Below are 56,022 nucleotides of genomic sequence, written 5' to 3'. Positions count from 1 at the left end.
GAAGATCAGGCCCTTGAGCAGTGCGGGCATCTGCATCCGGCTGTTGTTCGCGCGCTTGCGCGGGCTCTCCTGCAAAATGGCGTGGACGTGGTTCCAGAGCTCGGCGTCGATGATGGCTTCATGCTCGCCGGGATATGCCTTCCCTTTGTGGACGGCTTCACCTCGATAGACGCGGTTATTCAGCAAACGGTAGAGATAGCCCTTGTCGACCAGCGTCCCCTGCTTGTTTCGGAACCCCTGCGCACGCAGTTCACGGGCCAGCGTCGTCGCCGAGCCGAGTTCGACGAAGCGTTCGAAGATGCGGCGCACTGCGGCAGCCTCGGCCGCGTTGACCACCAGCTTGCGATCCTGAACATCGTAGCCGAACGGCACGTAGCCGCCCATCCAGATCCCGCGCTTCCGGGACGCGGCCACCTTGTCGCGGATCCGCTCGCCGATCACCTCGCGCTCGAACTGGGCGAAGCTGAGCAGGATGTTCAGCGTGAGCCGCCCCATGGACGTGGTGGTGTTGAATGACTGGGTGACGCTCACGAACGTCACTTCGTTCCGGTCGAACACCTCGACCAACTTCGAGAAATCCATCAGCGAGCGCGAGAGCCGGTCGATCTTGTAGACGACCACGACGTCGACAAGTCCGTCCTCGATGTCGGCGAGCAGCCGTTTCAGCCCCGGGCGGTCGAGGGTGCCGCCGGAGAAGCCGCCGTCGTCATATCGCTCCCGGATCGTGGCCCAGCCTTCCGACCTCTGGCTGGCCACATAGGCCTCGCAGGATTCGCGCTGGGCATCGAGGCTGTTGAATTCCATGTCGAGCCCTTCCTCGCTCGACTTCCGGGTGTAGACGGCACAACGGAGGCGGCGTTTCGAGTTGAGCATGCCGTCCATCAGGCGCCCTCCCGCTCACGCAGGCCGAAGAAGCGGTAGCCATTCCAGCGGGTGCCGGTGATCTCCCGAGCCACGGCAGAAAGAGAGCGGAACCTTCGGCCCTGCCATTCGAACCCGTCGTTCATGACCGTCACGGTGTGCTCGATCCCGTTCCATTCACGAACGAGGCGGGTTCCCACGACCGGATTGCGCGGATCGACGATCTGGTTCTTGCCGCGTCCGATGCCTTCGATCTCGTCCGCCAGCAGGTCGAGCATTCGCCTGGTGTCACGGTCGGGGCCGCCGTAGGCCAGTTCCTGGATGCGATGTCCGATGCGCAGCTCGAGAAAGGCACGGCTGTTGTTCGGCGCGCCCCCGCCGAACAGAGCCTGCCAATCGGCCTTCAGCTCCCTCACCGATTTGGCCTTCAGCGCCGTCAGTCTGGCGAGCACCGTTCGGTCGACCTCGGCATTCATGCCGGGGGCCTGCGCCATCATCCTCTTGTCATGCTTCATGAATTCCTCCGATGCGGATGCGTTTTCCGCGATGAGCACCGCTCTTTCGGGGGCGGAAGTCCACAAAACAGTCTCCGGGTTCCGCAGATAAAGAACTTGCCTTCCCTGTCTCGAGCCGAACCACGCCAGCGGCCAGAATCCGGCCGATCTCGGCGAGTCGGTCCCCGGGCGACATGCACTCCGGACTCAGGGGATTGGCGCCCGCGAGCGGGCTGTCGAAATGGCTGGGCATGGTGATGGTTCGCGATCTGGATGCTGCCAAAACCGTATCGCGAAATCAGAAAAACACAAGTATTTCAATATATTGTGGACATTCAGCCCTGCTTCGCACGCCCGCGAAAATCTGCGTGACGTGGATCGCGCGAGAACCGTCTCAACGAGCGAGGCAGTCAAGGATTCAGACGAATCAGTCGGCGCTCCCGCCCATGAACCTGTCGTATGTATCGGGCGTTGCCTCCTCCTCGAGACCGGCCATTTCCCATCTCGATGGTGCATGGTCGGGATAGAGCAGCAGAGAGATCGCCATCTCGTTACTCGGAGAAAACACTGTCATCTCCCGGACCGGCTCGGCACCGAGCCATACGCCCGGCACGTGCAGAACGCCGTGCCGCCCGGTATCCGCATCGACTTCCCGCGCCGCCAGCGACCCGGCCGGCAATTCAATCACGGTCTGGCGGGCAGCGTAATAGATCCGAGACCGGATGAGCGGACCACTGGACCACGCCCAGTCGATGAAGCCCTCCTTGCTGACGACGATCATGGCTCGCTTGTCGGTGATGGTCAGCCATTTGAGAATCGCAGCAGTGAGCGACACCGCATATCGATCGGCAAGCTCGGTCATGGTGTCGATGTCGACGTCCCGCCCCCTGATCTGTGCGCGGAAATCGTCGAGCGGCATCAAAAGATAGGACGCGAAAGTGTTGGCCTCCGCCTCGATGGCGCCGCGCTCGGCGCTCCAGTCGGCCATGTTGCGGCTCGTGCACTGAAGTCCGCGAGGATGAGCGTGGCGGTGCAGCAGATAGTGGCCAAGCTCATGGGCCAGCGTGAAATTCCGCCGACCGGGCGACCTGATCGTGTCGTTGTAGACGATTCCCCATTCGCCCGAACCGTTCGGATGAGGCATCAGCATGCCTTCGACGCCCCTAGACAGCGCGATCCCCTCCACCTTGGTGATCGGCGCATCGGGGAAAACCTGCCGCGAAAATTCCTTGGCGATCATTGCCACGTCGATCGGGAAGCGCGGCAGGCCATGGGCCTGGTGAACGGCCGAGATCAGCTGCGTGAGGCGGATCGCCCAGCCTTGCGGGGTCGTCGGGAGGCTCAATCCTTCTTCCCCCAGAGATCGATCATCTGATTGATCTTCTCCTGATCCTCGGTGGTCAGCTTGCTGAACCGGCGGAAGAAGGCTTCCTTCAGCACTTCGTCACCCGGTTCGGCGCTGTCATCGAGGAGATAGTCGGTGGTGACGGACAGGGCCTGCGCGATGCGGGTCAGCTTTTCGGCCGATGGTTTTCGTGTCTCGCGGTTTTCGAGCTCCCAGATGTAGCTCTTGCTGGAGTCCGTCAGGTCGGCGAGCTTGTCGAGGGAGTAGCCCTTTTCCTGCCGATGGCGCTTGATCTTGGCGCCGAGGGACGTGGTCATCTGATCTTCCTTGCATGCCTTCATGGATGGAATGGCGTGTTCGGTATGCCGAACAAAAAAGGTTCGCGCAAGTAGACAGCCCGTGATGTTCGATATATATCGAACGATAGCGTATCGCTGCGCGCCGATTCTCTCCTCCTCTGGCCAGGAAAGGGCCTCCCATGACGTCGATCGCCTCCTTCTTCCGCAAGACCCCGGTAACTCGCCTGCAGGACTACTTCACCGCATGCGCATTCACCTCGCTGCCGCCCGTCGATTGGACGAAGCCCGAGGCGGAGGTCGTCGAGCCTTTGATCAAGGCGGTGGACGCTATGAACGAGGATGAGCGCCAGCGCGTCATTCTCGATGCGGGCCGCGTCGCGACATTGGCCAATGAGCCCGGTCAGACCGCGCTCCAGAACGTGGTGCTCGACCGGGCGACGTTCGACACGCTCGAGGGAGCGAACAACCGCTCGCTCTGGGTGTTCCTGAACGAGAATGATCGGTTCCGTCTTGCTGAGGAGGTTCGCTACAACGATGAGCGTCGTCGCGGGCGCTCGTGGAATGGCTTCGGGGTCGAAAAGGGCCGCTCGGTCCGGAAGGATCCCATCTCGGTGGCGGCTTTCACCGCGGCGATCCGGGAACGGTTCGAGACTCCCAATGTCCATGTGGACATCTTCGACCGGCACCGTGTCATCCTCGATGACCAGGAGTGCGAACTCGTTCAGGTGGCGATCTATCGCGAGGGGCGTCCCGAGGACATGCTGGGCTTCGATGCCAACAGCAAGCTCGCCCGGCGCATCGTGCGGCCGGTCTTCGAAGCGGCGCTGACCTACGAAGCGGCCACGGGCGTGATCGAGGTCGTCGCCAACACGCGCGAGGATCGGGTGGACCTGACCCGGTTCATGGCGCGGGACCTGCTCGGTATCGAGTTCGCCGAGAAGCACATCCCCCTTCGCGAGTACGACCTGAGCGTCCTGTTGAAGCCGTTCGATTTCCCGACCGACGCGGCGGACGGGATCGAGGGCGTCACGGTGAAGGAGCTGCGCTTCATGGATCTCGGCGATCCCAAGGAGCGTGTCACGCTGGAATCGATGTCGGGCGCCGAACGCACGATCTGGGAGATGGCCAACCACCGGATCGGACTGGATCTCGGTGGCGGGTCCGGGAGCTTGCACGCATCGGGACTCCTCGGCGAGGCTCCGGAGTGGCTGATCACCCGTGCACGTTTCACCATCAAGTTTCGGCCCGGGCCCGACGGTGGTCGCGGCAAATCCCTGACGCTCACCGTCACCATGCCGCATGGCTGCAACCTCAAGGACATGACGCCGCAGGAACGCCTGATCGGCGAGAAGTACCTGCGGCGGTGGGGAATCCTGAAGGATGACAGCGATGTCGGCGACCTCGTTGAATAGAGCCGCCATCGACCTGCTATTCAAGGTGCTGGAGGCCCGCGGCACACAGATCGCGGGCGCCACGCTCACCGAGTATTTCCCGCGAGCGGCGGAAACGCTGCTCGCTTCCGGTCTGCTGGCGGCACGTGGACAGGTCCCCGTCGTCGCGGCGATGGATGCCCACGAGGACGAACCAATTCCCGCAGTCTGGTCGCCTGAGCGCAAAGCATTCGGATATCTCAACAGCGTCGGGCGCTGGATGGAAATCGAGGAAAACGCGATCTCTGCCTATCAAGTCGATCACGCCCGCATGTTCGCGGCAATGCTCATGCCATTCGAACGGCAAGGAACCGCGAAGATCGCGCCGCTGATCCCCGACCATCTCTGGGACATCGGTGCGATCAGGATCGCCGGGGCCAAGACGCCAGTGCCCGTCTGGTTCGGCCGCCGCCTTGGCGATCTTCACGTCTGGTCCCAGGTCGGCGTCCTTGTGGGCCGTCGGCCGGCAACTGACAGGCGCATCATCCTCACCTCGACCCGCGGTGACCGTCTGCCTGCCGCACCGGATCGTCGGCATGCCCTGGTAGCGGTCGAGGACGTGTTGGAGACCCCGGATCGGTTGGCGATATCTCCGAGGGTTCTTGCTGCGCGGGTCTATCCAGAACAGGTGCAACGGCGATACCCGATCGACCATTCCGACGACTTCGGTACCGTCTGGCTCAGGGACGAGACGTTCGAATTTCGCGGCGACAAGCATCGCAAGCTCCTCGAGCAGCTGTTCGGCGCCTATTGGGCGGGGACACCAGTGCTGCGTGTCACGTTGGCGCTCGCGGAGGCCGGGTTCTCAGACAAGACGAACAGCCTATCGAAAGCATTCAGCGGGCGAGACGACTGGCAGAAGTTCATCCGACAATCGGAAGGGAACTGCTGGATCGAAGTCTGATCCAAGTCATTGGATTTTATAGGTAAGGCCGTCCGAAAGGGCGGCCTTTTCGCATTTCCGGGGCACCTACCGTTTCCCCTACCGCTCCCCTTCCGAAGCCCTACCAGCCCCTCTGCGATCTTCACTCCCGCAGGTTTTCGAACAAACCCGAAGGAGGTTCAGATGGCGCTCAGGCACCTGTCGCAGATCGAGCTGGCAGCTCGCTGGAACATTTCCCACCGCACGCTGGAGCGTTGGCGGTGGACGGGCGAAGGCCCGAAATTCATCAAACTCGGTGGACGGGTCATCTACCGCCTCGAAGACATCGAGGCCTTCGAGGCCGAACAGGTCCGCGGGTCGGAAGCCGAACCCCAGCGCCCGATGTCGGCGTGAGGGAGGCGGAGACGATGATCCCCAACCGCCTCTCGCTCGACGACCTGCGCACCATGCAGATCCGCGAAATCGCGGCGTTATCGGCCGAACAGCTCGCGTCGTTGCATGACGATGCCGCCGGGCAGCTGCGCGCCGCGAAAACCCTCTGCGACTGGCTCAATGGAGCCATCGCTCTGAAGTACGGCGACCGGGCGACGGAAGCGCGCCGGGCCGAGGGCAAGGATACCGGCACGATCCGCTTCGAGGACGGCGCGGTGACCGTCATCGCCGACCTGCCCAAGCGCGTCGATTGGGACCAGACGAAGCTCGCGGCGCTCGCCGAGAGCATCAAGGCTGATGGCGGGGACCCCGCCGAGTACGTCGACATCTCCTTCGATGTTGCCGAGCGCAAGTATTCCGCCTGGCCCGCGCATATCCGCACGGCCTTCGAGGGCGCGCGCACGGTCCGGACCGGCAAGCCGCGCTTCCGCTTCTCCCTGAACGAAGAGGTGACGAAATGACCGCCCAGAGCAAGCTGAGTCGGCTGCGCGAGCGCCATTACGGCCTCGACAAGCTGCCCGAGACCGTCCGGATCCCCGCCCTTGGCAACCGCCGCGATGAAACCGTCAAGCCGTTCGAGACCGCGACGGTCGACGATCTGGCCTTCGCTCTACTCGGCCTGAACGAGCGGGCATCCGCGCTCTATCGCGAGATCGATGCGCTGCGCACCGTTCACGACGAGGCGCGCAAGGCCGGTGCGCTCGGCTCGGACATCGCGATCGACGCGCTGATCGCCGAGACGGGAGGCAAGTGATGGCCCTTCCCATCATCGGTGCCGACGAGCGCCTCGCGCAGCGCAAGGGGATCAAGGGTGTCATCTTCGGCCGGTCGGGCATCGGCAAGACGTCGCTGCTCTGGACGCTGAATGCCTCGACCACGCTCTTCATCGATCTCGAGGCCGGCGATCTGGCGGTCGAGGGGCTGGAGATCGACGCGCTGCGGCCCCGCACCTGGAAGGAATGCCGCGATTTCGCGGTGTTCATCGGCGGTCCGAACCCGGCGTTGCGCGAGGACCAGCCCTACAGCCAGGCGCATTTCGACGAGGTCTGCGGCCGCTACGGCGATCCGGCGGTGATCGGGAAATACGAGACCGTCTTCATCGACTCGATCACCGTGGCGGGGCGGCTCTGCTTCCAATGGTGCCGCGGGCAGCCCGAGGCCACGTCGGAAAAGACCGGCAAGCCCGACATCCGCGGCGCCTACGGGCTGCACGGCCGCGAGATGATCGCCTGGCTGACCCATCTGCAGCACACGCGCGGCAAGCATGTCTGGTTCGTCGGGATCCTCGACGAGAAGCTCGACGACTTCAACCGCAAGGTCTTCCAGCCGCAGATCGACGGATCGAAGACCGGGCTCGAGCTACCGGGGATCGTCGACCAGGTCATCACCATGGCCGAAATCGCCGATGTCAACGGCCAGCCGCAGCGCGCCTTCGTCTGCCAGACGCTGAACCTCTGGCTCTATCCGGCCAAGGATCGCTCGGGTCGCCTCGATCTCGTCGAACCCCCGCATCTCGGCCGCCTCATGGAGAAGATCCAGCGCCCCGCGCGCCCGGCGTCCGAGCGCCTGTCCTGGCCGCCGGTGATCCCGGCCGATCCCGCGGCCGAGGCGGCATCCCCCACTCAATCCACCCTCCAGAACTGAAAGGAGCCGCGCCATGTCCGGACCCTGGAACGACTTCAACTCCGCGCAATCGAACACCAACGTCATCCCGAAGGGCACACTCGCCAAGGTGCGCCTGACGCTGCGTCCCGGCGGCTTCGACGACCCCTCGCAGGGCTGGACGGGCGGCTGGGCGCGCCGGGCCACCACCGGCGCCGTCTATCTCGACGCCGAATACACCGTTCTCGAAGGACCCTATGCCCGGCGCAAGATCTGGTCGCTGATCGGCCTCTACAGCCCGAAGGGTCCGGACTGGGCCAACATGGGTCGCGGGCTGATCCGCGGTATCCTCAACTCGGCGCGCGGCGTGTCCGACAAGGACAACTCGCCCGAGGCTCAGGCCCGCCGCCGCATCAACGGCTTCGGCGATCTCGACGGGATCGAGTTCGTCGCCCGCATCGACATCGGTCAGGACACCAACGGCGAGGACAAGAACGAGATCCGCGCCGCGGTCACGCCCGATCATCGCGACTACGCCGCGCTGATGGGCGCGGTCGCGCCGCAGTTCTCCGCCGTCCCGGCGCAGGGCCACGCTCCGCAGCAGCCCACCACGGCCACCCAGCCCAGCCAGCCCGCTTCCGCCTCCGGCGTCGCCGGCCGGCCGAGCTGGGCGCAGTAAGGGGGATCGGCCATGCGCCTGCGCCCTCGCCAGAAGACCTTCGTCGAGCGCAGCGTGGCCGCGCTCGCCTCCCGCGGCAACACGCTGGGTGTGGCGCCCACCGGCGCGGGCAAGACCATCATGCTCTCGGCGGTCACCGGCGAGATGATCGGCGACGGGGCCAAGGCCTGCGTGCTGGCCCATCGCGACGAGCTGACGGCGCAGAACCGCGCCAAGTTCCAGCGCGTGGTGCCGGGCGTCGCCACCTCGGTGATCGACGCCACCGAGAAATCCTGGGGCGGCCAGGTCGCCTTCGCCATGGTGCCGACGCTGGCGCGGGCCTCGAACCTTGCCGACATGCCGCGCCTCGACCTGCTGGTCGTCGACGAGGCGCATCATGCCGTCGCCGACAGTTACCGCCGCATCATCGACCGGGTGCGCGAGGCCAATCCCGATGCCCGGATCTTCGGGGTCACGGCGACGCCGAACCGGGGCGACAGGAAGGGGCTGCGAGAGGTCTTCGACAATGTCGCCGATCAGGTACGGCTGGGCGAGCTGATCGCCTCGGGCCATCTGGTGCCGCCGCGCACCTTCGTCATCGATGTGGGCGTGCAGGACGAGCTGCGCTCCGTCCGCAAGACGATGTCGGATTTCGACATGGCCGAGGTGGCGGGCATCATGGACCGCGCCCCCGTCACCGATGAAGTGATCCGGCACTGGAAGGAGAAGGCGGGCGACCGGCAGACCGTGGTGTTCTGCTCCACTGTCTCGCACGCCGAGCACGTCACCGATGCGTTCAGGGCGGCAGGCGTTTCCGCCGCGCTGATCCATGGCGATCTGGCGGCCGAGACCCGCAAGGCGCTCCTTGCCGGCTATGCGGCGGGCGACATCCGCGTCGTCGTCAACGTGGCCGTGCTGACCGAGGGCTGGGATCACCCGCCCACCTCCTGCGTCGTGCTGCTGCGCCCCAGCTCCTACAAGTCCACCATGATCCAGATGGTCGGGCGCGGCCTGCGCACCGTCGATCCCGAGGAACACCCCGGCATCGTCAAGACGGACTGCATCGTCCTCGACTTCGGCACCTCGAGCCTGATCCACGGCACGCTGGAACAGGATGTCGATCTCGACGGCAAGATCGTTTCGGGCGAAGCGCCAACGAAGATCTGCCCTGCCTGCGCGGCGGAGATTCCGCTCGCCGCCACCGAGTGCCCGATCTGCGGCGAGGCGCTCCCGCGCGAAGATCCCGACGCGGGCGAAGGCGCGGCCGCCGCGCCGCTCTCGGGCTTCATGATGACCGAGATCGACCTGCTGAAGCGGTCCAGCTTCGCATGGGTCGATCTCTTCGGCACGGACGATGCGCTGATGGCCACCGGCTTCACGGCCTGGGGCGGCATCTTCTGGCTGGACGGGGTCTGGTACGCCGTCGGCGGCGCGAAGGGCGAACGCCCCCACCTGTTGGGCGTGGGCGAGCGCACCGTCTGCCTCGCGCAGGCGGACGACTGGCTCAACACCCACGAGAGCGACGAGAGCGCCTTCAAGACCCGCTCCTGGCTGCGTCAGCCACCGACGGAAAAGCAGCTGCAATACCTGCCGCCCGAGTGCCGACACGACTTCGGCCTGACGCGCTATCGCGCCTCGGCGCTGATGACCTTCGGCTTCAACAAGCGCGCCATCCATCAGCTGATCGACGCGGCGGCCGCTCCCGAACGGAGGGTGGCATGATCCATGATCACTTTCACTTCCATCACGGCCGAGGACCGGCGGCGACTCTGGCATCCGCGTGGAACGCTCTGTGCTGTCTGCCGGCAACCCACCCGTGGTTTTGGCTGGTCCGATCCGTTCCGGTCGAAGCGGCCCCGGCCCTCGGTCTGGTTCTGCTCGATGTCCTGCCAGGATTTCTGGACGCGCTTGGCGCGGCGGCGTGTCGCCATGGTTGACCTGACCGAGGAGGAACGCGCCGCCATCACCGCCACGATGAAACGTGTGGCGCTGCTGATGGACGAAATCGGCTGGGCGACTCCGCTCGCCGATCTGACCGAGGCGCAGGTACGCGCGCTGATCGAGGAGGCCGTGGAGGGCTTCCGCGAGGCCATGTCCGACATCGCCCGGGCGCAGGCGGCGGAGGTGCCGTTCTGATGCTGGATTTCAACCACCGACCCAGCTTTGCCGACCGGATCAACGCCGCTGTAGATCAGGCGCTGACCGCCGATCAGGCGACGCGCCCGTCGCGCGACTATCTCGGCGGATCGCGCCTCGGCCATGCCTGCGAGCGCGCCCTGCAGTTCGAGTTCACGGCGACGCCGAAGGACGATGGGCAGGACTTCAGCGGCCAGTCGCTTCGCATCTTCGCCATCGGCCATGCGCTCGAGGATCTCGCCGTCACCTGGCTGCGGAGGGCGGGCTTCGATCTCTATACCCGCAAGGGCAACCGGTCCGATGGCGGCCAGTTCGGCTTCTCCGCCGCGGGCGGGCGCATCCGTGGCCATGTCGATGGCATCATCGCCGCCGGGCCCGAGGGCTTCGGTCTCGCCGTTCCCGCGCTCTGGGAATGCAAGACCATGAACGCGAAGAACTGGCGCGCCTGTGTCAAGGACAGCGTGACGAAGTCGAAGCCGGTCTACGCCGCCCAGATCGCGCTCTACCAGGCCTACATGGAAGGGACCGTCCCCGGCATCTCGGCCGCGCCCGCAGTGTTCACCGCGATCAACAAGGACACGGCCGAGCTTCATCACGAACTGGTCCCGTTCGATCCCGATCTCGCGCAGCGCATGTCGGATCGCGGCGTGCGGATCCTGCAGGCCACCGACGCGGGCGAGCTCTTGCCGCGCATCGCCGCCAATCGCGACTTCTTCGAATGCCGCTTCTGCCCGTGGGCCGAGCGCTGCTGGAGCCTGCCAGCATGAGCGACGACAACATCATCCACTTCAACCCCTGGCGGGATTTCAACGACGCGCCGCCGCTGCCCGATCCCTTCGCGGTCGAACCGGATGCGAGCCAGATCGCCCGCTTCATCGATGTGGTCTTCGGCTACTCCGAGGGTCTGATCCCGGTTCGCGGCTTCGTCGACAAGGGTCAGGGCAAGGACGGCCGCCCGCACAACATCTGGATCGAGGCGGACGCCAGGGCGCCCGAGAAGCTCGCGACCTTCGCTGGCTGGGCCGCGCGAGAGGGCGCTGCGGTCTATGTCATCCCCGGCACGGTCGCGGAGACCGGGCAGGCTCGTGCTGCCGACGTGATGCAGATGCAGAGCCTCGTGGTCGATCTCGACTCGGGCGACATCCCCGCCAAGCTCGATCACCTCGTCCACCATCTCGGCCGCCCGACGCTGATCATCGAGAGCGGCGGGCGCACGCTCGAGGGTGTGACCAAGCTCCATGTCTGGTGGCAACTGACCGAGCCAGCGGAAGGCGCGGACCTCGCCATGCTCTGCCAGCTTCGCGGCGAGATCGCGCTGAAGGTTGGCGGCGACACGCATTTCCGCTCGGCCCACCAGCCCATCCGCGTCCCCGGCACCGTCTATCACAAGGGCGGGCTGACCCGGCTCGTGCAGATCCGCGAGGCGACCGGGATGGAGGTCGATCTCCCCGAGATGGCCGAGCGCGTCGCCGACATGCCGCCCATGCCCGGCGTCGGCATGGGCACGGCCGAGCCGCGCCAGAAACCCGCCATCGACGATGTCCTCGTGACCCCGGTGCACGAAGGCGGCACGGACGACTGGTCCCGTTTCGAGGGCGCCTCGGCCGCCATCGGCTATTTCCTGCGCCTCGTCCACGAGGGCCGGATGTCGATGGACGAGGGCTGGACGGCGATCTGCGGCTACAACGCCGCGATGCTGCGCCCGTCCTGGCCGCTCGACCGGCTGAAGCGCGAGACGAACCGTCTGTGGGAACTTCACATCAAGCGGCACGGGCCACCGCTCCTTCGCCTCGACAGTGCGATCACGGCACCGGCCGACCTACCGACCTTCAGCCTCGGCGCGCTGCTCGACGACACGAGCCCGATGCCCGAGGACATCATCGGCCCGCGCGTCCTGACCCCGGGCGGGCTTCTGGTGCTGGGCGGCGCTCCGAAGGTCGGCAAGAGCGACTTCCTGATCTCCTGGCTTGTGCACATGGCGGCGGGCGTGCCGTTCCTCGGCTTCACGCCGCCCCGGCCGCTGCGCGTGTTCTACCTGCAGGCCGAAATCCAGTATCACTACCTGCGCGAGCGCATGCAGCAGATCGCGCTGCCCGTTACCGTGATCGCCGCCGCGCGCGACACATTCATCGCTACGCCGAAACTCAGGCTGCTCCTCGATGCGAAGGGCGTCGCCCGCGTCGCCGAGGCGATCCGGGCGGCATTTCCGGACGCGCCGCCCGACATCATCGTCATCGATCCGATCCGCAACCTCTTCGACGGCGGCCCCGACGGCGGCGGGGAGAACGAGAACGCCGCCATGATGTTCTTCCTGAAGGACCGGGTGGAGTCCCTGCGCGAGGCGATCAATCCGGAGGCGGGCGTCATCCTCGCCCACCACACGCGCAAGGCCACCAGGCAACAGGTCAAGGACGATCCCTTCCTTGCCCTTTCCGGGGCCAGCGCGCTGCGCGGTTTCTATACCACCGGCCTGTTGATGCACCTTCCCGACGAGGACAGCACCGTCCGCAGGCTCGAAATCGAACTTCGCAACGGACCTGCGCTGCTGGGAAAGCTGATCGACAAGGTGAAGGGCGAATGGGTCGAACTGAACCCGATGAACGAGCGCCTCGTGCGCAAGGAGGCGGGAGCGAAGCTCGATGCTGAGCGGCTCCGCAAGGGAGACGTGATCCTCACGATCCTGCACGAGGAAGCGGCGGCCGGGCGGCTCTACACCACCACGCAGTTCGGTGAGGCCTTCGAGAACAAGGCAGGTCTGGGCAGCAAGTACACGATCCGCGACCGGATCGGCGTGCTGACGACGAAGGGGCAGATCAAGTTCCTGCGTGATGGCCGCCCCTTCGGCATGGCCGTAGTGCGCTCCCGCTTCGGCTATCTCGTCGTCGAAGACATGCGCTTCGGGACGGAAACCCAGATCGATCCCGATACCGGTGAGGTTCTGGGCGAAGGCCAGCCGGTGCTGCCGAGCCACTATAAATGCGCCAGCACGGGAGCCTGCCTGCAGGTCGAGAACCCCGCCATCTGGGTCCACCCGGAGGGGCTCGATGACTGACTTCGTCCTCTCCGAAATCTTCCTCGTCCTCAGGACGAAGTTGTCAGTCCTCGTCCTCACTTTGTCCTCAGCCAACAAAGTCAATGGCTTGCGGAGGACGAGGACGAACAGCCACGTCCTCCTTGTTCGTCCTCCGAAACGGCGAAAATTCCTTTTCTCACAGACGCTTGCGTCGCTCCGAGGACTGATAGGGAAACCCCCATACTGCGTATGGGGCGGCCACCCGTCAGGGTTGGCCTCGCCCCCATACGTCGCGGGGCCTCGCGCGCCACCGCCCATGGCTTCTGACACCCGATCCGACGACGGCGGCCCCGTACCGCCAAGCACCAGACCGCCGTCGTCTTCCACCACCACAAGCCACCGGCAAAGGAGGCCCGTCATGGCTCAGCCGACTCTGATCCCGAATTCCGACGGCGCAAGGTTTGAATCGCTGTCGCTCGCCACGCCCCGTAACCGCTGCATCCTTGCGCTCGACCTCGGCACCTCGACCGGCTGGGCGCTGCGTGGCCACGACGGTCTGATCACCAGCGGCACCGTCTCGCTTCGTCCCGGCCGCTTCGATGGCGGCGGCATGCGCTACTTGCGCTTCACCAACTGGCTGACCGAGATTGATCGGCTGTCCGGGCCTATCGCGGCGATCTGGTTCGAGGAGGTCCGCCGCCATGCAGGCACCGACGCGAGCCACATCTATGGCGGGCTCATGGCGACGCTGACCGCGTGGGCCGAACTGCGGGGCATACCCTACGAGGGCGTGCCGGTCGGCACGATCAAGCGTCACGCGACGGCCAGGGGCAATGCCGACAAGGCCGCGATGATCGCCGCCGTCCGCGCCCGCGGCTTCAGCCCCGTCGACGACAACGAGGCGGACGCCATCGCGATCCTGCTCTGGGCGATCGAGACGAACGGGGGTGTCGCATGAGGTGGTATCCCAAGGGCTACGGCGGCGAACGCCGGGATCCCGAGCAGGTCAAGCGCGAAGGCTGGCGGGAACAGGGCGTCCTTGCGGTCTCTGCCGATGATGATCGGTTGACGTGGCCCGAGCGTGAACTGGTCCGGCAGCTGGGCGAGAAGCTCTACGGCCCGCGCCCCTCGGAAAGGGAGGCACGCCATGGCTGACCGCATCTGGACCGCCGACGACGTCGCCGACCATTTCGAGGAGGCATTCCGCACCCTGCGCAAGCTGCCGCCGGTGAAGGTACAGGGCTATTTCAACACCTGGCCGGAGATCGTCCGGACGAGTCGCGAGATCGCCTTCATGGAGCCCGAGCCGATGCGCATCCGACCGTCGGCCGCCGCGATCACGCGGCTCGAGCAGACCTTCGACTGGGTGCTCTGGATCGAGGAAGCCGAGCGCAAGCTGGTCTGGTCTCGCGCGGCCCGCGTGCCCTGGAAGCAGATCAGCGGCGAGCTCGGCTGCGACCGCACCACCGCCTGGCGGCGCTGGCAGCTTGCGCTGACCAAGATCGCGGCACGGCTGAATGCGCTGTGACTCCAATGTGTTGCAACACTTTTCCCTTCGACATCTGCAACATGATCGTGCTATCCGAGGGACAAGATGGGGAGAGTGCGCCGAAGGGCTCGCTCTCCCCTTTGCATTGATGCGCCTCGGGCCGAAGCCGGCACGTCGGGCGAATTCGCGGGTCCTTCCTCGCGAAAGCCGTATGCTGGCGGGCGAAGCGCGGCGCATCGCCAGCGACAGGGCCGGATTTTTGGGAAGCCACCCGGAAGCCGGATCCAGCCGAACCCCGCGCAGATCCCAATGAACGCTGACTTTCCGTCCTGATAGCCCGGACGTTGCTGGACCCCGCGTGGAGTCCAGCGCGGCATCCAGTGTCCGCAAGCCAGCCGGTAATCCACCCACACGACGGAAACTACCTGGCCATGACGCTGAGCTTCGCTCCCGAGCGGATCGAGATGTGGCCGCTGGCCAGGCTCCATCCCTACGCGAAGAACGCGAAGGTGCATGGGGCGGACCAGGTCGTCAGGATCGCCGCCAGCATGGCCGAGTTTGGCTGGACCGTGCCCTGCCTCGTGGCGGAGGACGGCGAACTGATCGCCGGCCACGGGCGCGTGCTGGCCGCGACGCAGCTCGGGCTGACGGAGGCGCCGGTGATCGTGCTCGGTCACCTGACCGAGGCGCAGCGCCGGGCCTACCGCATCGCGGACAACAAGCTGACCGAACTCGGTACCTGGGACGAGGCGCTGCTCTCTGCCGAACTGAACGAGTTGCTGGCCGAAGATTTCGACCTGTCGCTGGTCGGCTTCGACGACACGGAGCTCGATCAGCTCCTCAGCGGCATAGATGAGGACGGCACCGGCCCACAGGAAGGCGAAGACGATGTTCCCGAGACGCCCGAAGACCCAATCAGCCGGCCGGGCGATCTCTGGGTGCTGGGTAATCATCGGCTGCTCTGCGGTGACAGCACAGTGGCAACGGACGTCGAGCGGCTGCTCGGGAGAGTGAAGCCACTCCTGATGGTCACCGATCCGCCTTATGGCGTGGAATACGATCCAGCATGGCGTAACAAGGCCGGAGCCGCGACGACCCGGCGTACCGGCAAGGTGCTGAATGACGACCGTGCCGACTGGCGCGAGGCTTGGGCGCTGTTCCCTGGCGATGTCGCCTATGTCTGGCATGGGGCCCTGCATGCGGCAACCGTGGCCGAAAGCCTGAAGGCTTCCGACTTCACCGTCCGGTCGCAGATCATCTGGGCCAAGGACCGGCTGGTGCTGAGCCGCGGCGACTACCACTGGCAGCACGAGCCCTGCTGGTATGCGGTCAGGAAGACCGGCAAGGGCCACTGGGCCGGGGATCGCAAGCAGACGACGCTGTGGCAGATAGCCAACAAGGATCAGGATGCCGACACGGTGCACGGCACGCAAAAGCCCGTCGAATGCATGCGCCGGCCGATCCTCAACAACTCGAGCCCCGGTCAGGCCATCTACGAGCCGTTCATGGGCTCAGGCACCACATTGATCGCGGCGGAAACGACGGGGCGTGTCTGTCTCGGGATCGAGCTCAACCCCGCCTACGTCGATGTTGCTGTGTCCCGGTGGCAGCAGTTCACCGGACAGATGGCAGTGCTCGACGGCACGGGCCAGACCTTCGCCGAGCTGGCAGAAAAGCCGCGCTGAGGCAATGCATGACCTGGCTCTACCTTCCTCCGGATGCGCTTCCGGAACCGCAGACGCATGCCTGTTCGGCCTGTCCCTCTGCTCCGGCGCGGGCGGTCTCGACCTCGGGCTCACCATCGCCATCCCCGGATATCGTGCTGTGGGGCATGTCGAACGGGAAACCTACGCCGCAGCCACTCTCGTGGCGCGGATGGAAGACACGTCCCTGGATCAGGCTGTTGTCTGGGACGACGTTGGAACCTTCGACGGCCGCCCGTGGCGCGGCGCAGTGGACATCGTCACTGCGGGCTATCCGTGCCAGCCGTTCTCCGTCGCGGGCAAGCGCCGGGGCGCGGATGACCCGCGCCATCTCTGGCCCCATGTCGCCCGGATCATCGGCGAGGTCGAGCCGCCCTTCGTCTTCCTCGAGAACGTCGCCCATCATCTCCGCCTCGGCTTCCCCGAAGTCGCCGCAGGACTGGTCGGCATGGGCTACCGCCTTGCGGCAGGCCTCTTCACGGCGGCGGAAGTCGGCGCGCCCCACAAGCGTGAGCGGCTCTTCATCCTCGCCATCCGCGAGGGAGACGAACTGGCCAACCCCGCGCGCCTGCTCTGGAACCCGGTCGAGCGGTGGCAACCGGACCGAATTGCTGCAGCTCTGGCCGACGCCCCGCGCCAGCGCCAACGAGAACCGGCAGACAAAGCCGACACCATCGCAGGAAGCGGGTCAGCACGGGATGAACCTCGCGACGACGGCGGCGATTTGGCCGACGCCGCAGACCGACAGTTTTCGCAGCCGGGGCGGCGACCGAAAGGACGAGAAGGGTCTGCACCGCATGGCGCGGGACTGGCCGACGCCGATGGCGAACGACGGGTGCAAGCCGAGTGCCGGCAACCGCCGAACAGCCGACCTGACCCATGCGGCGGGGATATGGATGACGCCGACGGCGCGCGACCACAAGGATGGGGCGACGACGTTGGCGAACACGCCGGTGAACGGCCTGCTTGGCCGCCAGGTCCTGGTGACGCCTATGGCTGGGAGCGATACCTCCGATGCGCGCCGAACCTTGAACCCGCTGTTCGTCGAGGCGCTGATGGGCTGGCCCACCGGGTGGACCGGCTTCGGCTCTGCGGGAACGGAGTGGTCCCGCTGGTTGCGGCGCATGCGCTCAGAACTCTCGCAGCTGAATTGCTGGCCGATGGGTGAAGGTGCGCCGGCATGAAGCAGTCGCGCCTCATGTCGCTGGTCGAAGCCATCGCCAACGTGGTCGTCGGCTATGGCGTCGCGGTTGCGACCCAGTTGGTGGTCTTCCCGTGGTTCGGTCTGCCCGCGCGTTTCGACGACGCGCTGGCGATCGGGGCAATCTTCACTCTCGTCTCGATTCTGCGCAGCTTCGCGCTGCGGAGGCTGTTCGAGGCGATCCGGGTCGGCGATCAGTTCCGGGACTGATCCTCGAAGATGCCGAGCATCTCCTCCACCCAGTCCTCGTCCTCGCTCCGCATCAGCACGGCCACGAGAAGCTGGACCAGCCGCGGGACCGGTGCATCCGGCGGATTGTCGGGCAGATAGAAGGAGAGTTCGCCCTCGGCAGAAACGACGAGGGCGGAGGAGCCTGATGGCAGGACGGTGCCATGATCGGTGGAAACATCGGTCATGGCATCACCAGTAGTATTTGTGCGGCTTGTGGTTGCCGAGATCCCAGATCAGCGTATCGGGATCGGCGCCGTGCAGCAGCCGAGTGATCGTCAGGGAGTTGCGGCGGCGGCGCGGACGGCTGTGGAACAGGATGTTCCAGTGCGACGGCGTTCCGTTCGGGAACGCGCCGGTGCTGCGACTCCTGGTTCGGGGTTTCTTGCGCTTGTAGTTCATCATTCGTCCTCCGGGATTTGCAGACATGCGAATGCCTGCGGTCCGGAGGGCCGCGAATGAGGAACCAGCGATGAGGGTCAGAGTCGGGATGATTTTCGCGGGAACGCGCATATCACGGTCGTGCCGGAACGTAAACCGCCGCCCGATCATTCAGGCGGCGGCTTCACCACTTGCATTGTCCCATTCAGAATTCGTGATCAACGCGCATCAGCTCGAGCGTTATCTCACGAATCTTGTCGGGCTTGGCCTTTGAACTTGGGGCAATGCCCTCGAGTTCCTTGGCTTCGATGATTAGGATCGCAAGGTAGCTATCGCTTTCAGGCCATGAACGGCCCCATCGTGCTCGATAGGCGTCGCGCGCCTTCTTCAGCGTAGTCGGCCCGATGATCTGGATGGGGAGTTTCGCCGGACGCTGGAAATGATCGGAAGTCATGGTGCCCCCTTCAGTCGGCGATGTGATAGACGCGACCGCGATCCGCCACCTTCTCGGAGGTGACGGTCAGTCCCAGCTTCTTCTTCAGCGCCCCGGCCATCGCGCCGCGCACCGTGTGCGACTGCCAGCCGGTCGCGGCCATGATCTCCTCGATGGTCGCGCCTTCCGGCGCGCGCAGCATGGCGATCAGGCTTGCCTGCTTGGTGCCCTCGCGCCGCGTGCGCGGCTTGGGCGCGGTGTCGCTCTCACGCGGGGTATCCTGCGGGGCCTCCGCGTGCGGCGTTTCGTTGGCGCTCGTGAGCGCGGTGTCGGACCCCTCCGGCTCGATGCCGATGGCGGCGAGACCGGCGTCGGTGATGTGCAGGAGGATGGCGCGACCGTCCTCGTCATTGCGCCAGATGCGGTTGAGCGCGGCGTCGGCCTTCGTCTGGCTATCGGTCACCGTCTCGGCGATCAGCCCGCGGGAGAGCAGCGCGCCCACCACCTTGACGGCGGCGCCTCCGCGCAGGGAACCGGGCAGCGGCAGGATGTTGCCGTCGTCGCGCTGAGCAGCAGCGCTGAGGATCACGGCTTGAGTGTCGGAAAGCTGGGTCATCGGGATCGTTTCCATGGTCGGGGCCGCGCCCATCGCGGCCCTTCTACGACCCCAAGCCCGCCTCGCGGCGGGCAGGCTTCGGAGAGGCTGGTGCTACTCGGCGTGTTCGCCTTCGCGGAATGCCATGTCGGTGATCTCCCGCAGTCTGGCGCGGTAGTGGTTCAGGGTGCCGACATGGCCCCAGTGGATCTCGTCGGGGTGGTCCTCGAAGTGGTCCGCGCTGAGGGTGGCGAGGCGTTCCAGCATCGCGTCGATCTCGAACTTGGCGGCGAGGAAGGCGTCGAGGGCCTTCGTGTTGTCCTGTGTGCGGCGGGTCATCGTGGTGGCTCCGTGGTCGAGTTGCATCGCGTCGTTGGAGTGACGTTCGCTCCGGTCGTGATTCTTATCAACTCAATAAGCACTTGAATCTGAATGATAATCGGAGCGGCCGATGTTAGGCATGAGCGAGCGCCAGTACGCCGCGCATGTCGGTCTGTCGCGCGGCGCGATCCAGAAGGCGAAGGCCGCCGAACGGCTGGTTCTCTATCCCGACGGCAGCATCAACGCGGCGGCCAGCGATGCGCGGCGCGCCGAGATGACGGACCCGTCCAAGACCCGCAAGCCGCCCGCGCCGAAGCTGAAGCCTGTTCCCGAGGCGGCGGTGACCGCCGTCGGCGACACGCTCCGCGAACAGGGGCTGGCAGTTCCCGCCGTCGGCGGCGGCACCACCTTCCTGCAGGCGAAGACCGCGAACGAGGTGCTGAAGGCGCAGGAGCGGCGCATCCGGCTCCAGAAGCTGAAGGGGGAACTGATCGAGCGGGCCCGGGCGTTGGCGCTGGTGTTCCGGCTGGCGCGGGAGGAACGGGATTCATGGGTGAACTGGCCTGCGCGCGCGGCGGCGCTGATGGCGGCCGATCTCGGCGTGGAGTCTGCCGCGATGCAGAAGGCTCTGGAGAAACATGTACGCGCCCACCTCGACGAACTCGCCGAGGTCCGGCCCGACTTCCGATGATGGTGAGCATGGTGACGATGGACTGACCGGGTTCGACGGCGCGGCGGAGATCCTGCGTGCCTGGGGCAACGGGCTGCGGCCCGACCCCGACCTGACCGTGTCGGAATGGGCGGACCGGCACCGGATGCTCTCAGGCCGCGCCTCGGCCGAACCGGGGCGGTATCGCACGGTGCGCACGCCCTACATGCGCGAGATCATGGACCGGCTGTCGCCGGGCGATCCCATGCAGCGTGTCGTGTTCCAGAAGGCCGCGCAGGTCGGCGCGACCGAGGCGGGGAACAACTGGATCGGCTTCGTCATCCACCAGGCGCCGGGCCCGATGCTGGCCGTCCAGCCGACGGTGGAACTGGCCAAGCGCAACTCGCGCCAGCGGATCGATCCGCTGATCGACGAAAGTCCGGAGCTGCGCGAGCGGGTGAAGCCCGCGCGGTCCCGCGATGCCGGCAACACGATGTTGTCCAAGGAATTCGCGGGCGGGATCCTGATCATGACCGGGGCCAATTCGGCGGTCGGCCTGCGGTCCACCCCGGCGCGCTACATCTTCCTCGACGAGGTCGACGCCTATCCGGCCTCGGCCGACGAGGAAGGCGATCCGGTCACGCTCGCCGAAGCACGGTCGCTGACCTTCGCGCACCGGCGCAAGGTGCTGCTGGTCTCGACGCCCACGATCCGGGGGCTGAGCCGGATCGAGCGGGAGTTCGAGGCGAGCGATCAGCGGCGGTTCTTCGTGCCGTGCCCGCATTGCGGCGCGATGCAGTGGCTGAAGTTCGACCGGCTGCGCTGGCAGAAGGGTCGTCCGGAGACGGCGGAGTATCACTGCGAGGGGTGCGACACGCCCATCGCGGAACACCACAAGACGGCGATGCTGGAGGGCGGGGAATGGCGGGCGACCGCCACCGCCGCCGATCCGACCACGGTCGGATATCACCTCTCGGCGCTCTACTCGCCGATCGGCTGGTTGAGCTGGGAGCGGATCGTGCGGGCATGGGACGCGGCGCAGGGGTCGGACGAAGCGATCAAGGCGTTCCGCAACACGATCCTCGGCGAGACCTGGGTCGAGACCGGTGAAGCGCCTGATTGGCAGCGGATCTACGACCGCCGTGAGGCATGGCGCCCCGGCATCGTGCCTGCGGGCGGGCTGTTCCTGACCGCCGGGGCCGATGTGCAGAAGGACCGGATCGAGGTCGATGTCTGGGCCTGGGGCCGTGGGCTCGAAAGCTGGCTCGTCGATCACGTCGTGATCGAGGGCGGGCCGGATCGGCATGACGCGTGGTCGGAGCTGACCGAGCTGCTGGATCGGTCCTGGCCGCACGAACGTGGCGCGCATCTCAGGATCGCGCGGCTCGCGATCGACACCGGATACGAGGCCCCGGCGGTTTATTCCTGGTCGCGGGCCCAAGGCGCTGCGCAGGTGTCGCCGGTCAAGGGCGTCGAGGGGTTCAACCGCTCGAGCCCGGTCTCGGGGCCGACCTTCGTCGACGCGACCGAGGGCGGGAAGCGGCTGCGGCGCGGTGCGCGGCTCTGGACTGTTGCGGTCTCGACCTTCAAGGCCGAGACCTATCGCTTCCTGCGGCTGGCGCGGCCGACCGAGGAGGAGATGGCCGAGGGGGCGGCGTTCCCGCCCGGTTCGGTGCATCTGCCGCATTGGGTCGAGAACGAATGGCTGAAGCAGTTCGTCGCCGAGCAGCTGGTGACGGTGCGCACCAAGCGCGGCTTCGCCCGGCTGGAATGGCAGAAGCTGCGCGAGCGCAACGAGGCGCTGGATTGCCGGGTCTATGCCCGCGCCGCCGCCTGGATCGCGGGCGCCGATCGCTGGCCAGACGAGAAATGGCGCGACCTCGAGGATCAGCTCGGGGCGGCGCCCACCGATAGCGATCCTGCCGGGCAGATCAACCGGCTTGGGCATGCCCCGCAGAGCAAGCGCCGCTCCGACTGGCTCGGGCGGCGGGAGGGATGGTTCTGATGATCGACTGGACGGAAACCGAGCTCTCGGCGCTGCGCCGGGCCTATGCCAGCGGCACGACCCGCGTCAGCTATGACGGCAAGTCGGTGGACTATGGTTCGGCCGAGGATCTGCTCGCCCGCATCCGCACCATCGAGCGCGCCATAGCGGGAACAACCCGACCGCTGCCGGTGGCCGGGCTCGCTGGCTTCTCGCGCGGGGACAGGTGATGGGAAGCATGACCTTGTCCAAAAACCGGTTCCCACTTTTTGGGGTCATGCTGTGATGGCGGTGAACTGGTTCGACCACGCCATCGCCACGGTGGCGCCGCGCATGGCCGCCCGCCGCGTGATGGCGCGTCAGGCCTTCGAGACGCTCGCGCGGGGCTATGACGGTGCCGCGCGCGGGCGGCGGACGGACGGCTGGCGCGCGCCGGGATCCTCGGCCGACACCGAGATTGGCGTGGCCGGGGCGCTCTTGCGCGACCGCATGCGCGATCTGGTGCGCAACAACCCGCATGCGGCCAAGGCCGTGGCGGTGCTGGTGAACAACATCATAGGCGCGGGCATCATGCCACGCGCCGCCAGCGGCGACGAATCGCTAGACCGCAAGGTCGATGCCCTGTTCGAACGCTGGACGACGGAGTGCGATGCGGACGGCCAGCTCGATTTCTACGGGCTGCAGACCCTGATCTGCCGGGAGATGATCGAAGCGGGTGAGGTGCTGGTGCGCCGTCGCCTGCGGCGATCCTCGGACGGTCTGCCGGTTCCCTTGCAGCTTCAGGTGCTGGAGGCCGATTTCCTCGATGCCACGAAATCTGGCGCCATCGGCGCTGGTCGTCTCGTGCAGGGGATCGAGTTCGACCCGGTCGGCAAACGCCGGGCCTACTGGCTGCACAGCGAACACCCCGGCGATGCCTGGGGTGCGCTTCAGGGCGGGCGCGGGGCGCGGCCTGTGCCGGCGGCCGAGATCGCTCATGTCTATGAGAAGCAGCGCACGCAAGCGCGCGGCGTTCCATGGGGCGCGCCGGTAATCCGGGCGCTGCGTGATCTCGACGATTACGAGGTCGCCGAAATCGTCCGCAAGAAGACCGAGGCCTGCGTCACCGCCATCGTCTTCGGCGATGACGAGGCGCAGCAGGGCATTGCGCCCGCCGTGGTCGATGCCGATGGTAACCGGGTCGAGCAGTTCGAGCCGGGGCTGATCGCCTATGCCCGTGGCGGCAAGGACATTCGCTTCAACCAGCCCGCAGCCACCGGCGGCTATGGCGAATACAAACGCGCCAGCCTGCACACGATCTCGGCCGGGTTCCGGGTGCCCTACGAGCTGCTGACCGGGGATCTGAGCCAGGTGAACTATTCCTCGATCCGCGCGGGGCTGGTCGAGTTCCGCCGGATGATCGATGCGGTGCAGTGGCAGCTCTTCATTCCGATGCTCTGCGCCCCCGTCTGGCGCTGGTTCATCGAGGCCGCATGGGCGGCAGGCCAGATCCCGGTGCCGGATGTGCCGGCCGAATGGTCGCCGCCGAAGTTCGAGGCGGTCGATCCGCAGAAAGATGCGATGGCGAACCTGCTGGCGATCCGTTCGGGCACCATGACTCTGGCCGAGGTGATCGCACAGCAGGGCCGCAATCCCGACGCCGTGCTGGCCGAGATCGCCGCGACCAACGCCAAGCTCGACGCGCTCGGGCTGGTGCTCGACAGCGATCCACGTCGGGTGACCAAGACTGGCAGCGCGCAGGCAGCCGATCCTGCACAGGTCGACCAACAGGACTGACCCCATGGACACGATGATCGAACTGCCGGCCATGCGCCGGATGGCGGAGCTTGCGCCGAACAGCGTCGATACCGACGCCCGCACCATCGAGGTGATCTGGTCGGCGGGCGCCCGCGTCCGCCGCGCCAGCTTCTTCGGCGAGTTCTATGACGAGGAGCTGAGCCTCGACCCCGCCCATGTGCGGCTCGAACGGCTGAACGCGGGGGCGCCCTTCCTGAAGGTGCACGAGATCGACACGCTCGACGCCGTCATCGGCTCGGTGGTGCCGGGATCGGCGCGGATCGAGAACGGCCGCGGCATCGCGCAGGTGCGGATCAGCGAGCGGGCCGACGTCGAGCCGATCTGGCGCGACATCCAGGCCGGGCACATCCGCGCGGTGTCGATCGGCTACCAGGTCCATCGCTTCGACATCTCGAAACCCGACGGCGAGCGTGAGCTCTGGCGGGCCGTGGACTGGACGCCCTTCGAGATCTCGGCCGTGCCGGTCGGCGCCGATCCCGCCGCGGGCTTCCGTGCCAAGGGCGAACATCACGATTGCGTCCTCCACCGCCAGGACGCCCCGACAGAGCAAGGAGCATCCCCGATGACCGACAAGACCCCGGCCGCTCCGGCCGACCAGACCAACGAGACGGCAGCGACCGAGGAGACCACCATGACCGACGACAAGACCGGCGCGGCCGAGGCGCAGACCCACGCCGCCGACACGCGCAGCCAGCCCGGACCCTCGAACCAAAGGTCCGCATCGGCGAAACCGGAAGCGCCCGACACCGAGGCCATCGCCACCCGGGCCCGCGAGGCCGAGCGTGACCGCGTCTCGACCATCTACGATCTGGCCGGCCGTCTGAACCTTGAGCGCGGCTTCGCCGAGGACCTGGTCAAGCGCGGCGTCAGCGTCGACGAGTCCCGCAGCCTGATCCTCGATCAGGTCGCCGCGAAGTCGGACGAGACCCGGACCTTCGGCCAGGTGTCGGTCCCGCTCGGCGGCCGCGACGAGCGCATCACCCGCCGCGACGCGGTGGCGAACGCGCTGCTGCACCGCTACAGCCCGACGCTGTTCCAGCTGGAAGATGCCGCGCGTCAGTATCGCGGCATGACGCTCCTGGAGCTCGCCCGCGAAAGTCTCGGCAATGCCGGGGTGAACACGCGGGGCCTGTCGCGCGACGAAGTGGCGACGCGCGCCCTGCACTCGACCTCGGACTTTCCCGAGATCCTCTCCGCGGTCACCAACAAGACCCTGCGCCAGGCCTACGAGGCCTATCCCCGCACCTTCATGCTGTTCTGCCGTCAGGTGCTCGCCACCGACTTCAAGGCGATGCACCGGGTCCAGCTCGGCGAGGCGCCTCAGCTGCTGGAGGTGGGCGAGAGCGGCGAGTTCAAGCGCGGCACGCTCGGCGAGTCGAAGGAGAGCTACAAGGTCAAGACCTATGGCCGGGTGGTCGCGATCACTCGTCAGGTGCTGATCAACGACGATCTCGACGCCTTCACCCGGATCCCGGCGATGTACGGCAACTCCATCGCGCAGCTGGAATCCGACGTGGTCTGGGGAATCGTCACCTCCAACCCGGCGATGGCCGACGGCACGGCGCTGTTCCATGCCAATCACAGGAATCTCGCGGGCACCGGCGCGGCGCTGGACGTCACCAGCGTCGGTGCGGCCCGCGCCGCGATGGCGAAACAGACCGGACTCGACAAGAAGACGGTGCTGAACATCCGCCCCGCCTTCCTGATCGTCCCTGCCTCGCTGGAACTGAAGGCCGAGCAGCTGGTCGCCCAGAACCTCGTGCCGGCGCAGAGCGGGAACGTGGTGCCCCAGTCGATCCGCACACTGGCGCCGATCAGCGAGCCCCGGCTCGATGCCGCCAGCGAAACTGCCTGGTATCTGGCGGCGAACCCGAACCAGATCGACACCATCGAATATGCCTATCTCGAAGGCCAGCAGGGCGCCTACATCGAGACCCGCAACGGCTTCGACGTCGACGGCGTCGAGATCAAGTGCCGCCTCGACTTCGGCGCCAAGGCCATCGACTGGCGCGGCCTCTACAAGAACCCGGGCGCGTAGCGCGCACCCCATCCCGAACCCTGACATCCGGGCGGTCCTGACGGGCCGCCCTTCGCTTTCCCGAAAGGACTCTCGCGATGAAAAACTACGTCCAGCCCGGCAACACCATCACCCTGACCGCGCCCTATGCCGTCGTCTCCGGCGAGGGACTGCTCGTCGGCTCGATCTTCGGCGTTGCCGCAGGCACTGCCGCCAGTGGCGAACCCGTCGAGACCGTGCTCGTCGGCGTCTTCGACCTGACGAAGGTCGGCAGCCAAGCCTGGACCGTCGGCGCAAAGGTCTATTGGGACGATACCAACAAGCGCACCACGACCGTCTCGACCGATAACACGCTCATCGGCGCAGCCGTCGAGGCCGTGGCGAGCGGCGCCAGCGACACCATCGGCAGGGTCCGCCTGAACGCAAGCTTCTGATGGGTGCTTTCGCCACCGCCGTCGGCGCGCTCTTCGCCGATCCGAACATCGGGCGGGACGCTGTCTACGTCGCAGATGGCGGCACGCCCGTTCCGGTGCGTGTCGTCGCCCGACGGGCCGATGCGATCACCGACTTCGGCGATGCGCGGCTCTGGTCGGAAACAACGCGGATCGACCTGCGCGTGACCGAGGTTCCGAACCCGCGTCCCGGTGATCGCATTGAGATCGGCGGCGACGCCTTCCTCATTCAGGGTGAACCCGTCCGCGACCGTGAGCGGCTCGTCTGGACCGTGGACCTGAGGCCCGCATGAAACTCGGCATCAGCATCGTCGGCGATATCGTCCGCCTGATGGACGAGGAGGTGAAGGCCGGCGAGAAGGCCGTCACCACGGCGATGCGCGATGCCGGGACCGGCCTGAAATCCGCCTGGCGCGCGCAGATCACCGGCGCAGGTCTCGGGGCACGGCTTGCCCGCACTATCCGGTCGGAGCAGTTCCCGAAAGGCAGGACCAGCCTCAATGCGGCGGCACTGGTCTGGTCGAAGGCGCCGGTGATCATTGGCGCGCATGACTCCGGCCCGCTAATCCGCTCGCGGAACGGGTTCTGGCTGACAATCCCGACGCAGGCGGCTGGGAAATCCACCCGTGGCGGCCGGATCACCCCCCTTGAGTGGGAGCGGCGCACTGGGCTGCGTCTGCGCTTCGTCTATCGGCGAACAGGTCCGAGCCTGCTGGTGGCCGAAGGGCGGCTGAACACCAAGGGCCGCGCCGTGGCGTCGCGCTCGAAGACTGGCCGAGGGCTGACCACCGTGCCGATCTTCCTGCTGGTTCCGCAGGTGAGGTTGCGCAAGCGGTTGAATCTGGCGCGGGATGCAGGGCGGGCGATGGACGCTGTGCCAGGGCGGATCGTGGCGAATTGGGTTGAGGACTTGGCAAATCGTTAGATCTGCGAGCGATTAGGGATTGTCAGGCAAAACCGGCGCAGCGCGACCAGCTAATTTCTTCCAGTCCTGGTTGTCGATCAGGGTCGATCGATAGATCTTTATCTTCGAGCAGCCATCGATCGACTTTAGGGCCGCCTTTACAGAGTCTGAAAGTGCGGAAGCCAACCAAGGGCTCAAAGTTATGCGCTTTACGTGACTCAAGCTGATCGGCACGTCATGAAATGGCTTTGAAACGTTGCGGTCTACGTGGACGACGCGGTACTCGGCTTCATCGCCATATGGCCACCTTTTTAGGAAAGGAAGCTGCTCGACATCAATGTCGGCCATTTTCTTCGCCTGCTTTAGAAGAGTGTAATTCATGGTGCCGTGCCGAATACTCACATCCCGGTTGAAGAGCCCCAATAGTCCTTCCTTGTCGAATTCGATGCAAACGCCGTCTGAGCCGTGTGAAAAGACCCGCCAATGGTGATAGGTCTCATGGCTTTCAGCAAAGCAGAGAGCCAGCACAGAAGATGAATTGGTGCGTCGCTTGTATTCTGACATGAAGAACGCATCATTCCTGTCATCCCAAGTTGAGGGATCAAGGAGCGTAATCTTGCGTTTCTGTAGGAGATGAATGGCTGCGGCCAAATTCGTGTAGCGTCGAAAGGTCGTATTTGTCATTTTCCTGGACATCCCCCTGAAATCTCAATGCGTCCACAGGCATTAAGCGCAGCATAGCGCTGAGGTAAAGCAGCTCCCAAGTGACTCTGCTCTTGGATAGGATCAATGCCCACCCCTCGTGAAACCATCCTCGCCGCGCTGCACACGCGGCTTTCGGCGCTGGCCGCCACCGCCCTGCGCGGCGAGGTCCTGCCGGAACGTGTGCCGGCAGCCGGGCTGCTGATCCTGCGCGACGGCGAACCTGGCGAGCCCGAAGTGACGCTTTCACCCTTGCGCTATCACTACCAGCACCGCGCAGAGATCGAAGCCGTGGTGCAGGGTGCGAGCCGGGACACGGGTTTCGACACGCTCTGCGCCAGTATCGGCGCGGCGCTCGCCGCCGACCGCACGCTCGGCGGTCTCTGCGACTGGGTCGAGGCAGAGGCCCCGCAGCCCGTCGATCTGCCGGTGGACGGCGCGGCCAGCCTGAAGGCGGCCGTCATTCCGGTGGTGCTGCATTATTCCACGGCCGACCCTCTCGGCTGAACCCCTTCGACAAGGAGACCGACATGGCACGCGCCCAAGGCGCGCGGGCGCGGATGGCGCTCGCGTTCGAGACGACCTATGGCACGCCGCCCGGCAGCGGTTACACCCGGATGCCCTTTGCCAGCGCCACGCTCGGGGCGGAACAGCCGCTCCTGAACTCGGAGCTTCTGGGTTACGGCCGCGATCCTCTTGCGCCCATCAAGGACGCGGTGACCGCCGATGGCGATGTGGTGGTACCGATCGATGCCGAGGCCTTCGGCTTCTGGCTGAAGGCGGCCTTCGGCGCGCCGACCACCACCGGAAGCTCGCCCGGTCCATATACCCATACGTTCCAGTCCGGCAGCTGGACGCTGCCCAGCATGGCGATCGAGACTGCCATGCCCGAGGTGCCGCGCTACGCCATGTATTCCGGCGTGGTGCTGGACCAGCTCAGCTGGCAGATGCAGCGTTCGGGCCTGCTCACCGCCACCGCGCGGCTGGTGGCGCAGGGCGAGACGGTGGCCACGACCAGCGGCGCCGGAACGCCAGCGGAACTGGACCTGATCCGCTTCGGGCATTTCAACGGCGCGATCAAACGCAACGGCACCGCCTTGGGCAACGTGATCTCGACCGAGATCACCTATGCCAACAATCTCGACCGGATCGAGACCATCCGCGCCGACGGCATGATCGACGGCGCCGAACCCTCGATCGCCGCGCTCACCGGCCGTACGGAGGTCCGCTTCGCCGACAGCACGCTCGTCAGCCAGGCGATCGGCGGCACGCCCTGCGAGCTGGAATTCGCCTACAGCCTGACCTGGGGCCAGAGCTTCACCTTCACCGTCCACGCCGTCTATCTGCCCCGCCCGCGCATCGAGATTTCCGGCCCGCAGGGCGTGCAGGCCAGCTTCGACTGGCAGGCCGCGCGCGACGCCGCGCTGGGGCGGATGTGCACTGCCGTTCTCGTCAACGACATCGAAAGCTACTGACCATGATCCGTCTCGACCTTTCCAGCGCGCCGAAATGGCTCGATCTCGGGGCTGGCCTGCGCCTGCACGTCCTGCCCGTCACCACCGCGATCATGGTCGCCGCGCGCAACGATCCGGCGGTCGAGGCGCTGCCTGAGGAGGCGAGCAAGGAGGAACAGGCGCTGGTCATGGCCAAGGCGGTCGCCCGCCGCGTGGTCGCCGGCTGGGAGGGCGTAGGCGATGCCGAGGGCAATCCCGTTCCCGTAACCCCGGAAGGGATCGACGCGCTTCTGGACATCTGGCCGGTGTTCGAGGCCTTCCAGACCCGCTGCCTCGCGCCGCATCTGATGCTGGACGCGGAAAAAAACGCCTCCGCGCCCTCGCAGACTGGCACTTCGGCGGGGGCGAAAGCTACTGCGCGGCCTGCGAAGGCTCGTGCCCGGACTGCCCGGCGCGGGTGAACCATCCGGAAACTCCGGAAGGTTGGCAGGTCTGGGATCTGGCACAGCGCCTGACCGGGCAGCTTCGCGTCGCGACCGGCATGGGCGGGACCATGGTGCTCGGCTGGGACATGACGGCCGCGCTCGCCATGGCGCGGGCGCTCGGGCTTGATCTGCTGGTCGCCGCCGAATGCCTGCCCGAGATCGAGGCGGTGATGGTGCGCAAGCTCAACGAGCAGATGGCGTCTGGTGACCGATCAGGGCCTGAAGATCAGATGCGATCCGTCCGGTCCCGGTAACCGCCCGCCGACGCGGTCTTCGCAATGCCGGCCAGATCGCCCCGTTCCGGCACCGGCATCAGCAGGATGCCGGTCCCCTTCGGGATGAGAGCAAAGACCTGACCGGCCTTCCATCCCCGGGCCGCCCGGACCGTTGCGGGGATCGTGATCTGGAATTTCGAGGACAGGATGGCGGTCTCGGACATGGCCCGAGTCTCCCTCGTTCGATGCCTCAGCGCAAGGCGAACGCCGCCACCCTTTCGGGAACGATGACCCATGGCCCAGAAACAAGTCTCCGTCCGCCTCGTCGCCGAAGGCGGCCGGCAGGTGAAGGCCGAGTTTCAGGGGATCGGCGACGCGGGCGAGAACAGTTTCAAGCGTATCGAGCGGCAGGCGGACATCACCGGAGCGGTGGTGCGCCGGGTCATGGGCGTCCTCGGCGCGGCGATCAGCACGCGCCAGCTCGTCGCCTATGCCGACCAGTGGACCGACCTGCGATCGCGTGTCGATCTCGCCACCGGCTCGCAGGAAGCCGGCGCGGCCGTGATGGATCGGCTCGCCGCCATGGCGCGCCGGACCTACTCAAGCTTGGGGCAGACCACGGAATCCTGGCTCGCCAATGCCACGGCGCTGCGCGAGCTGGGGCTGACGACGGCGGAAAGCCTCGATTTCACCGAGGCGCTGAACAACGCGATGGTCGTCTCGGGCGCGCGGGCGGAGCGCGCGGCCTCGGTCCAGAACGCGCTATCGCGCGCCATGGCGCTGGGCACCCTCAGCGGCCAGAACCTCAACAGCGTGATCCAGAATGGCGGTCGGGTCGCCGAACTGCTGGCCGAGGAACTCGGCACCACCGTCTCGGGCCTGCGCGCCCTCGGGCAGCAGGGCGCCATCACCGGCGATGTCATCCGCACGGCGCTGATCGGCAATCTCGAACTGCTGCGCGAGGAAGCCGACAGCATGCCGGCGACCATCGGCGATGCCTTCACGCTGATCGGTAACGCCGCCCTGCAGCTGGTCGGAACCTGGGACCAGATGGCGGGCGCCTCCTCGACGGTGGCCGAGGGGCTGATCCTGCTGGCCGACAATCTGGAGAGGCTCGCGGCCATCGGCATCGCCTTCGCAACCTTCATGGCCGGGCGTTGGGTCGCGGCGTTCGTCGCCGCCCGTGTCGCGACCTTCAGCTTGTCGGGCGCGCTCGCGCTCCTGCGCGGCGCGATCATCCGCACGGGGATCGGCGCGCTGATCGTCGGCGCGGGCGAGCTGATCTACTGGTTCGGCCAACTCGTGAAGGGCGCGGGCGGCTTCGGTTCGGCACTCGAGCTAATGGGCAACGTGGCGCGCGCGGTCTGGGACGGGATCAAGGCCACCCTCGGCTCCTTCGTGGACGACTTCCGCGCCCTGCGCGCCGAGATCGAGGCGATCTGGCTGCGGCTGATGGCCTTCCTGTCGAACAGATGGGCCGATTTCCTCGGCACCATCGGACCGACCTTCAACGCGGTCGCCGAGACGATCGGTGCGGATGCACGGATCGACTGGTTCGGGGCGCAGTCTTATGCCTCGATGCTCGATCACGCCGCCAGCAATGCCGGCGCGATGGCCGACCGCTACCGCCAGCGCGCGGCCGAGACCAGGGCCGGAGCCTTCGATGGTGTGGGCGCGGCTATGCAGGCGCTGCGCGATGCACTGAGCGGCGGGGACGCCGAGAACCCGCTGGACGAGGCTGCCGCATCGGCGGGCCGGGTGACGGCGGCTCTGAACGATGCCACGACCGCTGCCGGTCGTGCCGGAGCCGCCGGGCGCAGTGCCGGCGAGCAGACGAAGGCTGGGGCCGAGGCTGCCGCGACCGGATGGGCGGCGGTGAGCCAGACTCTGGCTGACTATGCCACGAAGGCGCGCGAGATCGGCGGCGACATCGGCAACGCACTGGTGGGAGCGTTCCGCAGCGCCGAGAACGCGATCGGCGAGTTCGTGAAGACCGGCAAGCTGAAGTTCGGCGACCTGGTCACCTCGCTGATCGCCGATCTGGCAAAGCTCGCAGCCCGGCGTTTCATCCTCGGCCCGCTGGCAGGCGTGCTTTCCGGTGTTCTGGGCAGTCTCGGCGGCGGGATCTTCGCCAACATCCTGCATGCGGGCGGCATGGTCGGTTCTCCGGCACCGGGCCGTATGGTGCCCGCGCTCGCCTTCGCCAATGCCCCGCGCATGCATTCCGGGGGCTGGGCGGGGCTCAGGCCCGACGAAGTGCCCGCGATCCTGCAACGCGGTGAGCGGGTGCTCTCGCGGCGAGAGGCAGCGGGTTACGGCACCGCCGCCGCGCAGACCGTCAATGTCACGATCAATGCCCGCGATGCCGAGAGCTTCCGGCAGTCCCGCACGCAGATCGCGGCCGATATCGCCCGCGCGGTCTCGCTCGGGCGAAGGGGTATGTGAGGTATCGCCATGGCTTTCCACGAAGTCCGGTTCCCGGACGACATCAGCCGTGGTGCGCGTGGCGGACCGGAGCGGCGCACCCAGATCGTGGAACTGGCCTCGGGCGACGAGGAACGCAACGCCAGCTGGGCGAACAGTCGGCGGCGGTATGATGTCGCCTACGGTATCCGTCGTGCCGACGATCTCGCGGCAGTGGTCGCCTTCTTCGAGGCGAGGAACGGCCGCCTTCACGGCTTCCGCTTCAAGGACTGGGCCGACTTCAAGTCCTGCCTGCCGTCGCAGACGCCGGGCGCAACCGACCAGCAGGTGGGCATCGGCGACGGCACGACGACGCAGTTCCGGCTCGCGAAGCGCTACACCTCCGGCGCGCAGTCCTGGACACGCAGCATCGCCAAGCCGGTCACGGGCAGCGTGCGTGTCGCACTGGCGGGCGTCGAGCAGGTGTCGGGCTGGTTGGTCGATACCACGACCGGCTTCGTCACCTTCGGTTCCGCACCCGGTGCAGGCATCGCCATCACGGCGGGCTTCGCGTTCGATGTGCCCGTCCGCTTCGACACCGACGCGCTCGACGTCACCCTCGACCTCGAACGCCTCGGTTCGATCACCTCCATTCCTCTCGTGGAACTGCGTCGATGAAATCCCTCTCGCCCGCATTTCAGGCCCATCTCGACGAAGGCACGACGACGCTCGCCTGGTGCTGGCGGATCGTGCGTGCGGACGGCGCAACTTTCGGCTTCACCGACCATGACCGGACGCTCACCTTCGACGGCACCGACTTCGAGCCCGAGAGCGGGCTGACGGCATCGGAGGTTCGCTCCGGCTCGGACCTATCCGTCGATGCACAGGACGCCGAGGGCGTGCTGACCTCCGACCGGATAACCGAGACCGACATCCTCGACGGTCGCTGGGACAATGCCCAGGTCGAGGTCTGGCGGGTGAACTGGAGCGATCCGGCGCAGCGCGTGCTGATGCGTCGCGGGGCGATCGGCCAGATCCGGCGGGGACGGCTCGCCTTCGTCGCAGAGGTCCGATCGCTCGCGCATGTCCTCGGACAGACGGTCGGCCGGACCTTCCAGGCGACCTGCGACGCGGCGCTCGGTGACGGACGTTGCGGTGTCGATCTGGACGCATCGACCTTCAGGGGAACGGGCGCGGTCATCGACCTGCTGCGTGACCGGACGTTCACGGCGTCCGGCCTCAACGGCTTTGCCGCGGGCTGGTTCACCTTCGGCACGGTCGAATGGACCAGCGGCGCCAATGCCGGGCGGCGGGCAGAGATCGTCGCGCATGACCTGACCGACGGTATCGCCGTGCTGACGCTGCTCGAAGCACCGGTGCGAGCTATCGCTGAGGGTGACGGTTTCACCATCCGCGCGGGCTGTGACAAGCGCATGGAGACCTGTGGCGCGAAGTTCGCCAATGTCGCCAACTTCCGGGGCTTTCCGCATATCCCCGGCCAGGATGCCGTTCTCCGCTACGCGACGAAGGACGGCGGGCACGACGGGAGCGTGCTGTGAAGGCCGCCGATCCGAACGCGGTGATCGCGGCGGCGCGATCCTGGCTCGGCACGCCCTACCACGATCAAGCCAGCCTGCGCGGCGTGGGCTGCGACTGCCTTGGTCTCGCCCGTGGTGTCTGGCGCGAGATCGTCGGCCCCGAGCCGTTCCCGATCCCGCCCTACAGCCGCGACTGGGGCGAGACCGGCCCGCGCGAGGTTCTGGCCGAGGGCGCGCGGCGCATGATGATCGAAGTGGAACCTGCGGCAGCCGACCCCGGCGCGCTGGTCCTCTTCCGGATGAAGCCCCGCGCCATTGCCAAGCATGTCGGGATCCTCACCGGGCCCGGCACCTTCCTCCACGCCTACGAGCGGCTCGGCGTGATCGAGGAGCCTCTCACCTCCGTCTGGCGACGGCGCATCGCCTTCGCCTTCCTGTTCCCGCAACGCTGAGATTTCCTGATGGCCACCCTCGTTCTCGGCGTCGCCGGCGCCGCCATTGGCGGCAGCATCGGCGGCGCGATCCTCGGTGTCAGCGCCGCGACCATCGGCGGTTTCATCGGCTCCAGCATCGGTTCGGTCGTCGACAGCTGGATCATCTCCTCGCTCGCGCCCACCCAGCGTATCGAGGGCGCGCGTCTCGACACGCTGCGCATCACCTCCTCGACGGAGGGCGCCGTCATCCCGCGCCTCTATGGCCGTATGCGGATGGGCGGCAACATCATCTGGGCGACCGATTTCCGGGAGGAGATCAAGACCACCACACAGGGCGGCGGCAAGGGTGGCGGAGGTGGCAAGGTCAGGACCACGGAATATCTCTACTATGCGAGCTTCGCGGTCGCGCTCTGCGAGGGGCCGATCACCGGCATCGGCCGCATCTGGGCCGACGGCAAGCCGATGGACCTCTCCAGGGTCACCTGGCGCTGGTATCCCGGCGACGAGGCGCAGGGGGCTGACCCGTTCATCGCGGCGAAGATGGGGGCGCCGAACACGCCCGCCTATCGCGGCACGGCCTATGTCGTCTTCGAGGAGCTGCCGCTCTCCAGCTATGGCAACCGCCTGCCGCAGCTCTCCTTCGAGGTGTTCCGGCCGCTTGCCGATCCCGACACCGCCGAGGGACTGACCCGCGCGGTCACCATGATCCCGGCCTCGGGCGAGTTCACCTACGCGACGCAGGCCATCCGCAAGACCGATGGCGGCGCGACGGTGTCTGAGAACCTGAACGCCCTACCGGACGCCACCGACATGGTGGTTGCACTCGACCGGCTTCAGGCCATGGCCCCTGCGGTCGAGAGCGTCAGCCTCGTCGTCGCCTGGTTCGGCGACGATCTGCGCGCCGGATCCTGCAAGGTGCGGCCGGGCGTCGAGGTGGCCTCCAAGTCGACCACGCCTCTGTCCTGGTCGGTCAACGGCGTCAGCCGCGCCAATGCCTTCCTTGTCAGCCGCGACGATCAGGATCGTCCGGTCTATGGCGGCACGCCGTCCGACTTCGCCGTCGTGCAGGCGATCCAGGAGATGAAGGCGCGCGGGCTGCGCATCACCTTCTATCCCTTCATCCTGATGGATGTGCCGCCCGGCAACTCGCTGCCGAACCCGTATTCCGACAACGCCGTCGGGACCGGCCAGCCCGCATTCCCCTGGCGGGGACGGATCACCTGTTCCCCCGCGGCGGGATATGCGGGATCGGTCGACAAGACAGCGACAGCCAGTGCGCAGGTTTCGGCGCTGTTCGGCGCGGCCACGCCTGCGAATTTCAGCGTCTCGGGCCAGTCGATCATCTGGACCGGCGCACCGGGCGACTGGGGTCTGCGGCGGATGGTGCTGCATTACGCCCATCTCTGCGCGGCCGCAGGCGGGGTGGACGCCTTCCTGATCGGAACCGAGATGCCGGGGCTCACCACCATCCGCTCGGGCGCGTCCACCTATCCGGCCGTGCAGGCCTATCGGGGTCTGGCAGCCGATGTCCGGGCCATCCTCGGGGCTGGCACGAAGATCGGCTACGCCGCGGACTGGTCGGAGTATTTCGGGCACCAGCCGGGCGATGGCAGCGGCGACGTGTTCTTCCACCTCGATCCGCTCTGGGCCGATCCGGAGATCGATTTCGTCGGCATCGACAACTACATGCCGCTGTCGGACTGGCGGGACGGTTTCGACCATCTCGACGCCGCCGATGCCTGGCCCGCGATCTACGATCGGGCGTATCTGCAGGCGAACATCGCGGGTGGCGAAGGCTTCGACTGGTTCTACGCCAGCGCCGCCGATCGGTCGGCACAGGTGCGAACGCCGATCACCGATGGTGCAGCGGAAAAGCCGTGGGTCTTCCGCTACAAGGATCTGCGCGCCTGGTGGTCGAACCAGCATTTCAATCGCCCCGGCGGGGTGGAGAGCGCGACGCCGACGGCATGGGCGCCGCAGTCGAAGCCGATCCGGTTCACCGAACTCGGCTGTCCGGCCATCGACCGCGGCACCAACCAGCCGAACGTCTTCTTCGATCCGAAGTCGTCCGAGAGCTTCACGCCGTATTTCTCGCGGGGCTGGCGCGACGATGCGATCCAGCGCGCCTATCTCGAGGCAAGCTATCTCTGGTGGGGCAAGGCTGCGAACAACCCGGTCTCCGCCGTCTATGGCGGCCGGATGGTCCATGTCCCGGAATGCGCCGCCTGGACCTGGGATGCACGGCCCTATCCGTTCTTCCCGGCGCTGACCGACGTCTGGACCGACGGCGCGAACTGGCGGCTCGGCCACTGGCTGACCGGACGCCTCGGCGCGGTCTCGCTGGCGGCGCTCGTCCGGCATCTCTGCCTGCGCGCAGGGCTGCCCGAGGACCGGATCGACGTCACAGGCCTCTGGGGCGCGGTCGAAGGCTACGCCATCACGGCTCTCGAAAGCCCGCGCGCGTCCATCACCACGTTGTCGCGGCATTTCGGTTTCGACGCCGTGGAGACCGAAGGGATCATTCGTTTCGTGATGCGTGGCCGGGCGTCGGTCGCCACCATCGCGCCCGACGATCTGGTCTCTACCCGCGAGGGTGACGTACTGGAGCTGACGCGAGGCCAGGAGACCGAACTGCCGCAGGCGCTGAAGTGGCAGCTGGCCCGCGCCGACGAGGATTACGACGCTGCGCTCGTCGAGGCGCGGCGCATCACCGTCGACACGGCGCGGATCACCTCGGAGAGTTTCCCGATGGCGGTTCCGCCGGAAGAGGCGGAACGCCGCTGCCGCCGCGCTCTGCTCGAAGCCTGGACCGGGCGCGAGAGCGCAGCTCTCCGCCTCCCACCCTCTCGGCTGGCTCTCGATCCCGCCGACGTGATCCGGCTCGCCCATGGCGGGCGGCAGATCGAGTTCCGTCTCGTCTCCGTCGCAGATGCCGAGGCGCGCGGAGTGGAAGCGATCCGCCAGGACCGTGCGACCTACGATCTGCCGCCCGGCGATCCGCGTGCGGCCTCGCTGACGCGCCCGGTCGTGTTCGGAGCCCCTGACGCGATATTGATGGACCTGCCGCAACTGACCGAGGATCAGCCGGCGCATCGCCCCTTCGCCGCAGCCCATGCCGTTCCATGGCCCGGCGAGATGGCGGTGTTCCGCAGCGGTTCGTCCGATGGCTTCGAACTGCTGACCACCTTCGGCGGTCGGGCGCGGATCGGCGTCCTGGTTTCGGATTTCTGGCCGGGGCCGACCGCACGCTTCGATCTCGGCAACATGCTGGTGGTAGACCTGCTTTCAGGCACGCTTGAGAGCGTCACGGATCTGGCGCTGTTCGGCGGCGCCAATGCGCTTGCCATCGAGAGCGCACCAGGCATCTGGGAAATCGCGCAGGCGGGTGCGGCCGAGTTGCTGGCGCCCGGCCGGTATCGTCTGACCCGGCTCTTGCGCGGGCAGCGCGGAACGGAAGGCGCCATGGGCAATCCGGCACCCGCTGGCGCGCGGGTTGTGGTGCTGGACGAGAGCCTCGCGTCGTTGCCAATCGCCGAAGCCGATCTCGAGCTTCCCTGGAACTGGCGCATCGGCCCGGCGAGCCGTCCGGTCAGCGACGAGACCTATGTTGCCACGACCTTCACGCCCGAGGGCGTGGGGCTCCGGCCGTTCTCGGTCGCTCATGTCGAGCAGCCATGGCGAAAGCCCAGAGCGTCCGGCGATCTCACGATCCGCTGGATCCGCCGTTCGCGATCCCTCTCGGCCGACAACTGGGGCACCGGCGAGGTGCCGCTCGCCGAGGAGGTCGAAGCCTATGAGGTCGAGATCCTCGACGGCCCGGCCGTCAAGCGAACCTTGGCCGCGGCCAGCACCAGCGTGGTCTACACCGCCACCCAGCAGACCGCCGACCGGGGCGCGCCGCTCGGCTCCGGCGACACGCTGACCATCCGTATCTTCCAGCTCTCCGCCCTGTTTGGGCGGGGTGCGCCCAAGCCCGTCACGCTGACATTCTGAGAACGCCCATGTCCGAAGCCACGCCCCAACTGCTGCTGCCCTACATCCTGGCGGCGCAGGCCCAGAAGCATGTCACCCACAACGAGGCGCTGCGGCTGCTCGACGGTCTCGTGCAGCTCTCCGTCCTCGACCAGGATCTGACCGCGCCGCCCGGCAGCCCCACCGACGGTGACCGCTACATCGTGGCGTCGGGCGCAACCGGGGCGTGGACGGGCTGGGATCTGAATGTCGCGCTCTGGACCGATGGCGCCTGGCTTCGCCTTCCGCCGCGGACCGGCTGGCGGGCATGGGTGGAAGACGAGGGATTGCTGCAGGTCTACGACGGCTCCGTCTGGATCGGCACGACGCCCACCGAGCTGCAGAACACGGCACTGCTCGGTCTCGGAACGACCGCCGATGCGGCCAATCCGTTCTCGGCCAAGCTCAATGCCGCGCTCTGGACTGCCAAGACCGTCGGCGAAGGTGGCACCGGCGATCTCTTCTACACGATGAACAAGGAGGCCGCCGGTCGCGACCTCGGGCTCACCCTCCAGACCGCCTATGTCACCAAGGCGCTGATGGGCCTGTTCGGTTCGGACAGGTTCCGGCTCGCAGTCTCGGCCGACGGCAGCAGCTTCTTCGACGGACTCATCGTCGACAACGCCACCGGCATCGTCGATCAGCCCCGGCTGCCGCGCTTCAAGGGCTATACCAACTACGACAACTATGTCGCCGTCGACACCTGGACGAAGATCGGTATCAACAACACCGACTACAACGACCAGGCTGGTTTTGACGCGGGCAACAACCGCTTCGTCGCTCCCGTTGCCGGCACCTACCTCTTCGGCGCCACGCTGCTCTACAAGGTCAATTCCAGCACCACGGCGCGCATGCGCGGGCGGCTGGTGCTGAACGGCTCGACCGAAATCCGAGGATCGTTCGGCGAGATATCCGGCGCGCACGCCTCCGAGGCGACGGCGCTCTGGCTGCAGACCATGGTGCCGCTCGCCCCGGGCGACACGGTGGAACTTCAGGGCACCTTTCGTGTGGCCGACGGGTATTTCGCTGCCGATCACACGTCCTTCTGGGGCTGCAAGATCGGCTGAGCAGCGGGAGGGAAAAGTGATGACACCACCCCGATCCGATCAGGGTTTTGTGCGCATGCCCGACGCCGAGTTCGAGGCGATCCTGACGCGCGCGGCGGAGGAAGGCGCCAAACGCGCGCTGGCGGATGTCGGCCTCGATGGTGAAGAGGCCGCGCTGGACATCCGGGATCTACGGTCCTTGCTCGATTGCATCCGGCTGGTGCGTCGCACTGCGATGCAGACCGCCGTCCGCATGATCACCACCGGTGTGATGCTGGCGCTGCTGGCAGGTATCGCCATCAAGCTGAAGATCTTCGGCGGCGGGCCGTAGCTCGGCGCCGCCCAATCCATCAAGCCCACCAGACCCGCCCTTGAGGCGGGTTTTTCGTTTCGGAGGACCCCATGACCACGACCTTCTACCGTCACTGGCACGACGTGCCGGCCGCCACCTGGCGCTGGCCGAACTTCAGCCCGGCCGAGATCGCCTGCCGGGGCACCGGCAAGCTGCTGATCAACGAGCCCGCGCTCGACAAGCTCCAGGCGCTGCGCGACCGCCTCGGCAAGCCGCTCATCGTCCGCTCGGCCTATCGCAGCCCCGAGCACAACCGTGCGGTCGGCGGCGCAACCCGCTCGAAGCACCTGGACGGCGCCGCCTTCGACATCGCGATGTCGAACCACGACCCTGCTGCTTTCGAGACGGCGGCGCGAACGGTCGGTTTTCTCGGCTTCGGCTATTATCCGCGGTCGGGATTCATGCACATCGACCTCGGACCTGCCCGCCAGTGGGGCGAGCGCTTCCCAGTGCGGACGACGGCGTTCGCCACGGAAACGCCGCCCGCAAGGGAAGCGCTGGCCGAAAGCCGGACGATGAAGGCCAGCGGTGCGGCCGGTGTGGCGACGCTGGGCGCCGCAGGCGTCGAGGTCGCTCGAGACGTCCTGGCGGAGACCCAGTCCGCAATCCTGCCGCTTGCGCCCTACCTCGACACCTTGCGCTGGGTGTTGATTGCCGTGGCACTCGTCGGAGTCGCCGTCACGATCTACGCCCGCATCGACGACTGGAAGCGGGGGCAGCGATGATAACCACTCTTTTCACCGGGATCGCCGCCAACCCCTGGATACGGGCGGCCCTGCGCTACGGCGCCATCGCACTCGCCATTGTCCTGTTCCTGCTTTCGCTCCGGCGGTCCGGTGAGCGCGCCGGGCGGCTCGCCGAGCGCCTCGAAACATCGGAGAACGCCAATGACGTCCAACGCCAGATGCTGGATGCGGCAACTCGCCGTCCTCGGTCTCGCGACGAGCTTACTGACCGGCTGCGCGACGGTCGGTTCTGAGCCGCGTATCGCCACTATCTGCCCACCGGTGGTCGGATACAGTCACGAGTTCCAGAGGCGCGCGGCGGGTGAACTTCTATTGCTGCCAGATGGATCGGCTATCGCAGAAATGCTGAGCGACTACGCCGTCATGCGGGATCAGGCGAGGGCGTGCCAAGTGTAATGCACACTCCAGCTAAATCTTGCGAATGACCCTTGTTTCGACGAGAGCATGCAAATGCGCGCGCAGGCCCGCAGGAACGTGCCCACCATTGATAACGACGCCTGCCTCCATGTTCTTCTCGAGCGCGTGCCCGGTCAGGTTTGCACTGGTGAGAAAAGCTGAAATTCCATCAGCGACAGCTACCTTAGCGTGAACTCTTCCTTCGGTGAATGGTGCCGGTCGATCTGTCCAGACATACAGTGTTGCCGAAGGCACACAGCTCCGCATCGTGGCGATAGGATCGACAGACAGGCTCCCACCATGGCTCGTGGAGGTTTCCAGCAGAATGCGGATTTCGATGCCGCGAGCAGCCGCAGCGTTCAATGCGCCAACGACCGAGGAGACATCATACGCGACGAAACTGACGAGGAAGAGGTCAGTCTCAGCGTGACGGATGAGATCCAACAGCACCTGCTCTGTGCGACGGGTTGCCACGAAAGGTGTCGTCGGACCCGTCCAGACGAGTTCGACATTACTCTCGCGCTGAGCCTGTTGGCGCGCATATGCCGCGCCAACCAGAATCCCAGCCAACACATCTCCTGAGATCGTCGCCTGTTCCCAGGCGGTAAGCAAACGATCAAGTGCAACGCGAGCGGGTGGTGTGGTTACCAGTAGGTGCAAACTTCTATCTCTATCGGCCGCCGTCGAGCCACGGACGCGATCAGCAAGCGCCTCGATCCTCGGCGGAGACAATAGGGCTACGAGATCCAAGGCGGCGATCAACAACGCTTCCATTAGACGGTCTCGAAGAACGCAGCATCAGGATTTTCCAGCGTGGGCACGACCAAGGAGCGGTCCAGGTGGCGATTTCCCCGCTCACAGGAGGTTTCCGACACGAACGAACAGGCGTGACATGCTGCACCATGCAAAGACTGATCCTTGCTCGGATCATGCTCTGCACAGAGAGGATCGGACGCACAGATGTGGGCGCGTTCCAATGCCTGGCGTAGCAGTCGGCCAAGATTTTCGGGCTTCCCGAGCTCTACCAGTCCTCCCAGAGTTCCATCGGAGTCAGCGGCAGCCGTATATATGAGAAATCCCGCCTGATCCCGGACGTCCTCGACGTCTGCATATATCCGCTCACGAATACTTGCAGCATTGTAGCCGCACTCCAAGGCCAGTTCCCGTATAAGCATGTGTGCAAGAGTATGTAGCATGACGTAGCGGACGCCCGGATAACCTTCGTTCGGGTCGAGGTTTCGTTTGTGACGCCATCCACGATGCCCCTGTCTGAGCCGACCATCGAGCGATTTCACAGCGTCCTTATCCGCCCAGGCCTTCAGAGCATCGGAACTGAAGCGGATGAAAATGCCTTCCCCGTGGACTTGGGTAGCTGGCACCCAATTTGGCGCGGCACGTCCGAGTGGAGCCCGTGGAGCTGCATCGTCTCCTGTGCCTTCGTCCGGCGACTCGACTCTCGTGAATCCGAGAAGTGCATTCACTTCACGAAGGCGTTCCAGCAAGAGAACGCGCGTGATCACCGGATCGAAGCCCGGAGGAATGCCAACTTTCTTGCTCATAAAGTGCGGGTAGTCGGTGGGTGGGCTGTCAGCCGTCAGCACGTCCCATTCGGGACCCTTCAGATCACTCTGTTCGACATTCGGTCCGCCATTGCGATGAGTTTCTATCGCGGCCCAGATTTGCTCGTCGGTGAACTGCTCGATGCCGGGGAGCTGAGCGGTCTTCTTGAGGGTCTTTACTACGAATGCGACCTCGGCCGCTGAACTCACGTCTTCGAAGAAGGTCCAGCCGTCCGCTATCAGTTGGGACAAAGGATTCCCTGTTTGCGGTATTGCGAGAACCGATAGCGTCACCGGGAACCAGCTATTGGTTGCGCCCAGAAGGATTGCGCGAGGCTCCTCGGCGCAGTCGTCCTCGAACCGGTCCACATGTGGGTGACGCCCGCGGCAACCCGGTAGATTGTCTCGACCCGCCTGACCGAAAGCCTGCGCCATGTTCTTCGATGCACCACAGCCATCGCACTTGACCCAAAGGTTCTCGGTCTGAAGCGATGCGCCGCTCTCGAAGAATCGCAACGTTGCTCGGCATGTGCTCGGCCCGCCATGAACGAACCAGTGCCACGGAAAGTCGTCCAAATGGCCGGCGCGACATGCCATGAGGAAGCGGGCTGGAACCGCATCGGCATCCTTGGCCCTTTGATTGTTGTTTGAGCCTCGACAACCCTCATGTACGAAACGCGTCGACTCTGGACGGTACCTGTTCTCTTTCAGCTTGAACAATCCGGCATCATAGGGTGACAGCAAGCCGCATTTCACGCAGCGGAGCCATCTCGGAAAGGGTTTTACGGGGACACCGATCAACGCCGCTGCAGAAAAGGGATCCACGATGTCTCCCTCGCCGATGGGCGGCATGCGGAGTGAATCGACCTGGGGACCGAGTACGCTCCGGACATTGGCCAGCAATCTCGCCTCCTGAATCGGCTGACATCTGTCCTTCTCCCAACGATCAATCCCCATCGTGACGACCGACATGTTCGGCAAGTCGATCAAGGCCCCCGGGCCATAGGTCCAGAGCAGTTGGCTCGGTCGGATTTCTCCTACGGGTGTCCTGCTCATTGCTGATCCTCCTCGGCTCTGATCACCCTCGGTCGCCAAGTCGGATCGCTGGTCGATCGGTCGTCCTCCATCACGAGCCTCACACCGGGCTCGACCTCGCGCATCGACATCGGAACGGTCCAGTCGGTCCAAGGCTTGATTCCGGGTGCTGAGAGGAGCGGGTAAGCGGTGGGACCCGCGCCATGCTTTTGGTAGACGAGCGTGCGACCGCCAACGCTTGCTTCATTCGCCCATTCGTCGGCACGGCTCTTCATTTCGGCTTCGGTCAAAGCCTTTTTCCCAGAATCCTCGGTGACTTCCCAGGTTCGTGCAGCAATGGCCCCAATCGTTTCCAGCATCTCGTTGAGGCTCGGGCTGTTCATGGCGCCAGCCCCATCGTTTGCCGCGAAGGGATCATAGCTATGACGCATGATTGAAAGCATCGCGCCCGTAAGCCCTCGGTCCAACGCACGTGGGGAGAACGGAGTGACGGATTGAGCTTCGACATGCTGGTAGAACGTCGCGTGGTAATGCTCGAATGTCTCGTAATGCGACAGGTCGCGCGGCCGAGCCCAAGTCAGAACGGTCGCTACTAGTCCCGGAGGCGTCCGGCCTACGCGGCTGGTCGCCTGGATGTACTCGGCCGTTCCCTTGGGCTGACCATTGACGACCATCACCCCGAGACGATTCACGTCGACCCCGACGGACAACATGTTGGTCGCGAGGACGGCATCGATCGGTCGGGCCTCTCCTGGTTTCCGGTTGGTCACCCATTTCCCCTGTGCCGGATCGAAAGCCCCTTCGAACGGGACCTCGAGCTGATCGAGGTATCGGGGAATGTCCTGACTGGAGACGCGCGACGTCAATTCGCTGACCTCGTCGACGCGTCGCTGGGAGAGACCCGGTCTGTCCACCAAGCTCATATTGACGCGGAAGGAACGTGTCTGGACGTCGTCTTCCGCCAGCCGTTTCATGCCACCGAGTTCTCGCAGCGAGTTGAAGTAGCCGACGAGCGTCATGTAAGGGTCGGCCACCGGGCCGAACCGATCGAACAGCGCCTGTGCAGCTGTCAAGAACGCTGTATAGGTCCTAATCAGAACCGCAGGGCGCGAACTTCCCGGTGCGCAGACGCCCATGTAGCGCCGCCCGGGTTTCTCGCTGATTGGTCTCTGGACCGAGAAGAAGTTGTCCTCGACGTCCAGTCCCGAGGGCGGGAACACCGATATTCGCCGCATGAAGACGTTGCGCACTTGATCATCGGCTCGCCGGACGGTCGCGGTCGAGGCAACCACCTTGGGACGAACTTTCATATCGCCCAGAACCCAGCTGCTCAGTTCATCGACGGCCGTCTCGTAAAGACCGACCATCGTACCCAACGGGCCGCTGATGAGATGGAATTCGTCCTGAATGATCAGGTCCGGCGGTCTGATGGCGCGAACTGGCCTCACGCTGGCGGCCGGATATGCGCCCCTCGCTCGGTGCCCAGTGCCGCAGTCATGGCTCGGCCAGAGCAGGCCATGGCGTCCGCATTCCTGATCGATACGGCCGAACAGAGTCCGTACCTGAGGGCGCCAGGCCATCATCGCGAACTTGTCGACGGTTGCGATCATCATCGTCGGTGGACGGTGATAGATTTCCTCGTCGACCACCTTCACGGGAAGCCCCGGATGGGGCTGTCCGCTGGATTTCGCCTTCGAGAAATCGCAGCTACCCAGCCTGTCACCGCAATGGATCAGTGTCCTGCCGGCGATCCTGTCGACCTCTATGTCACGACCACCGGAGATCTCCGATCCGCACCAAGGGCAGCTGGTCAGCTGTGCGGGCGAAGCGATGCCCGCTTTGTTGCGGTCATTGTTGCGGATGGCCTCCACAGCCTGGTGAGACGCTTCGGTGGTCCCCGGTGTCACGCGATTTCCGACCCAGAGGCCGAGCGTGAACGGCTCCGTACCCCACGTCTTGTCGTCCGCACGGCGGATGACTTCCATTGCGCAAAGCAGCGTCGTTGCTCTCTGGAACTGCTGCAGCGTCAGCAGTCGCAGCGTGTAGCGCATGATGACGGCGAGACCGCGGGAAGCGTCGAGGCCGCCCAAATCATCCTTGAGGCGGCGCATGGCCATGGCGAAGGCTGCCACACCGAGATAGGCCTCAGTCTTGCCGCCACCGGTCGGGAACCAGAGCAAATCGGCGAACGCCTCGACCGGCTTCGTCCTGTCCGGATGAGCCGGATCAGCGAGCGACGGGATCGACAGCAGCAAGAATGCCAGCTGGAACGGCCGCCACGACCTGTTCTTCGGCACGTCCAACGTGGCCACATCCACGGTCTCGTTTCGCCTGCGCTTCAGAGCGTAGATGCTTCGGACACGCTGCATCGCCATGGACCGATTGGCGAAGCGAAACGCCTCCAGCGCTTTCGGATCCGCAAAGAGTGTGGCCATGCCGTCCCGAAGGCGACGCAGGATCTCCTCGCAGCGTTCTATGACGTCCTTTCCCGGATCATCGAAACCGGTGATCTCGGACCCCAGCCGCGCTTTCTGCTCGTCGATCCAAACGGCGTAGTCGTCGACGAGGCACGAGAGGGCATCGCGCAACGCGTCCGGCGCCATCTCCGCCAGGCGCGTCATATCCAGCCAGCCCTCGTCGACCATGCGCCGCATGGCTGGGCGGTCCCTGGGATCGAGGCCGGGCGTTTCGGTGACGGCGACTTCGTAGCGCGGGATGATCTCGGTTCTGACGCGGTGGGCCTTCGTCGGATCCTCGGGCGTCGTATCGGCGTGCACGGATACGCCATGTCCGACGGCAAATTCCAGTCGATTGCGATAGATGAGTGCGAGCCGATCGCGCTCCGCGTCATCGACCACGACTTCGTTGGACGGTCGACGCCGAAACACAGCCCTGTCGCTCTGCCCCTCGGAGGCCTCCACGCTGATCTCCGGTTGGAACAGCCAGGCGCGGTCCTTGTTGTCGTTGGGCTCCAGCTGGCCGTTCACCAGGAACAGGGTGACGAGCCGCTCCCCCTTGTTGTTCGTCCGCACCGTGCCTTGCAAACGGACATCCGGTTGATCCGGATCGGGTGTCGATGGTTTGATCTGACCGTCGACGAGCGGCAATCGGATCACCCCACCGCAGGGGATTCGCTTCCAGACCCTGACCTTCACCTCTTCTTCACGACCGGTTTCGCGATTCCTGCGGGTCTTCACGATGTCATGCTCGTCGTTGGGGACACGTTCGTAACGCCCCCATCGTGCATCGATGGCCAGCGTCGCGACATCGGGCGCCACGCAAAAGGTGAGGCCCATGCTCGAGGGCACCAGCGACTGATTGTTCGTCGTGTCGATCTCGTCGAGCGCGTCATCCTCCGGCTCTACGCGGCCCGATACGCTCGCGAACTCCGCGCCGGGCTCGTGGAGCGGCGCCGTCCGCTCGTCCTCGAGGTCGCCGCTCTCGTCGGCTGCCGAAGCCGGTTCCACCTGGGGTGCATGGTCGTCGTCCGGCCGCCGTGGCGCCAGCTTGCCGACGAGATAGCGGTCACGTACGCTCATGTCCTTGATCAGTTCGTGGGGGCCGGCGGCCGGGCCGAGCAGATCGTCACGCACGGCCAGTTCGAGAAGCTCGCGGACATAGACGACATCGTCGATCAGCGGCACTGCGCCCGGATCGGCGACGCCGAGGAGCGGCAGAACACGCAAGAAATCGTCCCATGGCAGCCGCGCTGCAGGTCCAGTCGGCACGGTCAGCCCAAGGTCGACGAGCGGGATCGACGGATCCACGGGATGCCAATGGTCGAAGTGAATCGTGGAACCATCAAGGTCCGAGCGGATACGGAGGATGCGGCCGATCCCGGAGACACCGCCGTCATCGTCCAGAATGACGACCCAGTGGCCCTCATCAATCGCGCCATGGGTGGTCGATCCGACATCAATACACACGGAATATCGTGGCGAGTTGGATACCCTCTTGACGATCCAGGCGCTGACTGACGGCTCGGTAGTTGCGGTCAAATCGGCCATGATCAATCGTCCCCCTCAGTGGTTGTTGGAAGAATATCTTCGAGATCAAGAGTGAGTTCGGACGCCAAAGCGGCGCGAGTTCGACGCCCACGCCCTTTACTTGAACCAGACGTCACGCCGTGCAGACCTCGATCGACCTCTTCCTGGTAACGCTGCCGGTTCAGCTCGGCCAAACGACGCAGAATCTCTAGACGTGCTGGCTCTGAGATCGTGAACCGGACCCGATCATTCTCAGGTAGGTAGGGCACCTCGTGAAACCCATGCCCAAGATCCAAATCGTCCCATCCAAAAGCAGCCGCAAGTGCATGGTCAACCTCGTGCTGTATATCGCGCAGTCGGATGGTCTCGTTGGAACTGTCGGCTCGGGAGTGGTATTTGCCATAGAGCTTAGTAAGGCCGATGCCCTCGCGGGTCATAAATTCGCGGCGAGCTCCATCTAGATCGGCGCCCAAGGATTCCAAAGAATTGGTAAGCGCCGGGAAAGGGAAGGTAGCCAAAGCGTCGGTCGGTGAATATCTTAGGTCATTCTTCATTCGAGACGAATTCTGCCACGCAAATACAGCGTGAATATTTGATTGAAGAACGGAAAAAACTGCCGCTGACTCAGTGGGAAACACTACTACCTGCTCTGAAAAGACGCAGGTTGGATCAACGAATGAGAATGCGAGGGTCTTGCTGACGCGTGAGAGTCCGATGATACGTCGCGGTGGTTTATCTCTTCCACTGGTCGCAGGGCGTGCAAACCGACGACCTAATCCGAGTTCGCAGTATAATTCATACCCAAGGGCCTCGTAGTTCCACCAGCATTCCTTCACGCGCTTCTTCGCGTCGCTCACCTTGTCTCGATGCGGCTTGACGCGCTCAAGGAGCCTTGCATACGGCAACTGATATTCTCTAGCCTTCTCTTCGCTCCAATCGAAGAAGTTTATTACATAGCGCGAGGGCTTTTGCTCGGGGCTTTGATTGAGATCCTCTCCCCCCAAATACGGGAAAATAACTTCTTCATTCTTTGCATCTGCGGAAATCATTTCAGCTGCCTCTGCAGGCGAAAGTACAAATCCGATCCCATTCAACAGAGACCCGATGAAAGCCATCCTTTCGTTGGACTTAAGCCGTTTTGGGCTCCATTCCTCACCTTCGGTAAGAAACGCTGATATATGTGCCTTTGGGCGTCCAAGTAGTGTCCGCGAACCAAGCCAATTGCCCTTATGGATATGCACTCGACTTGTCACTACGGCCGCTTGCCCCGGCCAAGCTTCGTTCGGGTACGCCGCATGGATGACCGCACCTTTTTGTAGCATCCACTCTAACCCACTCTGCCGAGTATCGCCCTCGGCAATTGTATTTGTGGCCAACAAGCCAAAGCCACCATCTTCGCGGATCAGAGTCCATGCACGACGGAAAAAGTGCGATACCAGATCAGCGTTCTTGCTAGCGCCATCATGTAAATTGACCAGCCATACATTGAAAATTGGACCCATCACTGTACTTATTCGCTTACCCCCCAAGAACGGTGGATTTCCAACGAAGGCGTCGAAGCCACGTTTCTCACGAAGAAACACCTCCGGAAACTCCAGTGGCCAATTGAACGGCGTTCGTGTCGCACCTTCAGGCGCATCTTTCGACAGATCAGCCGTGGCCTCGCGCAAAAGACGATGTTTCACCGTGGCATCGCCGCTCGCGGCAGCATCGGCAAATGCAGCCAACGTCTCGATTCGTGCGGCACGTTCTCCCACTCGCTCTTCAACGAAATTGATTCCGACAAATGCATTGGCGATGATCGTCGGCAGTGCGAGTTCGCCGCGCGACTGGGCATCAAGCGCTGCCATTGCCTCGACATCGTGGATGTCGCGAATGGGAATGTCCCGCAGCCGGGCGCGCAACTCGAGTGCCTTGTCGACTGCCGACCGAATGGTTCGGCCGAACAGCCGAAGCTGAGCCTTGCCCTTCGGATTCATATCGAGCTCGACGAGCTGACCCAGATCGTGAATCCCGAAAAGACTGTCACCGCTGCGCAGGTTGTGGTCGAGAAAGCCGAAAGGCCGCCCCTTCGACATCGTGGTCAGCCACAGCGAGAGCTTGGCGAGTTCGACGGCCAGCGGATTCTTGTCCACCCCATAGAGGCAGCGCTCGGCGACGAGACGCCGCGCGAGGATCGCGCGTTCTTCGGCGTCCTGCGACAAGGGCTCGAACCCTTCGGCATCACCTTCGCCAAGGATGCGACCTTCGCTATCGATCTTCCCCCCGTTCGCTTCGATGATCGACCAAGCCTCGACCAGCCGGCCGGAAAGCCAGCGGCACGCCTGAACGAGGAACGCGCCCGATCCCATGGCGGGGTCGCAGATCTTCAGATCGAGCAGTTCCTCCGCACTCTTCAGCTCCCATTCCTCGGGCGCCTTGCCCTCTGCCGGACCACGATAGGCGACCGGCGTGAGCGTCTCCTCGACGATCTTCTCGGTGAGGCTCTTCGGCGTGTAATGCGTCCCGCTCTCACGCCGGTCGGCGCCGAGGACGACGACGAAGGCTCCGGAATGATGGACGAGCGGATAACCCCATGGGTCGGTCCGCAGGAGGGATGCGAAGGGCAGAAGGCGGTCACGCAAGTCAGGGTTGCCGCGGCAAACGGTGAGCAATCGCGCAGCAAGGCGATCGTCAGCCGCTCGCCCGAGGGCGTTTCGGATGGCGGACTCCGAGCGCTCACTCCGTTCCTTCAGCAGGTCGGCAACCCTCGCCATTCCGTCAAGCCGCGCAGACTCCAACTCGCCCAGTGTTACGCGGGGGTTCTTGGCCTTCGCGCTGCTGTCCAATTCCAGCGTCACATCCTCGACACGCTTCACCGTGCGTTCGAGGAGACCCTCGTAGACGTGACCGATCTGTTCGACGTCCAGCGCACGATAGGACAGCGTGCGGCCTTCGAAGGTCTGGATCGCCTCCAGCAGGAGCAGAACGGTTCGGTCGTCGATCGGCAACGGTTCCGCAGGGTCGCTGCGCCAGGTCGTTCCCTTCTTGCGGCCTTCGAGGAAGGGATAGCGGTCGGGATCGAACAGCGAGCCGCCGAGGGCCGGAAGGCGGAGCGTCGGATGATCGATGCCGCCATAGACCCCACGAAATAATGCGAGCAGACGAGACCATGCCGACCGGCGACGCTCGAGGATCTCTTCGGAATCCGCGCGCAACTGCATCCGCAGGCTGGAGATGGCGTAGAAAGAATCGTAGCGAGGATCGCCGAGCAGCAGCAATGCGCGCTCTTCGGCAGCCAGCAGGAAGACGAGCCGCATCATGACCGTCAGACCGGCCTCGTAGAGTTCACGCGGATCGACGTCGCGCAACAGCTCGCGATTGCGATCCTGATCTGCGCGATCCAGAGCCTGAATGAGCACTTCGACGGCCCGCCGGACCTGTTCGCCCAGCGCCTCGGTCACATCGTTCTGATGCTTGAGTGACCGTTCATAGAGTGCGGGCAGCTTTCCCTCGTCGGGTCCGAAGAAGCGACGGACGCCCAGAAGGCTGACGAAGGCACGCAATGTCTCCGGTTCTTGTCCCCAGAGACGTGCATACCAGCTGGCGAAACCCGCCACGGCCCCGACGGGCGCATGGACGAGCATCCAGCGCTCACCATTGGTGACGATGCCGATGGCGCATCCCGTCGCACGGAGCAGAGCAACCATCCGATCGGCCGGCGTGACGGCAAGACCGTCGAAACGGTGAGTCGCATCGAGATCGGTATCGGGATCGTAGATGTGAATGAGCAGGAGCGGTTCGTCGCCGTTCGTCGGATTCACCACCGCCAGATCGGGCGCGACCGTGACCCCATGCTCTGGCAGTGAGACCGTCAGGCGCTCGGGCAGAGCCCCGATGCGACGCAACACCGCGTCATCCATCTCCAGCGCCGTGGTCAGTACGTCGTCGATCCATGCCGCGTGCAGGGATGGCAAGTCGAGGTCGTCCATGTCGACGGCATCGCGCCATTCCTCATATGTTCGACGCAATCGCTGGGGGCGGCCGGAAGGAAGAGCTTCGAGACCTTGGGGAAAGACTTCCTTCAGTACGGGTACCGCCAGGAAGGGGCCCGATACTTCGATGAGATTCAGCCATTCGTGATCGGTGCTCATCCGCGCTTCTCCGTCACGAGGGCGTCCGGCACCAACAGGATGACGGCCACCGGGAAGGTGTGCTCGATGGCGTTGGAGTGCCGTTCTTCGATCGCCAGCAGTTCCTGTTCTCGTTCCTTCGGGATTCGGGCCAGACGTGCCTCGAGAGCCGCCCGGTCGCGCTTTAACTGAGTGCGCTCGTCCTCGGAGAACAGGGAAAGCTGCACGGGCTGCTGTTCTGCGGCGATTTCATTCTTCAGCGCATGCTCGAGGTCGTCCAGAACTTGACGAATATCATCGGCTTCCTTCCGCTTCCGGTTCTCTATGGTGTTCACGAGAAAGCGCAGCCGGTCCTTCGAGCGAGCTTCGACGGCGGCCAGAATGGCATCGCGCTGTTTGTCGAAGCGGGTCCGCAAAGCATCGAAGGTCGAATCCGCCAGTGCCGCCGGGCGAGATTCCTCCAGCCAGCGCCGAACCTCGGTAACCCGCTCCTCCCGCCGGAAACCGGAGTCGCGCAGATATCCCCCTGCTTCGGTGAGCTCCTCGTGCAGGCGGTGATGGTTCCCGCCGGTCACGACGAGGCGGGACATCACGACCACGGCCGGTCCCTCGATACGACCATCCGGGAGCGAGCGGACGGTGACACGATGCAGCTTCTTCACATCGTCGCGTGCCCATATCTCCGCACGCAGGAGACGAAGGCTCATTTGAACCAGGCGGTGGTTCAGGTGGACGAGAACCATATCGTCTCGTCCCTTGGCGACATCGTGGTCGAAGGTGATGGGACGAATTTTCTGGTTATAGGGGTGTTCGAGCCCCTCGAGGCACCGCGACCATGATCCCGACAAAGACGGCATGCGAAAGACGGTGCCGTCCGGCGCTCCAGACAGTGAGACTGGTTCGAGGTCGGGCTTGTCTGCAAGACGCAGAGCCGTACGCACGGCCCGTTCGATGTGATTGGGCACGAGGCTCTGCTCGCGCCGGGTCTCGTTCAGTCGCTCGTGGAGTTTGGCGACACGTTCACGCAGATCGCGCTCAGCCTTCACGAAACGGCGCGACTTCTCCATCCGAGCCTCGGCTTGTCGCGTGTCGAGATCGCGACGCCGTCCCTCGAGGAGGTCCGGTAGCTGGGGCGCAATGACCGGGTTGACGCTGCCCATGTCCGCGCGCATCGCATCCAGCTTTCGGAGCGCGCGTAGAATGTCGTCTCCGTGGCCACCCTCAGCATCCACTGGGTGCCAGATCACGACCTCGCTGGCACGTTGACCGTGGCGGTCGATACGGCCGTTCCGCTGCTCCATGACGTTGGGATTGTAAGGAATCTCGAGGTGGATCATCAGGTGGCAATGGTTCTGGAGATCGATCCCCTCCGAGGCAGCGTCGGTTGCCAACAGGATTCTCACAGGCGATTCCGAGGGATCGGCCTGAAACGCCGCCTTCACGGCCTCGCGTTCCTTCGGATCCATGCCGCCGTAGATTAGAGCCAGCCGCTCAGCCCCGAAGCCTTGGGCTGCAAGGATCTCGTGCATCCATTGCTGTGTAGCGCGGTATTCGGTGAACAGGATCACCCGCTCGTTCGTCCACCGTTCCCCGTCCTTCAGATGCTTGGCCAGCCAGCCCAGCAAGGCACTAGCCTTGGCGTCCGTTCGACGGGCCGCCTGCTGAGCCCATGAGCGTAACCGATCGAGCATCCGACGTTCTTCGTCGGTCGGCGGCCGGATGTGCTTTCCGGCTTCCTCGATCGCTTCTGCCTCGGCGTCGTCTCGCTGGGCGTCGTCCGCGTAGTCCTCTTCTGTCTTCGCTATAGCCCGCCGGAGGATACGATCATCGAATTTCTTCTGGCCGCGCTCACTCGACGCCCGACCTTCGGTCGTTGAGATATGCCGCTCCAGCGTGGCTGCGAATGCCGCGGGAGACGAAGAGAGGCGCTTGCGTAGCAATTGGTGCACGAAATGATCGACCGCACGCCTGCCATCATCTCCGCTCTCGCGGCTTTTGATGTATGCTTCGAGTTGCCGCCGAACGTCCCTCTCTTCCTCCGAATACTCGATCGGCAGTGCTTCGAGCCGCCTCTCGGGATAGATGCGCTTGCCGTTCGCATCGACGAGATCGCTCTTGAGGCGGCGAACCATCACCCGGGCGAGCTGCGGGTCGCTGGGTAGAACGTTTCTTGCAAACCGTTGGTCGTCGAGGAGTTCGAGCAACGCGGTGAAGGACTCCGTATAGCCGTCGTGCGGCGTAGCCGTGAGGAACAGCTTGTGCTGGAAGTGTGGTGCAGCGAGACGCACCAACCGTGTCCGAAGACTCTCGACTGCATACCGGCCGACGGTCGGGGCGACGTTGTGGGCCTCGTCGATGATCAGCAGGTCGAATTTTCGAGGATGACTTACGTGCGGCGGCAGAGCATCGCGCAGGAGACGCAGGCCTTCACCCTGCTTGGCCCAGTCCATCGATGTTATGAGTCTGGGAAAGGACGTCCACGGATTGGCATGCAGGCCCCGCTCCCGGCGCAAACGCTTGACGTATTCTGTATCGACGATCCGGAACTCGAGCCCGAACTTCTCCTGCATTTCGATGCGCCACTTTTCCTGCAGAGAGGCCGGGCAAAGCACGAGAACGGTGCGGGCTCGATGACGCAAGAGCATCTCTTGGACGACGAGCCCGGCCTCGATGGTCTTTCCGAGGCCGACGTCATCGGCGATCAGCAAATTGGTGCGCGCCATGTCGATGGCGCGCACCAACGGGTCCAATTGGAAGTCTTCGATGCTGACGCCACTGCGGAATGGCGCCTGCAGATAGCCCCGATCTGCATTCGTAGCGGCACCCCAAAGGACTGCATCGAGGAACGCCTGAAGTGTCGAGGGGTCGTCCAGGCCAGTCATTCGGGGCAATCCGGCCCGCTCGATTACATGCGCGCCGGGTTCGAGTTCCCAAAGCACCTCGATCTCCTCGCCGAGCGCATCCTCATCAATGGAAGCAAGTCGAACCAGATGTCGCTGGGGGAACCCGGGCGCGACCGTGCCGCCGTCGACCTCGGAAACGATCCATTGGCGGCGGCGAGCCTCGACCAACTGGCCCGGCTCAGGGGCGGTATTGTGAGCGATTTTGGCTGCGATCTCATCTACATTCATCGACATGGGCCGCCCCCATCCTTCCTGCGTGCGCCGACGAGCTCAGCGATGCGAGCCGCGGCATCGCTGGCATCTTCGTGTTCCCAAATCCGCACGATCGTCCAACCAAGTGCGTTCAGCCGCAGATCGGTATCGGCATCCCTGGCGCGATTGGTTTCAATCTTTTCACGCCAGAACTCGGCGTTGCTCTTCGGCCAAGAGGCATGCTCGGGACAACCATGCCAGAAGCAACCGTCGACGAAGACGGCGATCCGAACACTGGGGAAGACGATATCGGCGACGCGTCTGGGCTTCGTCAGCAACGGCACGTGCAGGCGATATCTCAGACCCTTGGAATGCAGCACCCTGCGCAGGTCGATCTCTGCCTGCGTGCCCTTTTGCCGGACGCGAGCCATCCGACGGCTGGCTTCATGCGACGAGGGACTTACGCGCGACATCCGCGACGGCTCCCTTCTTTTTTCTTTTCGTCCTCTCGGCTTCGATCCCGAGATGGGTCGCGATACTCTTGCCTATCACTTCGCCGAGAGTGACCGGTACCGCGTTCCCGATCATGCGACCCAACGCCTTGAAATGAACGGGAGCCCCTTTCGGAATGAAGGAATAGGACTTGGGAAATCCCTGAAGGATCGCCCCTTCACGCAACGAGATGGCTCGATCTTGTTCGGGGTGTCCGAACCGGCCGTTCCCGAAGCCGTAGAATTGTGTGGTCAGGGTTGGCGCCGGTTCGTCCCATACCATTCGTCCGTAGACCCCCGGATAGGTATGGCCCGTTTCACGGCGATGGCAGGCGGCGACGAGATGGTCCGGCCAGTCTCGCCAAGTGCCACCTGGACGAGAGGCACGGATTCTTTCGAGGTTCAGATCGGAGAGCTTGGATGCCGCATGCAGCCGGTCCTTTGGATGGGCACCACCCTGATCGATTATCGCAAGTCGTCCGATCGCCGAGCGAACGGTGACTGGGCGATCATGTGTCGGCGCGACCAATTCAATGGGACCGAGCCGGGAGGCCAAGAGCACCATGCGTCTCCGGCTTTGCGGTAGCCCGTACAGAGAGCAATCGACCACCCCTTGCTTGACGTGGTACCCCATCTTCTGCAGCGTTTCGACGAA

56 protein-coding genes and 1 pseudogene (2 of these 57 only partly in view) are annotated in these 56,022 nt (G+C 65.1%); 39 read left to right on the top strand and 18 right to left on the bottom strand.

Translation table 11 applies throughout. The features are described 5' to 3' along the window. The 4 genes from J7654_RS13260 to J7654_RS13245 all read right to left on the bottom strand — a co-directional run. Positions 1 to 882 carry the 5' portion of a recombinase family protein gene (locus J7654_RS13260; RefSeq protein WP_209736369.1) on the bottom strand. The gene continues 444 nt to the left of window position 1, outside the view, so 882 of the gene's 1,326 nt are visible here — the first part of the coding sequence; it begins with the start codon at positions 880 to 882; the stop codon falls past the left edge of the window. Next, a complete protein-coding gene (locus J7654_RS13255; protein ID WP_209736368.1) occupies positions 882 to 1,376 on the bottom strand; it encodes a DUF2924 domain-containing protein in 495 nt (164 codons plus the stop codon). Before J7654_RS13255 ends, J7654_RS13260 begins: the two co-directional genes overlap by 1 nt. Before the next feature lie 406 nt (positions 1,377 to 1,782). Beyond that, on the bottom strand, positions 1,783 to 2,700 hold the full coding sequence (locus J7654_RS13250) for an ImmA/IrrE family metallo-endopeptidase (RefSeq protein ID WP_209736367.1): 918 nt from the start codon (positions 2,698 to 2,700) through the stop codon (positions 1,783 to 1,785). Then, positions 2,697 to 3,017, bottom strand: a complete 321-nt coding sequence (locus tag J7654_RS13245; protein ID WP_209736366.1) for a helix-turn-helix domain-containing protein — start codon at positions 3,015 to 3,017, stop codon at positions 2,697 to 2,699. Before J7654_RS13245 ends, J7654_RS13250 begins: the two co-directional genes overlap by 4 nt. 161 nt (positions 3,018 to 3,178) lie before the next feature. On the opposite strand from J7654_RS13245, the gene J7654_RS13240 reads away from it, so the two are divergent. From J7654_RS13240 to J7654_RS13155, 18 genes and pseudogenes are all read left to right on the top strand, one after another. Beyond that, a complete protein-coding gene (locus tag J7654_RS13240; RefSeq protein ID WP_209736365.1) occupies positions 3,179 to 4,411 on the top strand; it encodes a hypothetical protein in 1,233 nt (410 codons plus the stop codon). After that, positions 4,389 to 5,333, top strand: a complete 945-nt coding sequence (locus J7654_RS13235; protein WP_209736364.1) for a hypothetical protein — start codon at positions 4,389 to 4,391, stop codon at positions 5,331 to 5,333. Before J7654_RS13240 ends, J7654_RS13235 begins: the two co-directional genes overlap by 23 nt. Positions 5,334 to 5,495: 162 nt before the next feature. Continuing rightward, positions 5,496 to 5,705, top strand: coding sequence for a helix-turn-helix transcriptional regulator (locus J7654_RS13230; protein WP_209736363.1), 210 nt, complete (start codon positions 5,496 to 5,498; stop codon positions 5,703 to 5,705). Positions 5,706 to 5,719: 14 nt separating this feature from the next. After that, positions 5,720 to 6,205, top strand: coding sequence for a hypothetical protein (locus J7654_RS13225; protein WP_209736362.1), 486 nt, complete (start codon positions 5,720 to 5,722; stop codon positions 6,203 to 6,205). After that, positions 6,202 to 6,498 (top strand): hypothetical protein, encoded by a 297-nt coding sequence (locus J7654_RS13220; protein WP_209736361.1) that lies wholly within the window; start codon positions 6,202 to 6,204, stop codon positions 6,496 to 6,498. Before J7654_RS13225 ends, J7654_RS13220 begins: the two co-directional genes overlap by 4 nt. After that, a complete protein-coding gene (locus J7654_RS13215) occupies positions 6,498 to 7,388 on the top strand; it encodes an ATP-binding protein (RefSeq protein ID WP_245195498.1) in 891 nt (296 codons plus the stop codon). The genes J7654_RS13220 and J7654_RS13215 overlap by 1 nt, the downstream gene beginning before the upstream one ends. 13 nt (positions 7,389 to 7,401) lie before the next feature. Next, positions 7,402 to 8,025: a hypothetical protein gene (locus J7654_RS13210; RefSeq protein ID WP_209736360.1), complete on the top strand. Its 624-nt coding sequence runs from the start codon at positions 7,402 to 7,404 to the stop codon at positions 8,023 to 8,025. 12 nt (positions 8,026 to 8,037) lie between these two features. After that, entirely contained in the window at positions 8,038 to 9,726 is a 1,689-nt protein-coding gene (locus J7654_RS13205) for a DEAD/DEAH box helicase (protein WP_209736359.1), read from the top strand. Positions 9,727 to 9,933: 207 nt separating this feature from the next. After that, positions 9,934 to 10,140 (top strand): DUF6511 domain-containing protein, encoded by a 207-nt coding sequence (locus J7654_RS13200; RefSeq protein ID WP_209736358.1) that lies wholly within the window; start codon positions 9,934 to 9,936, stop codon positions 10,138 to 10,140. Then, complete coding sequence (locus tag J7654_RS13195; protein ID WP_209736357.1) at positions 10,140 to 10,907, top strand: hypothetical protein; 768 nt, start codon at positions 10,140 to 10,142, stop codon at positions 10,905 to 10,907. The genes J7654_RS13200 and J7654_RS13195 overlap by 1 nt, the downstream gene beginning before the upstream one ends. Continuing rightward, the gene (locus J7654_RS13190) at positions 10,904 to 13,192 is read left to right on the top strand and encodes an AAA family ATPase (protein WP_209736356.1); all 2,289 of its coding nucleotides are present in this window, start codon (positions 10,904 to 10,906) and stop codon (positions 13,190 to 13,192) included. Before J7654_RS13195 ends, J7654_RS13190 begins: the two co-directional genes overlap by 4 nt. Positions 13,193 to 13,571: 379 nt before the next feature. Further along, on the top strand, positions 13,572 to 14,111 hold the full coding sequence (locus J7654_RS13185) for a crossover junction endodeoxyribonuclease RuvC (RefSeq protein ID WP_245195497.1): 540 nt from the start codon (positions 13,572 to 13,574) through the stop codon (positions 14,109 to 14,111). Next, a complete protein-coding gene (locus tag J7654_RS13180) occupies positions 14,108 to 14,308 on the top strand; it encodes a hypothetical protein (RefSeq protein WP_209736355.1) in 201 nt (66 codons plus the stop codon). The genes J7654_RS13185 and J7654_RS13180 overlap by 4 nt, the downstream gene beginning before the upstream one ends. Next, complete coding sequence (locus J7654_RS13175) at positions 14,301 to 14,681, top strand: DUF6362 family protein (RefSeq protein ID WP_209736354.1); 381 nt, start codon at positions 14,301 to 14,303, stop codon at positions 14,679 to 14,681. Before J7654_RS13180 ends, J7654_RS13175 begins: the two co-directional genes overlap by 8 nt. Positions 14,682 to 15,073: 392 nt before the next feature. Beyond that, on the top strand, positions 15,074 to 16,327 hold the full coding sequence (locus J7654_RS13170; RefSeq protein WP_209736353.1) for a site-specific DNA-methyltransferase: 1,254 nt from the start codon (positions 15,074 to 15,076) through the stop codon (positions 16,325 to 16,327). Beyond that, positions 16,230 to 16,841: pseudogene (locus tag J7654_RS13165) on the top strand (DNA cytosine methyltransferase); the annotation flags it as partial. The gene J7654_RS13170 and the pseudogene J7654_RS13165, both read left to right, overlap by 98 nt. Positions 16,842 to 16,953: 112 nt before the next feature. After that, complete coding sequence (locus tag J7654_RS13160) at positions 16,954 to 17,529, top strand: hypothetical protein (protein WP_209740712.1); 576 nt, start codon at positions 16,954 to 16,956, stop codon at positions 17,527 to 17,529. Then, complete coding sequence (locus J7654_RS13155; RefSeq protein ID WP_209736352.1) at positions 17,526 to 17,756, top strand: DUF7220 family protein; 231 nt, start codon at positions 17,526 to 17,528, stop codon at positions 17,754 to 17,756. Before J7654_RS13160 ends, J7654_RS13155 begins: the two co-directional genes overlap by 4 nt. Here the strand turns inward: J7654_RS13155 and J7654_RS13150 are convergent. From J7654_RS13150 to J7654_RS13130, 5 genes are all read right to left on the bottom strand, one after another. Next, complete coding sequence (locus tag J7654_RS13150; RefSeq protein WP_209736351.1) at positions 17,741 to 17,962, bottom strand: hypothetical protein; 222 nt, start codon at positions 17,960 to 17,962, stop codon at positions 17,741 to 17,743. The two genes, J7654_RS13155 and J7654_RS13150, sit on opposite strands and share 16 nt — an antisense overlap. A 4-nt stretch (positions 17,963 to 17,966) precedes the next feature. After that, on the bottom strand, positions 17,967 to 18,179 hold the full coding sequence (locus J7654_RS13145) for a hypothetical protein (protein WP_209736350.1): 213 nt from the start codon (positions 18,177 to 18,179) through the stop codon (positions 17,967 to 17,969). A gap of 181 nt (positions 18,180 to 18,360) precedes the next feature. Further along, on the bottom strand, positions 18,361 to 18,609 hold the full coding sequence (locus J7654_RS13140; protein ID WP_209736349.1) for a hypothetical protein: 249 nt from the start codon (positions 18,607 to 18,609) through the stop codon (positions 18,361 to 18,363). A gap of 10 nt (positions 18,610 to 18,619) precedes the next feature. Next, entirely contained in the window at positions 18,620 to 19,204 is a 585-nt protein-coding gene (locus J7654_RS13135) for a DUF3489 domain-containing protein (protein ID WP_245195496.1), read from the bottom strand. Positions 19,205 to 19,297: 93 nt separating this feature from the next. Then, complete coding sequence (locus J7654_RS13130; RefSeq protein WP_209736348.1) at positions 19,298 to 19,522, bottom strand: hypothetical protein; 225 nt, start codon at positions 19,520 to 19,522, stop codon at positions 19,298 to 19,300. A 121-nt stretch (positions 19,523 to 19,643) separates the two neighbouring features. Between J7654_RS13130 and J7654_RS13125 the strand changes: the two genes are divergently transcribed. From J7654_RS13125 to J7654_RS13090, 8 genes are all read left to right on the top strand, one after another. Further along, on the top strand, positions 19,644 to 20,195 hold the full coding sequence (locus tag J7654_RS13125) for a hypothetical protein (RefSeq protein WP_245195495.1): 552 nt from the start codon (positions 19,644 to 19,646) through the stop codon (positions 20,193 to 20,195). Further along, the gene (locus J7654_RS13120) at positions 20,143 to 22,158 is read left to right on the top strand and encodes a phage terminase large subunit family protein (RefSeq protein ID WP_209736346.1); all 2,016 of its coding nucleotides are present in this window, start codon (positions 20,143 to 20,145) and stop codon (positions 22,156 to 22,158) included. Before J7654_RS13125 ends, J7654_RS13120 begins: the two co-directional genes overlap by 53 nt. Beyond that, positions 22,158 to 22,367 (top strand): phage head-tail joining protein, encoded by a 210-nt coding sequence (locus J7654_RS13115; RefSeq protein WP_245195494.1) that lies wholly within the window; start codon positions 22,158 to 22,160, stop codon positions 22,365 to 22,367. Before J7654_RS13120 ends, J7654_RS13115 begins: the two co-directional genes overlap by 1 nt. Before the next feature lie 55 nt (positions 22,368 to 22,422). Further along, entirely contained in the window at positions 22,423 to 23,913 is a 1,491-nt protein-coding gene (locus J7654_RS13110) for a phage portal protein (protein ID WP_209736345.1), read from the top strand. A gap of 4 nt (positions 23,914 to 23,917) precedes the next feature. Then, the gene (locus J7654_RS13105; RefSeq protein WP_209736344.1) at positions 23,918 to 25,972 is read left to right on the top strand and encodes a prohead protease/major capsid protein fusion protein; all 2,055 of its coding nucleotides are present in this window, start codon (positions 23,918 to 23,920) and stop codon (positions 25,970 to 25,972) included. A gap of 77 nt (positions 25,973 to 26,049) precedes the next feature. Further along, complete coding sequence (locus J7654_RS13100; protein WP_209736343.1) at positions 26,050 to 26,385, top strand: DUF2190 family protein; 336 nt, start codon at positions 26,050 to 26,052, stop codon at positions 26,383 to 26,385. Further along, on the top strand, positions 26,385 to 26,696 hold the full coding sequence (locus tag J7654_RS13095; RefSeq protein ID WP_209736342.1) for a head-tail joining protein: 312 nt from the start codon (positions 26,385 to 26,387) through the stop codon (positions 26,694 to 26,696). Before J7654_RS13100 ends, J7654_RS13095 begins: the two co-directional genes overlap by 1 nt. Further along, entirely contained in the window at positions 26,693 to 27,328 is a 636-nt protein-coding gene (locus tag J7654_RS13090) for a DUF6441 family protein (protein WP_209736341.1), read from the top strand. The genes J7654_RS13095 and J7654_RS13090 overlap by 4 nt, the downstream gene beginning before the upstream one ends. 12 nt (positions 27,329 to 27,340) lie before the next feature. On the opposite strand, the gene J7654_RS13085 is transcribed toward J7654_RS13090, so the two are convergent. Beyond that, a complete protein-coding gene (locus tag J7654_RS13085) occupies positions 27,341 to 27,991 on the bottom strand; it encodes a hypothetical protein (protein WP_209736340.1) in 651 nt (216 codons plus the stop codon). Between the two features lie 105 nt (positions 27,992 to 28,096). On the opposite strand from J7654_RS13085, the gene J7654_RS13080 reads away from it, so the two are divergent. Genes J7654_RS13080 through J7654_RS13065 form a run of 4 tightly spaced genes read left to right on the top strand, consistent with a single transcriptional unit; the run spans position 28,097 to position 30,202 of the window. Then, positions 28,097 to 28,516, top strand: coding sequence for a hypothetical protein (locus J7654_RS13080; RefSeq protein WP_209736339.1), 420 nt, complete (start codon positions 28,097 to 28,099; stop codon positions 28,514 to 28,516). 23 nt (positions 28,517 to 28,539) lie between these two features. After that, on the top strand, positions 28,540 to 29,484 hold the full coding sequence (locus J7654_RS13075; protein WP_209736338.1) for a phage tail tube protein: 945 nt from the start codon (positions 28,540 to 28,542) through the stop codon (positions 29,482 to 29,484). A 2-nt stretch (positions 29,485 to 29,486) separates the two neighbouring features. Then, positions 29,487 to 29,924 (top strand): hypothetical protein, encoded by a 438-nt coding sequence (locus J7654_RS13070; protein ID WP_209736337.1) that lies wholly within the window; start codon positions 29,487 to 29,489, stop codon positions 29,922 to 29,924. Next, a complete protein-coding gene (locus J7654_RS13065) occupies positions 29,921 to 30,202 on the top strand; it encodes a DUF7697 family protein (RefSeq protein WP_209736336.1) in 282 nt (93 codons plus the stop codon). The genes J7654_RS13070 and J7654_RS13065 overlap by 4 nt, the downstream gene beginning before the upstream one ends. Here the strand turns inward: J7654_RS13065 and J7654_RS13060 are convergent. Further along, positions 30,175 to 30,387, bottom strand: coding sequence for an AbrB/MazE/SpoVT family DNA-binding domain-containing protein (locus J7654_RS13060; protein WP_209736335.1), 213 nt, complete (start codon positions 30,385 to 30,387; stop codon positions 30,175 to 30,177). The two genes, J7654_RS13065 and J7654_RS13060, sit on opposite strands and share 28 nt — an antisense overlap. 70 nt (positions 30,388 to 30,457) lie before the next feature. Here J7654_RS13060 and J7654_RS13055 point away from each other — a divergent pair, with 70 nt between their 5' ends. The 9 genes from J7654_RS13055 to J7654_RS13015 all read left to right on the top strand — a co-directional run bounded on the left by J7654_RS13055 (position 30,458) and on the right by J7654_RS13015 (position 40,926). Continuing rightward, positions 30,458 to 32,608: a tape measure protein gene (locus J7654_RS13055; protein ID WP_209736334.1), complete on the top strand. Its 2,151-nt coding sequence runs from the start codon at positions 30,458 to 30,460 to the stop codon at positions 32,606 to 32,608. A gap of 9 nt (positions 32,609 to 32,617) precedes the next feature. Beyond that, entirely contained in the window at positions 32,618 to 33,244 is a 627-nt protein-coding gene (locus J7654_RS13050) for a DUF2460 domain-containing protein (protein ID WP_209736333.1), read from the top strand. Continuing rightward, positions 33,241 to 34,125, top strand: a complete 885-nt coding sequence (locus J7654_RS13045) for a DUF2163 domain-containing protein (protein WP_209736332.1) — start codon at positions 33,241 to 33,243, stop codon at positions 34,123 to 34,125. The genes J7654_RS13050 and J7654_RS13045 overlap by 4 nt, the downstream gene beginning before the upstream one ends. Then, a complete protein-coding gene (locus tag J7654_RS13040; protein ID WP_209736331.1) occupies positions 34,122 to 34,556 on the top strand; it encodes an NlpC/P60 family protein in 435 nt (144 codons plus the stop codon). The genes J7654_RS13045 and J7654_RS13040 overlap by 4 nt, the downstream gene beginning before the upstream one ends. Positions 34,557 to 34,565: 9 nt before the next feature. Next, positions 34,566 to 38,531, top strand: coding sequence for a baseplate multidomain protein megatron (locus tag J7654_RS13035; RefSeq protein ID WP_209736330.1), 3,966 nt, complete (start codon positions 34,566 to 34,568; stop codon positions 38,529 to 38,531). 8 nt (positions 38,532 to 38,539) lie between these two features. After that, positions 38,540 to 39,616 carry a DUF2793 domain-containing protein gene (locus tag J7654_RS13030; protein WP_209736329.1) on the top strand — a complete coding sequence of 359 codons (1,077 nt, stop codon included), beginning with the start codon at positions 38,540 to 38,542 and terminating at the stop codon, positions 39,614 to 39,616. 55 nt (positions 39,617 to 39,671) lie between these two features. Then, positions 39,672 to 39,926 (top strand): DUF6127 family protein, encoded by a 255-nt coding sequence (locus tag J7654_RS13025; protein WP_377946422.1) that lies wholly within the window; start codon positions 39,672 to 39,674, stop codon positions 39,924 to 39,926. A gap of 71 nt (positions 39,927 to 39,997) precedes the next feature. Continuing rightward, positions 39,998 to 40,672 carry a YcbK family protein gene (locus tag J7654_RS13020; RefSeq protein WP_209736327.1) on the top strand — a complete coding sequence of 225 codons (675 nt, stop codon included), beginning with the start codon at positions 39,998 to 40,000 and terminating at the stop codon, positions 40,670 to 40,672. Beyond that, positions 40,669 to 40,926: a hypothetical protein gene (locus J7654_RS13015; protein ID WP_209736326.1), complete on the top strand. Its 258-nt coding sequence runs from the start codon at positions 40,669 to 40,671 to the stop codon at positions 40,924 to 40,926. Before J7654_RS13020 ends, J7654_RS13015 begins: the two co-directional genes overlap by 4 nt. Positions 40,927 to 41,101: 175 nt before the next feature. Here J7654_RS13015 and drmC read toward each other — a convergent pair whose 3' ends face one another. The 7 genes in view from drmC to J7654_RS12980 are tightly spaced (at most 13 nt apart) and all read right to left on the bottom strand, a layout consistent with a single transcriptional unit that may run on beyond the window. After that, positions 41,102 to 41,851: a DISARM system phospholipase D-like protein DrmC gene (gene drmC, locus J7654_RS13010; RefSeq protein WP_209736325.1), complete on the bottom strand. Its 750-nt coding sequence runs from the start codon at positions 41,849 to 41,851 to the stop codon at positions 41,102 to 41,104. A gap of 11 nt (positions 41,852 to 41,862) precedes the next feature. Continuing rightward, complete coding sequence (gene drmB / locus J7654_RS13005; RefSeq protein ID WP_209736324.1) at positions 41,863 to 43,704, bottom strand: DUF1998 domain-containing protein; 1,842 nt, start codon at positions 43,702 to 43,704, stop codon at positions 41,863 to 41,865. After that, complete coding sequence (drmA, locus tag J7654_RS13000; RefSeq protein ID WP_209736323.1) at positions 43,701 to 47,690, bottom strand: DISARM system helicase DrmA; 3,990 nt, start codon at positions 47,688 to 47,690, stop codon at positions 43,701 to 43,703. Before drmA ends, drmB begins: the two co-directional genes overlap by 4 nt. Before the next feature lie 2 nt (positions 47,691 to 47,692). Continuing rightward, a complete protein-coding gene (locus tag J7654_RS12995; RefSeq protein ID WP_209736322.1) occupies positions 47,693 to 51,802 on the bottom strand; it encodes an Eco57I restriction-modification methylase domain-containing protein in 4,110 nt (1,369 codons plus the stop codon). Next, entirely contained in the window at positions 51,799 to 54,918 is a 3,120-nt protein-coding gene (gene drmD / locus J7654_RS12990) for a DISARM system SNF2-like helicase DrmD (protein WP_209736321.1), read from the bottom strand. The genes J7654_RS12995 and drmD overlap by 4 nt, the downstream gene beginning before the upstream one ends. Then, complete coding sequence (locus J7654_RS12985; RefSeq protein ID WP_245195493.1) at positions 54,909 to 55,307, bottom strand: very short patch repair endonuclease; 399 nt, start codon at positions 55,305 to 55,307, stop codon at positions 54,909 to 54,911. Before J7654_RS12985 ends, drmD begins: the two co-directional genes overlap by 10 nt. A 13-nt stretch (positions 55,308 to 55,320) precedes the next feature. Beyond that, positions 55,321 to 56,022: the 3' portion of a DNA cytosine methyltransferase gene (locus J7654_RS12980; RefSeq protein ID WP_245195492.1), read on the bottom strand. It continues 396 nt past the right edge of the window; 702 of the gene's 1,098 nt are visible here — the last part of the coding sequence; its start codon lies beyond the right edge, outside the window; its stop codon occupies positions 55,321 to 55,323.

This window comes from Aureimonas populi (assembly GCF_017815515.1).
In the GTDB taxonomy this organism is placed as follows: Bacteria; Pseudomonadota; Alphaproteobacteria; order Rhizobiales; family Rhizobiaceae; genus Aureimonas; species Aureimonas populi.
This window is presented reverse-complemented; position numbering and strand designations above follow the sequence as displayed.

Bases quoted from the DNA above. Each gene is read 5' to 3' on its own strand.
- J7654_RS13140 (WP_209736349.1), bottom strand. From the start codon at position 18,609: ATGACTTCCGATCATTTCCAGCGTCCGGCGAAACTCCCCATCCAGATC.
- J7654_RS13205 (WP_209736359.1), top strand. From the start codon at position 8,038: ATGCGCCTGCGCCCTCGCCAGAAGACCTTCGTCGAGCGCAGCGTGGCC.
- J7654_RS13210 (WP_209736360.1), top strand. From the start codon at position 7,402: ATGTCCGGACCCTGGAACGACTTCAACTCCGCGCAATCGAACACCAAC.
- J7654_RS12985 (WP_245195493.1), bottom strand. From the start codon at position 55,307: ATGGCTCGCGTCCGGCAAAAGGGCACGCAGGCAGAGATCGACCTGCGC.
- J7654_RS13085 (WP_209736340.1), bottom strand. From the start codon at position 27,991: ATGACAAATACGACCTTTCGACGCTACACGAATTTGGCCGCAGCCATT.
- J7654_RS13230 (WP_209736363.1), top strand. From the start codon at position 5,496: ATGGCGCTCAGGCACCTGTCGCAGATCGAGCTGGCAGCTCGCTGGAAC.
- drmB (WP_209736324.1), bottom strand. From the start codon at position 43,704: ATGAGCAGGACACCCGTAGGAGAAATCCGACCGAGCCAACTGCTCTGG.
- J7654_RS13035 (WP_209736330.1), top strand. From the start codon at position 34,566: ATGGCCACCCTCGTTCTCGGCGTCGCCGGCGCCGCCATTGGCGGCAGC.
- J7654_RS13190 (WP_209736356.1), top strand. From the start codon at position 10,904: ATGAGCGACGACAACATCATCCACTTCAACCCCTGGCGGGATTTCAAC.
- J7654_RS13240 (WP_209736365.1), top strand. From the start codon at position 3,179: ATGACGTCGATCGCCTCCTTCTTCCGCAAGACCCCGGTAACTCGCCTG.
- J7654_RS13235 (WP_209736364.1), top strand. From the start codon at position 4,389: ATGTCGGCGACCTCGTTGAATAGAGCCGCCATCGACCTGCTATTCAAG.
- J7654_RS13095 (WP_209736342.1), top strand. From the start codon at position 26,385: ATGGGTGCTTTCGCCACCGCCGTCGGCGCGCTCTTCGCCGATCCGAAC.
- J7654_RS13045 (WP_209736332.1), top strand. From the start codon at position 33,241: ATGAAATCCCTCTCGCCCGCATTTCAGGCCCATCTCGACGAAGGCACG.
- J7654_RS13015 (WP_209736326.1), top strand. From the start codon at position 40,669: ATGATAACCACTCTTTTCACCGGGATCGCCGCCAACCCCTGGATACGG.
- J7654_RS13110 (WP_209736345.1), top strand. From the start codon at position 22,423: ATGGCGGTGAACTGGTTCGACCACGCCATCGCCACGGTGGCGCCGCGC.
- drmD (WP_209736321.1), bottom strand. From the start codon at position 54,918: ATGTCGATGAATGTAGATGAGATCGCAGCCAAAATCGCTCACAATACC.
- J7654_RS13180 (WP_209736355.1), top strand. From the start codon at position 14,108: ATGAGGTGGTATCCCAAGGGCTACGGCGGCGAACGCCGGGATCCCGAG.
- J7654_RS13080 (WP_209736339.1), top strand. From the start codon at position 28,097: ATGCCCACCCCTCGTGAAACCATCCTCGCCGCGCTGCACACGCGGCTT.
- J7654_RS13070 (WP_209736337.1), top strand. From the start codon at position 29,487: ATGATCCGTCTCGACCTTTCCAGCGCGCCGAAATGGCTCGATCTCGGG.
- J7654_RS13115 (WP_245195494.1), top strand. From the start codon at position 22,158: ATGATCGACTGGACGGAAACCGAGCTCTCGGCGCTGCGCCGGGCCTAT.
- J7654_RS13075 (WP_209736338.1), top strand. From the start codon at position 28,540: ATGGCACGCGCCCAAGGCGCGCGGGCGCGGATGGCGCTCGCGTTCGAG.
- J7654_RS13135 (WP_245195496.1), bottom strand. From the start codon at position 19,204: ATGACCCAGCTTTCCGACACTCAAGCCGTGATCCTCAGCGCTGCTGCT.
- J7654_RS13130 (WP_209736348.1), bottom strand. From the start codon at position 19,522: ATGACCCGCCGCACACAGGACAACACGAAGGCCCTCGACGCCTTCCTC.
- J7654_RS13090 (WP_209736341.1), top strand. From the start codon at position 26,693: ATGAAACTCGGCATCAGCATCGTCGGCGATATCGTCCGCCTGATGGAC.
- J7654_RS13145 (WP_209736350.1), bottom strand. From the start codon at position 18,179: ATGATGAACTACAAGCGCAAGAAACCCCGAACCAGGAGTCGCAGCACC.
- J7654_RS13170 (WP_209736353.1), top strand. From the start codon at position 15,074: ATGACGCTGAGCTTCGCTCCCGAGCGGATCGAGATGTGGCCGCTGGCC.
- J7654_RS13195 (WP_209736357.1), top strand. From the start codon at position 10,140: ATGCTGGATTTCAACCACCGACCCAGCTTTGCCGACCGGATCAACGCC.
- J7654_RS13215 (WP_245195498.1), top strand. From the start codon at position 6,498: ATGGCCCTTCCCATCATCGGTGCCGACGAGCGCCTCGCGCAGCGCAAG.
- J7654_RS12995 (WP_209736322.1), bottom strand. From the start codon at position 51,802: ATGAGCACCGATCACGAATGGCTGAATCTCATCGAAGTATCGGGCCCC.
- J7654_RS13185 (WP_245195497.1), top strand. From the start codon at position 13,572: ATGGCTCAGCCGACTCTGATCCCGAATTCCGACGGCGCAAGGTTTGAA.
- J7654_RS13150 (WP_209736351.1), bottom strand. From the start codon at position 17,962: ATGACCGATGTTTCCACCGATCATGGCACCGTCCTGCCATCAGGCTCC.
- J7654_RS13220 (WP_209736361.1), top strand. From the start codon at position 6,202: ATGACCGCCCAGAGCAAGCTGAGTCGGCTGCGCGAGCGCCATTACGGC.
- J7654_RS13050 (WP_209736333.1), top strand. From the start codon at position 32,618: ATGGCTTTCCACGAAGTCCGGTTCCCGGACGACATCAGCCGTGGTGCG.
- J7654_RS13120 (WP_209736346.1), top strand. From the start codon at position 20,143: ATGTACGCGCCCACCTCGACGAACTCGCCGAGGTCCGGCCCGACTTCC.
- J7654_RS13060 (WP_209736335.1), bottom strand. From the start codon at position 30,387: ATGTCCGAGACCGCCATCCTGTCCTCGAAATTCCAGATCACGATCCCC.
- J7654_RS13255 (WP_209736368.1), bottom strand. From the start codon at position 1,376: ATGAAGCATGACAAGAGGATGATGGCGCAGGCCCCCGGCATGAATGCC.
- J7654_RS13020 (WP_209736327.1), top strand. From the start codon at position 39,998: ATGACCACGACCTTCTACCGTCACTGGCACGACGTGCCGGCCGCCACC.
- J7654_RS13125 (WP_245195495.1), top strand. From the start codon at position 19,644: ATGAGCGAGCGCCAGTACGCCGCGCATGTCGGTCTGTCGCGCGGCGCG.
- J7654_RS13175 (WP_209736354.1), top strand. From the start codon at position 14,301: ATGGCTGACCGCATCTGGACCGCCGACGACGTCGCCGACCATTTCGAG.
- J7654_RS13200 (WP_209736358.1), top strand. From the start codon at position 9,934: ATGGTTGACCTGACCGAGGAGGAACGCGCCGCCATCACCGCCACGATG.
- J7654_RS13105 (WP_209736344.1), top strand. From the start codon at position 23,918: ATGGACACGATGATCGAACTGCCGGCCATGCGCCGGATGGCGGAGCTT.
- drmA (WP_209736323.1), bottom strand. From the start codon at position 47,690: ATGGCCGATTTGACCGCAACTACCGAGCCGTCAGTCAGCGCCTGGATC.
- J7654_RS13100 (WP_209736343.1), top strand. From the start codon at position 26,050: ATGAAAAACTACGTCCAGCCCGGCAACACCATCACCCTGACCGCGCCC.
- J7654_RS13030 (WP_209736329.1), top strand. From the start codon at position 38,540: ATGTCCGAAGCCACGCCCCAACTGCTGCTGCCCTACATCCTGGCGGCG.
- J7654_RS13225 (WP_209736362.1), top strand. From the start codon at position 5,720: ATGATCCCCAACCGCCTCTCGCTCGACGACCTGCGCACCATGCAGATC.
- J7654_RS13245 (WP_209736366.1), bottom strand. From the start codon at position 3,017: ATGACCACGTCCCTCGGCGCCAAGATCAAGCGCCATCGGCAGGAAAAG.
- J7654_RS13025 (WP_377946422.1), top strand. From the start codon at position 39,672: ATGCCCGACGCCGAGTTCGAGGCGATCCTGACGCGCGCGGCGGAGGAA.
- J7654_RS13055 (WP_209736334.1), top strand. From the start codon at position 30,458: ATGGCCCAGAAACAAGTCTCCGTCCGCCTCGTCGCCGAAGGCGGCCGG.
- J7654_RS13155 (WP_209736352.1), top strand. From the start codon at position 17,526: ATGAAGCAGTCGCGCCTCATGTCGCTGGTCGAAGCCATCGCCAACGTG.